At 70.3% G+C, this 54,975-nt stretch carries 55 protein-coding genes, 1 tRNA gene and 3 pseudogenes (1 of these 59 only partly in view); 21 read left to right on the top strand and 38 right to left on the bottom strand.

Going from position 1 to position 54,975, the window contains the following annotated elements; all coding sequences use genetic code 11:
* Positions 1-2,750, top strand: partial view of an AfsR/SARP family transcriptional regulator gene (locus ACY34I_RS13415; protein WP_462755236.1) — the 3' portion only. The gene continues 262 nt to the left of window position 1, outside the view; the window shows 2,750 of its 3,012 coding nt (coding positions 263-3,012); its start codon lies off the left edge, out of view; it ends in the stop codon at positions 2,748-2,750.
* 10 nt (positions 2,751-2,760) lie between these two features.
* On the opposite strand, the gene ACY34I_RS13410 is transcribed toward ACY34I_RS13415, so the two are convergent.
* From ACY34I_RS13410 to ACY34I_RS13395, 4 genes are read right to left on the bottom strand one after another with little or no spacing between them, the layout of a single operon-like run.
* Positions 2,761-5,016: an alpha-galactosidase gene (locus tag ACY34I_RS13410; RefSeq protein ID WP_462755234.1), complete on the bottom strand. Its 2,256-nt coding sequence runs from the start codon at positions 5,014-5,016 to the stop codon at positions 2,761-2,763.
* On the bottom strand, positions 5,013-5,924 hold the full coding sequence (locus ACY34I_RS13405; protein WP_462755232.1) for a carbohydrate ABC transporter permease: 912 nt from the start codon (positions 5,922-5,924) through the stop codon (positions 5,013-5,015). Before ACY34I_RS13405 ends, ACY34I_RS13410 begins: the two co-directional genes overlap by 4 nt.
* Positions 5,921-6,874, bottom strand: coding sequence for a carbohydrate ABC transporter permease (locus tag ACY34I_RS13400; RefSeq protein ID WP_148801869.1), 954 nt, complete (start codon positions 6,872-6,874; stop codon positions 5,921-5,923). Before ACY34I_RS13400 ends, ACY34I_RS13405 begins: the two co-directional genes overlap by 4 nt.
* A gap of 22 nt (positions 6,875-6,896) precedes the next feature.
* On the bottom strand, positions 6,897-8,225 hold the full coding sequence (locus tag ACY34I_RS13395) for an ABC transporter substrate-binding protein (RefSeq protein WP_462755229.1): 1,329 nt from the start codon (positions 8,223-8,225) through the stop codon (positions 6,897-6,899).
* Positions 8,226-8,501: 276 nt separating this feature from the next.
* Between ACY34I_RS13395 and ACY34I_RS13390 the strand changes: the two genes are divergently transcribed.
* The 3 genes from ACY34I_RS13390 (at position 8,502) to ACY34I_RS13380 (ending at position 12,502) form a co-directional block, all read left to right on the top strand.
* Positions 8,502-10,568 (top strand): beta-galactosidase, encoded by a 2,067-nt coding sequence (locus ACY34I_RS13390; RefSeq protein WP_462755227.1) that lies wholly within the window; start codon positions 8,502-8,504, stop codon positions 10,566-10,568.
* Between the two features lie 28 nt (positions 10,569-10,596).
* Entirely contained in the window at positions 10,597-11,373 is a 777-nt protein-coding gene (locus ACY34I_RS13385) for a DeoR/GlpR family DNA-binding transcription regulator (RefSeq protein ID WP_462755225.1), read from the top strand.
* A 169-nt stretch (positions 11,374-11,542) separates the two neighbouring features.
* Positions 11,543-12,502: a sporulation protein gene (locus ACY34I_RS13380; RefSeq protein WP_462755462.1), complete on the top strand. Its 960-nt coding sequence runs from the start codon at positions 11,543-11,545 to the stop codon at positions 12,500-12,502.
* A gap of 59 nt (positions 12,503-12,561) precedes the next feature.
* Here ACY34I_RS13380 and ACY34I_RS13375 read toward each other — a convergent pair whose 3' ends face one another.
* Positions 12,562-12,957 (bottom strand): hypothetical protein, encoded by a 396-nt coding sequence (locus ACY34I_RS13375; protein ID WP_462755223.1) that lies wholly within the window; start codon positions 12,955-12,957, stop codon positions 12,562-12,564.
* A gap of 470 nt (positions 12,958-13,427) precedes the next feature.
* Between ACY34I_RS13375 and ACY34I_RS13370 the strand changes: the two genes are divergently transcribed.
* Positions 13,428-13,850, top strand: a complete 423-nt coding sequence (locus tag ACY34I_RS13370) for a hypothetical protein (protein WP_462755221.1) — start codon at positions 13,428-13,430, stop codon at positions 13,848-13,850.
* A gap of 93 nt (positions 13,851-13,943) precedes the next feature.
* Here the strand turns inward: ACY34I_RS13370 and ACY34I_RS13365 are convergent, their stop codons facing one another.
* Complete coding sequence (locus ACY34I_RS13365) at positions 13,944-16,232, bottom strand: HelD family protein (RefSeq protein ID WP_462755460.1); 2,289 nt, start codon at positions 16,230-16,232, stop codon at positions 13,944-13,946.
* Between the two features lie 210 nt (positions 16,233-16,442).
* Positions 16,443-17,582: a LolA family protein gene (locus ACY34I_RS13360; RefSeq protein ID WP_462755458.1), complete on the bottom strand. Its 1,140-nt coding sequence runs from the start codon at positions 17,580-17,582 to the stop codon at positions 16,443-16,445.
* A gap of 95 nt (positions 17,583-17,677) precedes the next feature.
* Here ACY34I_RS13360 and ACY34I_RS13355 point away from each other — a divergent pair, with 95 nt between their 5' ends.
* Positions 17,678-18,334, top strand: coding sequence for a response regulator transcription factor (locus ACY34I_RS13355; protein ID WP_148804120.1), 657 nt, complete (start codon positions 17,678-17,680; stop codon positions 18,332-18,334).
* Positions 18,331-19,803, top strand: coding sequence for a sensor histidine kinase (locus tag ACY34I_RS13350; protein ID WP_462755219.1), 1,473 nt, complete (start codon positions 18,331-18,333; stop codon positions 19,801-19,803). The genes ACY34I_RS13355 and ACY34I_RS13350 overlap by 4 nt, the downstream gene beginning before the upstream one ends.
* Before the next feature lie 19 nt (positions 19,804-19,822).
* Here the strand turns inward: ACY34I_RS13350 and ACY34I_RS13345 are convergent, their stop codons facing one another.
* Together ACY34I_RS13345 and ACY34I_RS13340 are read right to left on the bottom strand one after the other, a co-directional pair.
* Entirely contained in the window at positions 19,823-21,364 is a 1,542-nt protein-coding gene (locus ACY34I_RS13345; RefSeq protein ID WP_462755217.1) for a tetratricopeptide repeat protein, read from the bottom strand.
* Positions 21,365-21,421: 57 nt separating this feature from the next.
* On the bottom strand, positions 21,422-21,883 hold the full coding sequence (locus tag ACY34I_RS13340) for a MarR family winged helix-turn-helix transcriptional regulator (RefSeq protein WP_462755456.1): 462 nt from the start codon (positions 21,881-21,883) through the stop codon (positions 21,422-21,424).
* 48 nt (positions 21,884-21,931) lie between these two features.
* Between ACY34I_RS13340 and ACY34I_RS13335 the strand changes: the two genes are divergently transcribed.
* A complete protein-coding gene (locus tag ACY34I_RS13335) occupies positions 21,932-22,453 on the top strand; it encodes a VOC family protein (RefSeq protein ID WP_462755215.1) in 522 nt (173 codons plus the stop codon).
* A 25-nt stretch (positions 22,454-22,478) separates the two neighbouring features.
* Positions 22,479-23,375: a hypothetical protein gene (locus ACY34I_RS13330; RefSeq protein WP_462755213.1), complete on the top strand. Its 897-nt coding sequence runs from the start codon at positions 22,479-22,481 to the stop codon at positions 23,373-23,375.
* Here ACY34I_RS13330 and ACY34I_RS13325 read toward each other — a convergent pair.
* Both ACY34I_RS13325 and ACY34I_RS13320 read right to left on the bottom strand, forming a co-directional pair.
* Complete coding sequence (locus ACY34I_RS13325; protein ID WP_462755211.1) at positions 23,347-23,862, bottom strand: potassium channel family protein; 516 nt, start codon at positions 23,860-23,862, stop codon at positions 23,347-23,349. The two genes, ACY34I_RS13330 and ACY34I_RS13325, sit on opposite strands and share 29 nt — an antisense overlap.
* A gap of 112 nt (positions 23,863-23,974) precedes the next feature.
* Positions 23,975-24,154: a DUF4236 domain-containing protein gene (locus ACY34I_RS13320; protein ID WP_462755209.1), complete on the bottom strand. Its 180-nt coding sequence runs from the start codon at positions 24,152-24,154 to the stop codon at positions 23,975-23,977.
* Between the two features lie 204 nt (positions 24,155-24,358).
* Here ACY34I_RS13320 and ACY34I_RS13315 point away from each other — a divergent pair, with 204 nt between their 5' ends.
* Positions 24,359-24,472, top strand: coding sequence for a putative leader peptide (locus tag ACY34I_RS13315; protein WP_462755207.1), 114 nt, complete (start codon positions 24,359-24,361; stop codon positions 24,470-24,472).
* Positions 24,473-24,636: 164 nt separating this feature from the next.
* On the top strand, positions 24,637-25,194 hold the full coding sequence (locus ACY34I_RS13310; protein ID WP_462755205.1) for a flavin reductase family protein: 558 nt from the start codon (positions 24,637-24,639) through the stop codon (positions 25,192-25,194).
* 82 nt (positions 25,195-25,276) lie between these two features.
* Here the strand turns inward: ACY34I_RS13310 and ACY34I_RS13305 are convergent, their stop codons facing one another.
* Both ACY34I_RS13305 and ACY34I_RS13300 read right to left on the bottom strand, forming a co-directional pair.
* Positions 25,277-25,732, bottom strand: a complete 456-nt coding sequence (locus tag ACY34I_RS13305) for an RrF2 family transcriptional regulator (protein ID WP_148804137.1) — start codon at positions 25,730-25,732, stop codon at positions 25,277-25,279.
* Between the two features lie 7 nt (positions 25,733-25,739).
* The gene (locus ACY34I_RS13300; RefSeq protein ID WP_462755203.1) at positions 25,740-26,654 is read right to left on the bottom strand and encodes a helix-turn-helix transcriptional regulator; all 915 of its coding nucleotides are present in this window, start codon (positions 26,652-26,654) and stop codon (positions 25,740-25,742) included.
* Positions 26,655-26,815: 161 nt separating this feature from the next.
* Between ACY34I_RS13300 and ACY34I_RS13295 the strand changes: the two genes are divergently transcribed.
* Positions 26,816-27,592: an SDR family oxidoreductase gene (locus ACY34I_RS13295; protein WP_462755201.1), complete on the top strand. Its 777-nt coding sequence runs from the start codon at positions 26,816-26,818 to the stop codon at positions 27,590-27,592.
* A gap of 85 nt (positions 27,593-27,677) precedes the next feature.
* On the opposite strand, the gene ACY34I_RS13290 is transcribed toward ACY34I_RS13295, so the two are convergent.
* Positions 27,678-28,109, bottom strand: a complete 432-nt coding sequence (locus ACY34I_RS13290) for an SsgA family sporulation/cell division regulator (RefSeq protein WP_007457244.1) — start codon at positions 28,107-28,109, stop codon at positions 27,678-27,680.
* A 274-nt stretch (positions 28,110-28,383) separates the two neighbouring features.
* On the opposite strand from ACY34I_RS13290, the gene ACY34I_RS13285 reads away from it, so the two are divergent.
* A complete protein-coding gene (locus ACY34I_RS13285; protein WP_462755198.1) occupies positions 28,384-28,950 on the top strand; it encodes a TIGR02611 family protein in 567 nt (188 codons plus the stop codon).
* 51 nt (positions 28,951-29,001) lie between these two features.
* A tRNA-Val gene (locus tag ACY34I_RS13280) sits at positions 29,002-29,076 on the top strand.
* Between the two features lie 56 nt (positions 29,077-29,132).
* Here the strand turns inward: ACY34I_RS13280 and ACY34I_RS13275 are convergent.
* The 13 genes from ACY34I_RS13275 to ACY34I_RS13215 form a co-directional block, all read right to left on the bottom strand.
* Positions 29,133-30,221, bottom strand: coding sequence for a tyrosine-type recombinase/integrase (locus tag ACY34I_RS13275; RefSeq protein WP_462755196.1), 1,089 nt, complete (start codon positions 30,219-30,221; stop codon positions 29,133-29,135).
* Complete coding sequence (locus ACY34I_RS13270; protein WP_462755194.1) at positions 30,221-30,493, bottom strand: helix-turn-helix domain-containing protein; 273 nt, start codon at positions 30,491-30,493, stop codon at positions 30,221-30,223. Before ACY34I_RS13270 ends, ACY34I_RS13275 begins: the two co-directional genes overlap by 1 nt.
* A 27-nt stretch (positions 30,494-30,520) precedes the next feature.
* Positions 30,521-32,317 carry a replication initiator gene (locus ACY34I_RS13265; RefSeq protein ID WP_462755192.1) on the bottom strand — a complete coding sequence of 599 codons (1,797 nt, stop codon included), beginning with the start codon at positions 32,315-32,317 and terminating at the stop codon, positions 30,521-30,523.
* A complete protein-coding gene (locus ACY34I_RS13260; protein WP_462755190.1) occupies positions 32,317-32,583 on the bottom strand; it encodes a hypothetical protein in 267 nt (88 codons plus the stop codon). The genes ACY34I_RS13265 and ACY34I_RS13260 overlap by 1 nt, the downstream gene beginning before the upstream one ends.
* Positions 32,580-33,326 carry a hypothetical protein gene (locus tag ACY34I_RS13255; protein ID WP_462755188.1) on the bottom strand — a complete coding sequence of 249 codons (747 nt, stop codon included), beginning with the start codon at positions 33,324-33,326 and terminating at the stop codon, positions 32,580-32,582. The genes ACY34I_RS13260 and ACY34I_RS13255 overlap by 4 nt, the downstream gene beginning before the upstream one ends.
* A complete protein-coding gene (locus ACY34I_RS13250) occupies positions 33,326-33,673 on the bottom strand; it encodes an RRQRL motif-containing zinc-binding protein (protein WP_462755186.1) in 348 nt (115 codons plus the stop codon). Before ACY34I_RS13250 ends, ACY34I_RS13255 begins: the two co-directional genes overlap by 1 nt.
* Entirely contained in the window at positions 33,670-33,969 is a 300-nt protein-coding gene (locus ACY34I_RS13245) for a hypothetical protein (RefSeq protein ID WP_462755184.1), read from the bottom strand. Before ACY34I_RS13245 ends, ACY34I_RS13250 begins: the two co-directional genes overlap by 4 nt.
* Entirely contained in the window at positions 33,966-34,412 is a 447-nt protein-coding gene (locus ACY34I_RS13240) for a DUF6197 family protein (RefSeq protein ID WP_462755182.1), read from the bottom strand. Before ACY34I_RS13240 ends, ACY34I_RS13245 begins: the two co-directional genes overlap by 4 nt.
* Before the next feature lie 88 nt (positions 34,413-34,500).
* The gene (locus ACY34I_RS13235) at positions 34,501-34,710 is read right to left on the bottom strand and encodes a hypothetical protein (RefSeq protein WP_462755180.1); all 210 of its coding nucleotides are present in this window, start codon (positions 34,708-34,710) and stop codon (positions 34,501-34,503) included.
* A complete protein-coding gene (locus tag ACY34I_RS13230; protein WP_462755178.1) occupies positions 34,707-34,916 on the bottom strand; it encodes a hypothetical protein in 210 nt (69 codons plus the stop codon). Before ACY34I_RS13230 ends, ACY34I_RS13235 begins: the two co-directional genes overlap by 4 nt.
* Positions 34,913-35,788, bottom strand: coding sequence for an FtsK/SpoIIIE domain-containing protein (locus ACY34I_RS13225; RefSeq protein ID WP_462755176.1), 876 nt, complete (start codon positions 35,786-35,788; stop codon positions 34,913-34,915). The genes ACY34I_RS13230 and ACY34I_RS13225 overlap by 4 nt, the downstream gene beginning before the upstream one ends.
* Positions 35,789-35,871: 83 nt before the next feature.
* Positions 35,872-36,813 (bottom strand): hypothetical protein, encoded by a 942-nt coding sequence (locus ACY34I_RS13220; RefSeq protein WP_462755174.1) that lies wholly within the window; start codon positions 36,811-36,813, stop codon positions 35,872-35,874.
* A 245-nt stretch (positions 36,814-37,058) separates the two neighbouring features.
* Complete coding sequence (locus ACY34I_RS13215) at positions 37,059-37,379, bottom strand: hypothetical protein (protein WP_462755172.1); 321 nt, start codon at positions 37,377-37,379, stop codon at positions 37,059-37,061.
* A gap of 341 nt (positions 37,380-37,720) precedes the next feature.
* On the opposite strand from ACY34I_RS13215, the gene ACY34I_RS13210 reads away from it, so the two are divergent.
* The gene (locus tag ACY34I_RS13210; protein WP_462755170.1) at positions 37,721-38,932 is read left to right on the top strand and encodes a tetratricopeptide repeat protein; all 1,212 of its coding nucleotides are present in this window, start codon (positions 37,721-37,723) and stop codon (positions 38,930-38,932) included.
* A gap of 10 nt (positions 38,933-38,942) precedes the next feature.
* Positions 38,943-39,491 (top strand): NUDIX domain-containing protein, encoded by a 549-nt coding sequence (locus ACY34I_RS13205; RefSeq protein ID WP_462755168.1) that lies wholly within the window; start codon positions 38,943-38,945, stop codon positions 39,489-39,491.
* A gap of 836 nt (positions 39,492-40,327) precedes the next feature.
* Here the strand turns inward: ACY34I_RS13205 and ACY34I_RS13200 are convergent.
* Positions 40,328-40,933 (bottom strand): hypothetical protein, encoded by a 606-nt coding sequence (locus ACY34I_RS13200; protein WP_462755166.1) that lies wholly within the window; start codon positions 40,931-40,933, stop codon positions 40,328-40,330.
* A 732-nt stretch (positions 40,934-41,665) separates the two neighbouring features.
* Positions 41,666-41,914 (bottom strand): hypothetical protein, encoded by a 249-nt coding sequence (locus ACY34I_RS13195; RefSeq protein ID WP_462755164.1) that lies wholly within the window; start codon positions 41,912-41,914, stop codon positions 41,666-41,668.
* A 254-nt stretch (positions 41,915-42,168) separates the two neighbouring features.
* Here ACY34I_RS13195 and ACY34I_RS13190 point away from each other — a divergent pair, with 254 nt between their 5' ends.
* Positions 42,169-42,390 carry a hypothetical protein gene (locus tag ACY34I_RS13190; protein ID WP_462755162.1) on the top strand — a complete coding sequence of 74 codons (222 nt, stop codon included), beginning with the start codon at positions 42,169-42,171 and terminating at the stop codon, positions 42,388-42,390.
* Between the two features lie 101 nt (positions 42,391-42,491).
* Here ACY34I_RS13190 and ACY34I_RS13185 read toward each other — a convergent pair whose 3' ends face one another.
* Positions 42,492-42,827 (bottom strand): hypothetical protein, encoded by a 336-nt coding sequence (locus ACY34I_RS13185; RefSeq protein ID WP_462755160.1) that lies wholly within the window; start codon positions 42,825-42,827, stop codon positions 42,492-42,494.
* 689 nt (positions 42,828-43,516) lie between these two features.
* A pseudogene (locus ACY34I_RS13180) lies at positions 43,517-43,711 on the bottom strand (site-specific integrase); the annotation flags it as partial.
* A 113-nt stretch (positions 43,712-43,824) separates the two neighbouring features.
* On the opposite strand from ACY34I_RS13180, the gene ACY34I_RS13175 reads away from it, so the two are divergent.
* Both ACY34I_RS13175 and ACY34I_RS13170 read left to right on the top strand, forming a co-directional pair.
* On the top strand, positions 43,825-44,343 hold the full coding sequence (locus tag ACY34I_RS13175) for a hypothetical protein (protein WP_462755158.1): 519 nt from the start codon (positions 43,825-43,827) through the stop codon (positions 44,341-44,343).
* Between the two features lie 32 nt (positions 44,344-44,375).
* Positions 44,376-44,732: a hypothetical protein gene (locus ACY34I_RS13170; protein ID WP_462755156.1), complete on the top strand. Its 357-nt coding sequence runs from the start codon at positions 44,376-44,378 to the stop codon at positions 44,730-44,732.
* A gap of 483 nt (positions 44,733-45,215) precedes the next feature.
* On the opposite strand, the gene ACY34I_RS13165 is transcribed toward ACY34I_RS13170, so the two are convergent.
* The 5 genes and pseudogenes from ACY34I_RS13165 to ACY34I_RS13145 form a co-directional block, all read right to left on the bottom strand.
* Positions 45,216-46,277, bottom strand: coding sequence for a Brp/Blh family beta-carotene 15,15'-dioxygenase (locus tag ACY34I_RS13165; RefSeq protein WP_462755154.1), 1,062 nt, complete (start codon positions 46,275-46,277; stop codon positions 45,216-45,218).
* A complete protein-coding gene (locus tag ACY34I_RS13160; RefSeq protein ID WP_462755152.1) occupies positions 46,274-46,972 on the bottom strand; it encodes a bacteriorhodopsin in 699 nt (232 codons plus the stop codon). Before ACY34I_RS13160 ends, ACY34I_RS13165 begins: the two co-directional genes overlap by 4 nt.
* Positions 46,973-47,516: 544 nt before the next feature.
* Positions 47,517-48,698, bottom strand: coding sequence for a low temperature requirement protein A (locus tag ACY34I_RS13155; protein WP_462755150.1), 1,182 nt, complete (start codon positions 48,696-48,698; stop codon positions 47,517-47,519).
* Between the two features lie 372 nt (positions 48,699-49,070).
* Positions 49,071-49,229: pseudogene (locus tag ACY34I_RS13150) on the bottom strand (GyrI-like domain-containing protein); the annotation flags it as partial.
* 169 nt (positions 49,230-49,398) lie between these two features.
* Positions 49,399-49,977 (bottom strand): hypothetical protein, encoded by a 579-nt coding sequence (locus ACY34I_RS13145; protein ID WP_462755148.1) that lies wholly within the window; start codon positions 49,975-49,977, stop codon positions 49,399-49,401.
* Between the two features lie 541 nt (positions 49,978-50,518).
* Here ACY34I_RS13145 and ACY34I_RS13140 point away from each other — a divergent pair.
* Both ACY34I_RS13140 and ACY34I_RS13135 read left to right on the top strand, forming a co-directional pair.
* Entirely contained in the window at positions 50,519-51,040 is a 522-nt protein-coding gene (locus ACY34I_RS13140; protein ID WP_462755146.1) for a SigE family RNA polymerase sigma factor, read from the top strand.
* Complete coding sequence (locus ACY34I_RS13135; RefSeq protein WP_462755144.1) at positions 51,037-52,308, top strand: hypothetical protein; 1,272 nt, start codon at positions 51,037-51,039, stop codon at positions 52,306-52,308. The genes ACY34I_RS13140 and ACY34I_RS13135 overlap by 4 nt, the downstream gene beginning before the upstream one ends.
* 1,183 nt (positions 52,309-53,491) lie before the next feature.
* Here the strand turns inward: ACY34I_RS13135 and ACY34I_RS13130 are convergent.
* Positions 53,492-54,066, bottom strand: a pseudogene (locus ACY34I_RS13130) (dihydrofolate reductase family protein).
* 13 nt (positions 54,067-54,079) lie between these two features.
* Positions 54,080-54,975, bottom strand: an 896-nt coding sequence (locus ACY34I_RS13125; RefSeq protein WP_462755142.1) for an RNA-guided endonuclease TnpB family protein, incomplete at its 5' end; no start/stop codon positions are given.

Here is a 54,975-nt window from a genome sequence, read left to right as displayed (position 1 = left end):
CCAGGCCCAGCGGATACCTGGTGCGACTGGGACCGCACCGGTTGGATCTGGTGGAGTTCCGCGCCCTCGCCGAGCGGGGCTGCACAGCGGCCGCGGCGGGCGACCACCGCGGCGCAGTGGCCCTGCTGGATCAGGCGCTGTCGCTCTGGCGCGGGCCGGCATTGGCCGACGTCCCCGACGCCCTGGCCGGCGAGCTCCGCGCGGCACTCCATCAGGAGCGGCTCGCGGCTGCCGAGACGAAGCTGGACGCCGCGCTGGCGCTCGACGACTACGGCGCGGCGCTGCGCGAGGTCGAGCCGCTGATCGCCGAGAACCCATACGCCGAGCGACTCTACAGCCGGCAGATGTTGGCGCTGGCCGGGATGGGCCGCCGGGCCGAGGCGCTCGCCGTCTACCGCCGCGCGCACCGGCGTTTCTTCGACGACCTGGGGGTGGAACCGGGGCCGGTGCTGCGCAACACACAGCGGCAGATCCTTCAGGGGCACTCGGTGGGAAGCGTCATCGCTACGCCCGCGCGAACGGTCCCCCGCCAGCTTCCGCCCGCGGCGCCGCTGACAGGTCGCGGTCAGCTGCTCGATCGGGTCGTCCGGACGCTGAGAGGCAAGGGTGAAACCGCCGCTCCGGTGGTGGTCCTGGTGGGGCAGGGCGGAGTCGGCAAGAGCGCGCTGGCGGTGTCGGCGAGTCACCGGTTGAGCGCGGTGTTCACGAACGGGCAGCTTTACGCCGATCTGCGCGGCAGTTATGACACACCGGCGGACCCGTACCGGATCGTCGAGCGGTTTCTGCGAGCGTTGGGCGTGGACAGCGGCGAGATGCCAACGGACCCGGAGGAGCGCATCGCGTTGTACCGCAGCCACCTCGCGGATGGCCGGACGCTGGTGGTTCTCGACGACGCCGGCGACGAGGCGCAGGTGCGGCCGCTGCTGCCGGGGGCAGGCGGTGTGGTGGTGACCTCGCGGCGGCAGCTGGCGGCGCTGCTGAACGCGGCCCGCTTCGTGGTGCCGGCGCTGCGGACCGAGGACGCGATCCGCTTGCTCGCCAATGGCGCCGGCGAAGCTCGCGTCGCCGCCGAGCCCGAGGCGGCACAGGAAATTGTGCGGCTCTGCGGTGAGCTTCCGCTCGCCGTCTGTATCGCGGGGGCCCGGCTGGCGCTACGGCCGGACGCCACCCTTGACGAGTTGCGGGCGCGACTGGCCACCCAGCGGGGCCGGCTCGACGAGTTGGCTGTCGGCGACCTGGATGTACGGGCCAGCATCGCGCTGAGCTGCGACGCACTTCCGGTCGACGCACGGCGGCTGTTCCTGCGGTTGAGCCTGCTCGCTACCGCCGACTGGCCGGAGTGGGTGGCACAGGCGCTCCTCGACGTAGCGGCAGTGCAGGCTCGGAAGCTCCTTGACCAACTCACGGACGTCCATTTGGTGGAACCGCTGGGCCTCGACCCGGTGGGACAGCGCCGATACCGGCTGCACGAGCTGGTCGCCGAGTATGCCCGGGAGCGCTACCCGACCGATGAAGCGCCGGCCGAGCGGGGCCGGGCGCTGGAACGGTTGCTCAACGGCTGGCTCGCGCTTGCGCGCGAAGCCGACGAGCTGCTGGGCGACCCCGCGGGCGACCGCGACGCGAGTGTTCCGTCGCCACCACGCGACAGCGGTGCACACGCGGTGCGGGTCAGTCCTCTCGACTGGTTCGAAACCGAACGGGCCGGACTCGTCGCGGCGGTCGACCATGCCTGCCGGTCCGCTCTGGCGGACATCGCCGGCCCACTCGCGGTGCGCCTGTCGACCTATCTCTGGCACCGGTGCTATGCCGACGACTGGGAACAGGTGCTCCACCAAGCGATCTCGTGCGTCCGCACCACCGGGTCGGACACGCTCCTCGCCCCGTTGCTCGAAGCTCTCTTCAAGGCCCACCTGCAGCGCGACCAGTACGCCCAGCTACCGGCCATCGCGGCCGAGCAACGGGCCGTGGCGGGCCGGCTCGGTGACCGGAAACTCCAGGTGGCCGCGCTCCGGACCTCCGGCCTGGCCGCACTGCGTGTCGGGCGGTTGGGTGAGGCGTTCGACTGGTTGGAGCAGGCGGTGGTGGCGGCCCGCGACCAAGCGGTGCCCAACTGGTTGCTCGGCGAAAGCCTGGACAGCCTCGGCTACGCCCTCTTCGAGGCGGGCGCTGCCGCCACAGCCGTGCCGCTGCTGGAAGAGGTAATCGCCATCGATGGCGCAGCGGGTGCCTCGCTGCGGACCGCGCTCCACCGCTACCACTACGGGATGGCGCTTACCGACATCGGGAAGCTCGAAGACGCGGAGCGGGAACTGGCCGCGGCGCTGCGGTTCTCCCATGAGGTGCGCGACGACATGGGTACGGCGTACGCCGAGCAGGCGATGGCCGACGTGGACATTCGGCAAGGTCGGTGGACCCATGCCGCCGCGCGACTGGACAGGGCCCTGGCCGGACACCACAAGATCGGGCGTCCCGATGGCCTCGCCGAAACGCTGCGTTCCATGGGTGACCTGGCCGCCGCGGAGGGACGCTGGGCGGAGGCCGCGACTTCGTTGCGCCGCGCACTGGACGTCTGGCGCCGCATCGGCACGCGGCCGCAGATCGCACGCGTGCTGGCCCGTCTCGACCGGATCGCGGCCGCCACCGGTGACGAAGTCGCTGCCGCGACCTACCGCCGGGAACGGCGGTCGCTCCTCGCCACATTGAACCTCGACGAAGCCTCGCTGCAAATTCCGCCGTTCCTCGCCGGGTAACTCCCCGCGCTTAGCCGACCGCGGTGACCTCCAGCAGCAGCGCCTGCTCCGGGTGCAGGGCGGGCAGCTGCACCCCGACGCCGCCCAGCACCGAACCGCTCAGCGTCACCCCGTCGCCCGAGGCGAGCCATCCCGGCGAGCTCAGCTGCACCACCGCCGGCTCCGGCACCCCGGCCGGCGGGCGCACGGCGTAACGCCGCGCCGGGTCCAGCCCGGGCAGGCGTACCGGGCCCGGCACCTGGGCGACCGAGGTGGCCAGCCGGGAGATCGCGTACACCGCGTGGGACCGGTCGCGGGCGACCACGCCGTGCGCCTGCACGGCCGGGTCGGGGTGGTCGACCCGGACCACCCGGCCGCCGTGCAGCAGCGGACGCAGCCGCTTGTGCAGCGCCACCCAGCCGGCGAGTTCGGCCCGCTCCGCCGGGGTGATGCCGCTGATGTCCCACTCGATGCCGTGGTGGCCGAAGAGCGCGGTGATCGCCCGGAAGCCCAGGTCGTGCACCCGGTGGGTGGTGTGCGAGCGCTCCGGTCCGATGTGGGTGCCGATCAGCTCGGGCGGGAGCAGCAGGCCGGTCCAGCGCTGGATCGACAGCCGCTCCAGGGCGTCGTTGCAGTCGCTGGCCCACACCCGGTCGGTGCGGCGCAGGATCTCCAGATCCACCCGCGCCCCGCCGGACGAGCAGCTCTCGATCTCCACCCCCGGGTGGCGGGCCCGCAGCTCGTCGAGGAGGCGATAGACCCCCACGGTCTGCGCGTGCACCCCGGGCCGGCCGCCGTGCCCGGCCTCGGTGAGGTCCCGGTTGTGGTCCCACTTCAGGTACGCGATGCCGTCGTGCCCGGTCAGCACCGCGTCCAGCCGGCCGAGCAGGTGGGCGTACGCGTCCGGGTGGGCGAGGTCGAGGACCTGCTGGTGGCGCCACTCCGGCGGCAGCCGGCCAGGTGCCTGGAGCACCCAGTCCGGGTGGGCCCGGAACAGGTCCGAGTCGGGGTTGACCATCTCCGGCTCGACCCAGAGCCCGAACTGCATCCCGTGCTTACGGACGTGGTCGATGAGCGGTTGCAGCCCGTCCGGCCAGACGTCGTCGTCGACCCACCAGTCGCCGAGCCCGGCCCGGTCGTGCCGCCGGCCCCGGAACCAGCCGTCGTCGAGCACGAAACGTTCCACGCCCACCTCGGCGGCCCGGTCGGCGAGCCCCTTGAGCCGATCCAGGTCGTGGTCGAAGTAGACCGCCTCCCAGACGTTGAGGGTCACCGGGCGGGGTGCGCGCGGGTGCTCCGGGCGGGCCCGCAGGTGGGTGTGCAGCACATCGCTGAGCCCGTCCAGCCCGTCGGTCGAGTGCACTGCGTAGAGCAGGGGAGTGGCGTACTCCTCGCCGGGGGCGAGCCGGATCTCGCCGGGGCTGAGCAGCTCCCCGCCGCCCAGGGTGGACTCCCCGGTCGGGCGGCGCTCGGCCACCGTGACGTGGTCGCCGCTCCACGCGGTGTGCACCGCCCACACCTCGCCGTGCCCGAAACCGAACCCCGGCGTGCCGGCGACCAGCAGCAGCGTGGCGTCGTGTCCGGTGCGGCCGTGCCGGCCCTCGCGCACCCAGGCGCCCATCGGCCACGGGTGCCGCTGCGGGGCGCGTTCCCGGCACCAGCGCCCGGTCAGGTCGAGCAGTTCGGTGGCGACCGCCGGCACCGGCAGCACCGGGGTCAGCTCCCGCACCTCGTACGGCCGGTCGCCGTCGTTGCGCAGCCGGTGCCGCAGCGTCAGCAGCCCGGCCGGGTCGAGCGCCAGCTCGACGGTGAGCGACAACCCCGCGCCCGGGTCCGCAGCCCGCACGGTCACCCGCGCGGCACCGGGCCCGCCGTGGTCCCGCTCCCCATCGGGTACGCGCACCGCCTCCCCGCCCGTCGCCACGCGGCCCCGGTCCGGGGCGGCGGGCACCTCGTCGCCCAACGCGGCGTCGGTGCCGGCCGGACCGTCGAGCACGTCGAGCCCGGTCAGGCGGAACGCGGTGGACCAGTCCCGGCCGTCGCGGTGGCCGGCCAGGCCGGGCCGGCCGCTCCAGCCGGCGCTCGGCTCGGGCAGCAGCGACAGCACGGTCGGCGCGTCGAAGCTGCTCGGCACCACCGGCGGGATGGTGGCGTCGACCAGGGCGGGCAGCTCGTCGGCGGCGAGCGGGCCGAGGTCCGCGCCCCAGTGCACGACCCGGGGCAGGCCGGGCCCGCGCGCGTCGAGCACCAGGCTGGTCCGGGCGCGGCGCAGGTGGACGATCGTCATCCCTTGGAGGCTCCCAGCGTCAGGCCCCGGACGAACTGCTTCTGCAACAGGAAGAAGATCACCAGGGTGGGGATCGCGACCAGCACCGAGCCGGCCGAGACGAGGTTGTTGTCGGTGAAGAACTCGCCGCGCAGGTTGTTCAGCGAACTGGTCACCGGGAACTTGTCGCCGGTACGCATCAGCACCGTGGCCCAGAAGAACTCGTTGTAGATCCAGGTCACCTCGAGGGTGGCCAGCGCGGCCAGGGCCGGCCGGCACAGCGGCATGGTGACCTGCCAGTACTGCCGCCACACGCTGGCCCCGTCGACCATCGCCGCCTCGTACAGCTCGTGCGGCAGCGCCTTCATGTAGTTGCTCAGCACGAAGACACAGAAGCCGCACTGGAAGGCGACGTTGACCAGGATCAGCCCCCAGTAGCTGTCGTAGAGCAGTTCGGAGTCGCTCAGCCACGCCGGCAGCGGGATCTCGGTGAACATCCGGAACAGCGGGATCAGCAGGGCCTGCTGCGGCAGCAGGTTCGCCGCGGTGAACAGCCCGAGCAGGGCGATGTTGACCTTCCAGCTGAACCGGGCGATCACGAACGCCACGCAGGAGGCGAGGAAGAGCGTCAGCAGCACCGCCGGCACCGTGATGTAGACGGAGTTGAGGAAGTGCTTGCCGAACTCCGCCGTCCGCCAGGCGGTGAGGTAGTTGTCGAACGTCCAGCCGCCGAGCGAGACGTACCCGTGGCTGGCGGTGTACTCGTAGGACCGCAGCGAGGTCAGCACCGCCCAGAGGATCGGGAAGAGCCAGCCGACGGCCACCGTACCCAGGAAGAGGTGCAGGACCACCCGGGCGGGCCGCGGCGGCCGGCGACGTCTGGCCGGCGCGGTCGCCGTGCCCTCGCGGGTCGACGTCGCGGCCGTCATCGCTTGTCCTCCCGCATCACGGTGGCCAGGTAGAGGGTGATGAAGACCAGCGAGACGACCAGCATGATGGTGGCCAGCGCGGAGCCGAAGCCGATCCGGCTGGCCTCGCCCACCACGTTCGCCGTGACCAGCGCGGAGATCAGCTCCAGCCCGTTGCGGCCCTTGTTGATGACCCAGACCAGGTCGAACGCGCGCAGCGACTCGATCACCGTCACCACCAGCACGATGATGTTGATCGGCCGCAGCACCGGGAAGACGACCCGGAAGAAGGTGCTGGCCTCCGAGGAGCCGTCCACGGCGGCGGCCTCGCGCAGCGACGGGTCGACGCCCTTCAGGCCGGCCAGGTAGAGCAGCATGATGTAGCCGACGTGCCGCCAGCCGGCGGCGACGAGCACCGCCCAGATGTTCACGTGCGGGTCGCCGTACCAGTCGGTCTCGCCGCCGAGCAGCGCGTTGAGCAGTCCCTGGTCGCGGCTGTAGATGAGCTGCCAGACGAAGCCGATCAGCGCCAGGGAGAGCACCACCGGCAGGTAAAGCGCGGTCTGGTAGAACCGGCTGCCGCGCAGCTCCTTGTCGAGCAGCACGGCGAGGAACATCCCGAACGGGGTGGCCACCACGAAGAGCGCGGCCAGCCACAGCAGGTTGTTCTGGATCGCCGGCACGAACGGCGGGTAGATGTTCACCACGTCGTCGTAGTTCTTCAGGCCGACCCAGTCGATCTCGCCGAGCGGGCCGATGCCGTCCCAGTTCGTGCCGGAGAGCAGCACGGTGGCCAGCGCCGGCAGCCAGACCAGGCCGACGACGAGGATCAGGGGTACGAGCACCATCAGCGTGATCACCACGCGGTCGGTGCGGGACAGGAGCCGTAGCCGGCGGCCGCGACCACGCGTGGTGGTCGCGGCCGGCGGCGCCACGGCGCGATCCGCTTGGATCAGGGGCAGGTCGGACACGATGTCCTCCCCCTTTCCGCCGTCAGCTGGTGAAGATCGACTTCTTCTGGTTCTCGATGCTGGTGAGCAGCCCGCCGATGTCCTTCGGGTTCTTGATGAACTGCTGGAACGCCGGGATGATCACCGTGGAGGCGAAGTCGGGGCGGGTGTCCCGGTCGAGGAACTGGGCGATCTCGGTGGCCGAGCCGACCAGTTCGGCGGCCTTCTTCTGCAGCGCGGTGTAGCCGCTGGTGTCGGCGCCGGTGTTGGCCACCAGGGTGCCGGGGTTGCTCTTCACGAGGATGTTCGCGGCGTCGACCCCGCCGATGTACTCGAGCAGCTTCTTGGCGTTGGCCTCGGACTTCGGCTTGCGGGCCATCATGTAGCCGTCGATCGGCGCGTCCAGGGCCTTGGCCCCGATGGTCGGGTCGATCTCGGGGAAGGTGAAGAAGTCCAGGTCGTCCTGCTCGTCCTTGTTGAACTGCTCGGCGACGAAGAGGCCGAGCAGGTACATGCCGCTCTTCTTCTGCTGCAGCGACTGGGCGGCCTCCTGCCAGGTCCGGCCCAGGGCGTCCGGCTGGTGCAGCGGCAGCAGCCCAGCCCAGGTGTCGAAGACCTTCTTCACCTTGTCGGAGGTCCACGCCTCCTTGCCGGCCATCAGGTCGACGTGGAACTGGTAGCCGTTGATCCGCAGGTTGAGGATGTCGAAGGTGCCCATCGCCGGCCAGCCGTCCTTGTCGGCGAAGGCGATCGGGTTCAGGCCGTCCTTCTTCATCTGCGCGCCGAGGGTGTTCAGCTCGTCCAGGTTCTTCGGCACCTGGTAGCCGTGCTGCTGCCAGACCGACTTCCGGTAGAAGACCGCCCACGGGTAGTACGACATGGGCACGAAGTACTGCTTGCCGTCGTCTCCGGTCGAGGCCTTCTTGAACGCGTCGGAGTAGCCGGAGAGCTTGCCCCAGACGTCGCTGACGTCGCCGGCCAGGCCCTTGGCGGCGAAGAACCGCATCCGGTAGCCGGCGAACCAGGTGAACACGTCGTCCGGCTTGCCCTGCAGGTAGTTGTTGATGTTCTCCTGGAACGTGTTGTGGTCGACCGTGTTGATGTTGACCTGCACACCCGACGAGGTCTTGAAACCGTCCATCACCTTGGCGAGGGCGTCCTTCGGCGTCGGGTCCGAAGCGTTCGAGCCGAGCGAGACCGTTTTCGAGCCTGCGCCGGAGTCGGAGTCGGAGCCGCAGCCGGCGAGCAGTCCCGTGCCGAGCAGCGCGCCCGCGCCGGCCGCGCCGGCGAGCAGCGAGCGGCGATTCAGGCCGGCTACGGACGGGGGTACGAGTCGGGCGAGGTACTCGGCTTGCGATCGGGGACGGGACATGATGCCTCCTGCGTGGAGAAGGTGTGCTGCGTCCAGGGCGGTGCCGGGTGGTGATCGCTGTTCGCGCCGGCCCGGGATCGATCCACCGTGAATCCACATGTCCGAACACAAACAGCCGGTGGCGGTTGAAGCTACCCCCTGGTTCCGCGCTGTCAAGAGTGGAAGCGGACACCGATAACCCAGTTGTGACATGGCCGAGGCAAGTCAACCGGGGTAATCCCGATCGATGTTGGAAAGTGTTGACTTGGCTGCCGTTCGGGGGCACCCTCTGCTCTCATGCGGAACTGGCACGGCGAACGCATCTGGTACGGCGCCGACTACAACCCCGAGCAGTGGCCCGAGGAGACCTGGGCCGAGGACGTCTCGCTGATGCGCCGGGCCGGGGTCAACCTGGTCTCGGTCGGGATCTTCTCCTGGGCCCTGCTCGAACCCGCCCCCGGCCGCTACGAGTTCGGCTGGCTCGACCGGGCCCTCGACCTGCTGCACCAGGGCGGGATCAGCGTCGACCTGGCCACCGCCACCGCCAGCCCGCCGCCCTGGCTGGCCCACCGGCACCCGGAGACGCTGCCCCGACGCGCCGACGGCACGATCCTGTGGCCCGGCGGGCGGCAGGCGTACTGCCCCAGCTCGCCGATCTTCCGCGACCGCTCGATCGCCCTGGTCGAAGCCGTCGCCGGCCGGTACGCCGACCACCCGGCCGTGGTGATGTGGCACGTCTCCAACGAGCTGGGCTGCCACAACGTGCACTGCTACTGCGACGTCAGCGCCGAGGCGTTCCGCCGCTGGCTGCGCGAGCGCTACGGGGACCTGGACGCGCTCAACGCCGCCTGGGGCACCGCGTTCTGGAGCCAGCGCTACCACGACTGGGCGCAGATCAACCCGCCGCGGACCGCCCCGACCTTCGCCAACCCCACCCAGCAGCTGGACTTCCTGCGCTTCTCCTCCGACGAGCAGCGCGCCCAGCTGCGGGCGGAGCGGGAGGTGCTGACCCGGCTCACCCGGCAGCCGGTCACCACCAACTTCATGATCGGCAGCGGCGTGAAGTATCTGGACTACCACTCCTGGGCGTCCGACGTGGACCTGGTCGCCAACGACCACTACCTGATCGCCGCCGATCCGCGTCCGCAGGTCGACCTGGCGCTCGCCGCCGACCACACCCGCGGCGTCGCCGGCGGCGGGCCGTGGCTGCTGATGGAGCACTCCACCAGCGCGGTCAACTGGCAGCCCCGCAACGTCGCCAAGACCCCGGGCCAGCTGCGGCGCAACAGCCTCTCGCACGTGGCGCGCGGCGCCGACGGGGTGCTCTTCTTCCAGTGGCGGGCCTCCCGGGCGGGGGCGGAGAAGTACCACTCCGCGCTGGTCCCGCACGCCGGGCCGGAGACCAAGGTGTTCCGCGAGGTGTGCCGGCTCGGCGCCGACCTGGCGGCCCTCGCCGAGGTGCGCGGTAGCCGGGTCGAGTCCGACGTGGCGATCCTCTTCGACTACGAGGCCTGGTGGGGGGTCGAACTCGACTCGCACCCCAGCGCCGACGTCACGTACGTCGACCGGCTCGCCGCCCTGCACGGCGCGCTGTGGCGGTCCGGGGTCACCGCCGACGTGGTGCACCCGTCGGCCGACCTGTCCCGCTACCGGCTGGTCCTGGTGCCCACCCTTTACCTGGTCCGCGACGCCGACGCCGAGGCCCTGCGGGCGTTCGTGGCGGCCGGCGGCAGCGCCCTGGTCACCTACTTCAGCGGCATCGTCGACGAGCACGACCACATCCGGCTCGGCGGCTACCCGGGCGCGTTCCGCGAGCTGCTCGGCGTCCGCACCGAGGAGTTCTTCCCGCTGCGTGCGGGCGAGCGGGTACGCCTCGACGACGGCGCCGACGCCGACGTGTGGACCGAGTGGCTGCACGCCGAGGGGGCGGAGGTGCTCGCCGCGTACGCCGACGGTCCGCTGGTCGGGGTGCCCGCGCTGACGCGGCACGCGGTCGGTGCCGGGGCCGCCTGGTATCTCGGCACCCGGCTCGACGAGGCCGCCACCGACCGGCTCGTCGCCCGGCTGCTCGCCGAGTCCGGCGTCCGCCCGCCGGTGGCCGCGCCGGAGGGGGTGGAGGTGGTCCGCCGCCGGTCCGCCGACCGGAGCTGGCTGTTCGTCATCAACCACACCGACGCCGAGGCCCGGCTGGCCGTCACCGGCACCGAGCTGCTCGGCGGCCACGACTGCGCCGGCGAGCTGGTGGTCCCGGCCGGCGAGGTGGCGGTGGTCCGCGAGACACCGGACCGCGCCGCCGACCAGCCGGTACCGGCCCGGGCGGAGACTGACGATCCGATGGCGGACCGGACGGCCGAGGCCGCCTGACGTGCCCCCCGCGTCCGAAGGAGGATCCATGCTCGCCCAGCAACGGCAGAGCGCCATCCTGGAGCTGATCCGCCAGCGCGGCGGCGTCCGGGTCAGCCATCTGGTCAGCCGCTTCGGGGTGTCGGACATGACCATCCGGCGGGACCTGGAGGCACTCGCCGAACGAGGACTGGTCGACAAGGTCCACGGTGGTGCGACACTGGCCGGCCCCGGCTCGGCCGAGGAGCCCGGCTTCGCCGCGAAGTCGATCCGGCAGCAGGCCGAGAAGCGGGCGATCGCCGAGCGGGCGGCCGGCCTGGTCGAGCCCGGGATGGCGGTCGCGCTCTCCGCCGGCACCACCACCGCCGCGCTGGCCGCCCGGCTCGCCGACGTCCGCGGGCTCACCGTGGTCACCAACTCGATTCCGGTCGCCGACGCCCTCTACCAGAACCCCCGCCCCGACCAGACCGTCGTGCTCACCGGCGGCATCCGTACGCCGTCGGACGCGCTGACCGGACCGGTGGCCGAGGCCGCCATCGCCGCCCTCAACGTCGACCTGCTCTTCCTCGGCGTGCACGGGATGAGCCCGCGGACCGGGTTCACCACGCCGAACCTGCTGGAGGCGGCCGTCAACCGCCGGCTGATCGCCGCGGCCCGGCGGCTCGTCGTGCTCGCCGACCACACCAAGTGGGAGACCATCGGCATCGCCACCATCGCCCCGCTCGCGGAGGCCGACGTGCTCATCACCGACGGCGGGCTGCCCGCGGAGGGGCGGCAGCAGATCGGCGAGCAGGTCGGCGAGCTGGTCGTCGTGGACGCGAACTGACGGCGCGGGTAGGCGATCCGTTCACGGGTTCCGCCGAGTCACCTCACTCGGGTGAACGCGCCGCGCCCCCTCACACTCACAGACACTTCACAGCGGTCCCGGTTAGGGTGCCCTTCGAGGCCGTGCGCGCTCCGACGTGGAGCGCGCCGAAGGTGAAAGCGGAGTGGCGATGGTCTTCAAGAAGATGCTGAGCGCGTTCGGCGTCGGCGGCCCGAGCGTCGACACGGTGCTGACCAACCCGAACACCCGGCCCGGCCTGGCCCTCGACGGGCAGGTCAACCTGGTCGGCGGCGATGCGCCGGCCAGCATCGAGCAGATCAGCGTCGGCCTGGTCACCCGGGTCGAAATGGAGAGCGGCGACTCCGAGTACGCCGGCATCATGGAGTTCCACCGGATGCCGGTCAGCGGCCGGCTGGAGCTGGCGCCGAAGCAGCAGCTTTCCATCCCGTTCCAGCTCCCGGTGCCGTGGGAGACGCCGGTCACCGACGTGTACGGGCAGCGGCTGCACGGCATGACGATGGGCCTGCGTACCGAGGTCGCGGTGGCCCGCGCGGTGGACAAGAGCGACCTGGACCACGTGGCGGTGCACCCGCTGCCGATCCACGAGCGGATCCTCGAGGCGTTCCAGACGCTCGGCTTCCGGTTCAAGCACGCCGACCTGGAGCGCGGCCACATCCACGGGGTGCAGCAGACGCTGCCGTTCTACCAGGAGATCGAGTTCTTCGCCGCACCGCAGTACGCGCAGGCCGTCACCGAGGTCGAGCTGACCTTCGTGACCAGCCAGCGGGGCGTCGAGGTGATCCTGGAGTGCGACAAGCGCGGGGGCTTCTTCACCGCCGGGCACGACGTCTTCGGCCGGTACAGCGTCCCGCACAGCGACGCGGGCCGCACTGACTGGGCGCAGGTGGTGGACGGCTGGCTGCGGGAGACCACCTCGCGCTACGGCAACCTGCGCGCCCAGGGCTTCGGCCCGCACGGGCACCACGGCCACCACGGCCACCGCGGGTCCGGCATGGGCGGCATGGTGGCGGGCGCCGCCCTGGGCGTGGCCGGTGGCCTGGTCGCCGGCGAGCTGATCGAGGACGCCTTCGAGGGCGACTTCGGCGACTTCGGCGGGGACTTCGAGTAGTCCACGCACGACGGTGGCCCCGGGAGACTCCCGGGGCCACCGTCGCTCTCAGGTGTTTCTCACTGTCGCCGGGCTGCGCGGCGCTCCATGAAGGACCGCCGGGTGCTACCGGCCTTGGACAGACCACGGCTGAACAGGTAAGCACCGGTCAGGATGGTCAGATACCACCACGCCAGGTTCGGGTTGGTGATCTTCAGCCCGCTGGTGATGGAACTATGCCAGTAGGAGACGATCACGACGACCGCGACGGCGGCGGCGTACACCCAGAACTCGGTGGTGAGGAACGCCTGCTTCGTCTCGGTGCCCGGCGCCCGCTCCCGGGAGCCGTCGTGCATCATCGCCATCTGGCGGGTCTCTTCCATCGCCGCCCGGTCGGGCATCTCCTGCCTCGCCCGGGTCGGCGCCTCCTGCATCGGCCGGTTCACGGGCCTGGTGGACGCAGCCTGCGTGCTCATCTTGTCCTCCTCGGATGCGATGAGTCGTTCTCTGCACCCTCGCCCCGCTACCGCGTTTCGGCCACGGCACGGTTCGCGTTCGTGGCGGGGGCACCCCCCGTCTACCCGGGGCCCCGGAGAGGTAACGCCATCCCGGGACCGGATGGCATCGCTCCGGGGCCCGGTCGCATCAGCGCAGGCCGTAACAGCTGGCCAGCGGGATCAGCAGGTCCGGGTCGTCGGCGCTGAGGCCGCACGCCGAGGTCGATGACCCGCCGCATCACCGCCGCGTCGTTGACGGTGTACGGGACCACACCGAGCCCGTACCGACGTTGCAGGGCCGGGCGTCCGGCCTGTGGCAGTATGCCGGGTTCTGCCAGAGCCAGGCGGGCGACGCTCCGGTGAACCCGGGCGGACGACGGGGGCGGGGTTTGGACGGCCGGCCGCCGGGCACGCAACAAAGATCCCGAGAACGCTGCGAGGTGGTTCACGTGCGTGAGGACGACATGCGGCAGGAGGCCGCCCGGCGGGCCGAGGACCGGATCGCCGGCGGTGTGTACGGCAAGGGCGCGGTCGACGAGGTCACCGTGCCGCAGACCGATGTGCTGCGGGTGATCCAGGAGGAGGACCCGGACGATCCCGCGCACGTCCCGGTCGACCCGACCGTGCTGCGCGACGGTGGCCCGACCCGCGGTCAGGGCGCGGTCACCACGACCGGGGGCACGGCCGGCCCGGCCAGCGCCCGCCGGCTGGCCCGGCAGCCCGAGCGGCACCGGGGGACGGTGGCCCCGACCACCACGGGCGACGCCACCACCGGCGGCCTGAGCACCCCGGCCGGCGGCTCCACCAGTGACGCGTCCAGCTCCGGCAGCCAGGTCGGCAACTTCACCGACGAACGACCCCACCCAGACTGACCGGCAGCGTCACCACCCGTCGATCATGAGGTTGGCGGCACTCGTGGAGATCGAGATCGCCGTCAACCTCATGATCAACGAAGGTGGTGCGGGTCAGGGGGTGCGGAGGATGCCGAGGCGTTGGGTGGCGCGGGTGAGCGCGACGTAGAGGTCGCTGTGGCCGCGCGGTGACTCGGCGATGATCCGCTCCGGCTCCACCACCAGCACCGAGTCGAACTCCAGGCCCTTGGCCTGCTCGGTGGTGAGCACCACCACCCGGTTCGCCAGCTCCGGCTGCTCACCGACGGCGGCCTCCGGCAGCGCCGCGGTCACCGCGCCGCCCAGCTCCGCCACCCGGCCGGCCGGCACGATCACCCCGAGCCGCCCGTCGGCCAGCCCCGCCGCCTCCCGCGCGGTCGCCGCGACCAGCTCCGCGGCGAGCCGATCCGCGTCCACGGTCCGGTCCCACGGCGGCACGCCGCTGGCGCGTACGGAGCGGGGCGGGCGCAGCGCCGGGTCGATCGCGGTGAGCACGTCCGCGGCGACCGCCATGATCTCGGCGGGCGTCCGGTAGCTGACCGTCAGCTCCGTCAACCGCCACCGGTCCGCCACGTACGGGGCCAGTGCCTCCGACCAGGACGGCGTGCCGGCGAGGGCGCCGGTCTGCGCCACGTCCCCGACGATGGTCATCGACCGGCTCGGGCAGCGGCGCATCAGCAGCCGCCACGCCATCGGCGACAGCTCCTGCGCCTCGTCGACGATGATGTGCCCGAACGCCCAGCTCCGGTCGGCGGCGGCCCGCTGCGCGGTGGTCAGCCGGTCGGACTCCTCCTGCCGTTCCAGCAGCCGGTCGGCGTCGATGAGGTCGGTGACGCCGAGGATCTCGCCGCCGTCCGCCTCGTCCTCGACGTCGATCGAGCGGGAACCCCGGGCGATCTCCAGTACGCCCTCGGCGTACTCGCGTTGCAGCGAGCGGATGCGCTCCCGGCGGGCCGCGGCGGCGCGCTCGTCCTCGCCCAGCAGCTCGGCCGCCTCGTCCAGCAGCGGCACGTCGGCCGGCGTCCAGCCACCCGGCTCGCGGTGCAGCATCGCCCGCTCGGCCTCGGTGAGCATCGGCGCGGCGGCGGCGATCCGCTCCGGCGTGCCGTACAGGTCGGCGAGCAGCCGCTGCGGGGTGAGCACCGGCCACAGCTCGTCCAGCGCGGCCCGGACCTCGGGCTCCTCCCGCAGCTCCCGGCGGATCTCGGCGCGGTCAGCCTCGGAGAGCAGGTTCTCCCCGCCGAGCGGGTCGGCGCCGATCCGCTCGGCGACCTGGTCGGCGAGCGCGTGCACGATCTCGATGTCGAACAGCGCCCGCGCCAGGTTGTGGGGCCGGTCGGCGCGGCGGACCCGGTCGCGGGCCTCCCGGACGACGGCCGGGTCGAGGGTCAGGATCTCCCGCTGCGGCAGCTCGATCTCCAGCGGCTCGTCGGGGACCCACTGCCGGTCCCGTACCGCGTTGGCCAGCACCTCGGCCATCACCGGGCGGCCCTTCAGCGCAGCGGTCTCCGCCGGCTCGGTGCGCCGGGCCTGCACGCCGGGGAAGAGGTCGGCCTGGGTACGCAGCAGCACACCCGTCTCGGCCAGCGCGGGGAGCACCTGGGAGATGTAGCGCAGGAAGGTGGCGTTCGGGCCGACCAGCAGCACGCCGCGGGTGGAGAGCTGCTGGCGGTGCGTGTAGAGCAGGTACGCGGCCCGGTGCAGCGCCACCGCCGTCTTGCCGGTGCCGGGACCGCCCTGCACCACCAGCACCCCCGGCAGGTCGGCGCGGATGATCCGGTCCTGCTCGGCCTGGATGGTCTCGACGATGTCGCGCATCCGCCCGGTACGGCCGGCGTTCAGCGCGGCCAGCAGCGACGCCTCTCCGGTCAGCTCCTCGTGGGCGGTCGGGGAGGCGGCGGCGATGTCCAGCACCTCGTCGTTGAGCGCGGTGACCTTCCGCTCCCGGGTCCGCAGGTGCCGGCGCCGGCGTACGCCCTGCGGGTTGGCGGCGGTGGCGAGGTAGAACGCCCGGGCCGCCGGGGCCCGCCAGTCCATCAGCAGCGGGTCGTCGTCGCCGCTGGTGTCGAAGATGCCGATCCGGCCGATGTAGCGGCGGGAGCCGTCGTCGCCGTCGAGGCGGCCGAAGCAGAGGCCGGCCTCCACCGCGGAGTACTGCTCGACCTGGTCGGCATACATCCGGACCGTGGAGTCGCGCTGCGAGCGGGCCTGCTGCGTGCCGCCGGTGTTCCGCAGCTCCTCGGTGAGCCGCCGAGCGGCCTGCTCGCGCATGCCGTCCAGCCGGTCGTAGAGCATCGAGACGTACTCCTGCTCGCGCCCGATCTCGTCGCGCTGATCCAGCTCACCCGATACGTCGGAGTGCATTGACAAGCCGGCTCCTCACTAGCTAAAATCACGTCAGGAATGGCTTAAATGAGCCGTTCCTTTTTGTGTTTGAACTGAGAAAGATACTGCCTGGCCCGCCGCCGGGCCAAGCGAACCCGGCCGCGTCACATCGCGTTTCCTCCGCACACGAATCAGGGGCCCGGACGGCTTCCGCCGCCCGGACCCCTGATCAGGGTTCGCCCTCCCCGGTCAGCCCTTGGCCGCCTGGTAGAGCCGCTCGGGCGTGACCAGGCCGGCCAGCACCCGGCCGTCGTCGGTGAGCAGCACGCTGAACAGCTTCCCGGTCAGCAGCCGACCGCTGCCCCAGTCACCGCTCACCTTCGGCAGCCCGCCCAGCAGCCCGGCGACCGCGTCGGCGCCGGCCGCCGGCCCGCCCTGGCCCGCGCCGCGCGCCGCCGGGTCGGCCGCCCGACCGCCGGCCAGGCCGGCCGCGTCGAGCTTCGCCACCACCACCGTGGTCCAGCCGGTGCCGACCGTACGCACGTCCGCGCCGCCCGGCCGCCGGTCGGTGTCCGGCCGGTGCTGCCGGCTCGGGCCGGACGCATCCGCCTTCTCCTCGGTGACCGTCACCCCCGGCGGCGGGTTGAACCGGAACTGGTCCGCGTCCGGGGTGCGGAAGTCGACCTGGGTGAACGCCACCTCGAACGCCGGCTCGTCGGCGCCGTCGGCGAGCACCTCGAACCGCAGCGGCACGTGCTCCTTCGCGTCCAGCGCGACCCGCACCTGGTGCACCAGCGAGTCCTTGTCGCGAGGGGTCAGCACCAGCTCGTACACGTCCCGCCCGGCGACCCTGGCGGTGCGGCCGACGGTGACCGCGGTGGTCGGGTCGATCGCCGCGAGCGCCTTGTCAGCGGCGTCCGCCGGGGTGGCCGGGGCCGACGGCAGCGTCTTCTCGTCCGCCGGCAGCGTCCGGTGCGACGCCGTGTTGGTCCGGCTGCTCCACGACCACACGTCGCGGCCGTTGCGCAGCATGTCCCGCTCGCCGAGGGTGTCGACCAGGGCGAGCCGCTGCCGGTCCGGGCCCCCGTACCAGACCCGCACGGTGTGCGTGCCGGTGATCAGGCTGGCCAACTCGTTGCCGCTGGCCGCGCCGGCCAGGTCGGCGATCGGCGGCAGCCCGAGGTCGGCGCGCTGCACCACGGTGCCGGAGAGCCCGTCCAGGCGGGACGAGCGCAGGTCGTCGAGCAGTTGCGCCGCGGTACGCGGCGGCAGGGCCGGGTCGGCCCCGGCGGCCAACGTGCCGATCGCGGCGCCGCCCCCGACCACGGCGACCCCCGCGGTCACCGGGACCAGCCAGCGCAGCACGGCACGGTTCTTCAGTACGGACATCATGGACACCTCCTGACCGTAATGGTGCAGGACGGTCGCTGTGAGGGCGCTGAGGAGATTACCTAGGGGTGTCACCCGGGTGGCACCCTTGGACCGTGCGGTTGCTGGTGGTGGAGGACGAGACGCGGCTCGCATCCGCGCTGCGCCGGGGGCTCCAGGCGGAGGGTTTCGCGGTGGACGTCGAGTCCACCGGCTCGGCCGGGCTGGACGCCGCCCGGCACGGCGGCTACGACGCGATGATCCTCGACGTGATGCTGCCCGGCCTGTCCGGGTACGAGGTGGTACGCCGGTTGCGGGCCGAGGAGCACTGGTTGCCGGTGCTCATGCTCTCGGCCAAGGACGGCGAGTACGACCAGGCCGACGGGCTGGACTGCGGGGCGGACGACTACCTCACCAAGCCGTTCTCGTACGTGGTGCTGCTGGCCCGGCTGCGGGCGCTGCTGCGCCGCGGCGCGCCGGAGCGCCCGACCGTGCTCACGGTCGGTGACCTGCGCCTGGACCCGGCGCGGCGGCGAGTGACCCGGGCCGACGCCGAGGTCGCCCTGACCACCCGCGAGTACGCCCTGCTCGACTACCTGATGCGCCGCCCCGGCCAGGTGGTCTCCAAGACCGAGCTGCTGGACCACGTCTGGGACGCCAGCCTCGACACGGCCCCGAACGCCGTCGAGGTCTATGTCGGCTACCTCCGCCGCAAGATCGGCCGTGAGCGCCTGGAGACCGTCCGCGGCGCCGGCTACCGGCTCGCCACATGACCGGCCCGCGCCGGTGGCTGCCCAGCCTCGGCCTGCGGGCCCGGCTGCTGGTGATCGGGGTGGCCGGGCTGAGTGTCGGGCTGGCCCTCGGCGGGATGGTGCTGCTCGGCGCGCTCGGCTGGACACTGCAGCGCACGGTCGACGCCGAGGCGTTCCGGACCGCGGACGCGGTGGCGCTGCTCGGCGCCTCCGACGCCCTGCCCGACCCGCTGCCGGTCGCCGGCGGGCAGCTCCGGGTGCAGGTGGTGGACGGGCAGGGCCGGGTCCGCGCCGCCTCCATCGACGCCGACCGGCTGGTCCCGATGCTCCGCCCCGACCAGCTCCACGCCGGGCAGCGCCAGCGCCTCGTCGTGGACGGCCGGCGGGTCGGGCTCACCGGCCCGGTACGGGTGGTGACCGTGCCGGCGGGCACCTCGGCCGACCCGCTCACCGTGCTGGTCGCCAAGTCGATGACCGACGTCCGGCACAGTCTGCACGTCGTACGGACCCTGCTGCTGGTGGGCTTCCCGCTGCTGGTGGCCGGGCTCGCCGTGGTCGCCTGGCGGGTGATCGGCGCGACGCTGCGCCCGGTCGAGGCGTTGCGCCGCGGCGCCGCCGAGATCACCGGCCGGGCCGGGCCCGGGCGGCTGCCCGTACCGACCGCCCGGGACGAGATCCAGCGGCTGGCGGTCACCCTCAACGACATGCTGGACCGGCTGGAGGCGGCCCGGGCCCGGCAGCGGGCCTTCGTCGCCGACGCCGCGCACGAGCTGCGCAGTCCGCTGGCCAACATGCGCACCGAGCTGGAGGTGGCCCGCCGGCTGGGCGACGGGACGGACTGGCCGGCGGTGGCGGAGGACCTGCTCGCCGACACCGACCGGCTGAGCCGGCTGGTCGACGACCTGCTGCTGCTGGCCCGGGTCGACGAGCAGGCCACCCGGCGGGACGGGTCCCCGACGCGGATCGTGGGCCCGGTGGAACTGGGCGAGCTGCTGCGCACGGTCGCCGACCGCTACCCCTCCCCGCCGGTGCGCCTGGCGCCGCCGCCCGGGCCGCTCTGGACCGAGGGCGACCCGGGGGAGCTGCGCCGGGTGCTGGCCAACCTGGTGGACAACGCGCTGCGGCACGCCCACGGCGAGGTGCGGCTCGACGTCACCGGACCGCACCCCGACCCGCCGGTGCCGGGGCAGCGCGGGGCCGGGCCGGGGCAACGGGCGTACCACCTGGTGACCGTGACCGACGACGGGCCCGGCATCCCGGCGGCCGACCGGGAGCGGGTCTTCGCCCGGTTCACCCGCCTGGACGACGCCCGGGCGCGCGACGCCGGCGGCGCCGGACTGGGCCTGGCCATCGTGCGCGAACTGGTCCGCCGGGCGGGCGGCAGCGTCGACCTCGCCGATGCCGGGTCGGCGGACCCGGCGACCGACGCCGGGCCGGGGTTGCGGGTGACGGTGCGCCTGCCGGCGTTGCTCGACCCGGAGGCGGAATGACCGACCTGCCCGTGCGGGGTCAGCCGCGGTGGGTGCAGACCGAGGGGGCCCGGGCCACCGTGTCGGTGGACCACACCAGCGCGACGGTGAAGCAGTAGTCGGTGCTGCGGCTGAGCCCGTAGGCGATGTAGCTGTCGGTGCCGGCGGGCAGTTCGACGAAGGTGTGCTGCGGCTGCCCCGTGCGGCCCCCGGCGACCACCACCGGCCCCTCCGCCCCGGCCGGGTACGTCCAGCTCAGCAGGATGCTGTCCCGCCGGTCGGTCAGCCGCACCTGCTGTGGCGGGGTGCCGGGGGAGGCGGCGGGCGCGGCGTTCGGCGTACCGGAGGGGGTGCCGCCGGACGGGGCGCGGCCGGTGGTGGGGGAGGGGCCCGGCGTCTCCCGCGACCGGTCGACCCGGGACACGCCCGTGACCACCGCGATCGTGCCGAGCAGCAGCACCACGATCACCCCGGCCACCACCAGCGGCAGCCACGGGATGTTCCGGCGCTCGGGGGCGGGCGGCCGCGGCACGTGCACCGGCAGGTGACGCGACGGCACCTCCGGTTCCGCGGCCCGGGGCACCCGGCGTACGCCCTCGGGTTCTTCGTCGGTCAGCCCCACCACGGTCGGGGGCAGCGCGCTCTCCCCGGGCCGCCAGGGCTCCTCGGCCGGTTGGTCCGGCGGCCACGGGTAGCCGTCGAACGGCTCGTCGGCGGCCTCGGGTGGCGTCCGGGGGGTCGGCACGCTCGGGTGCCCGCCCCCGGTGCGGTCCGGCGGGTGGTAGAGCGGCGGCTCGGGCAGGGTCGGCTCGGGCGGCCCCTCGGCGGGCGGGGGGACCCGGGCGGCCGGCACGACCGGCGGCGTCCCGGCGGGTGGCTCCGGCTCGGCGCACACGTGCTCCGGGTCGGCGGCGGCCTGGGCCAGCCCGGCCACCTGCGCGGCGAGCGGGTCGTCGGTGGGCAGGTGCTGGAGGCACAGCTCCTCGGCGAGCGCCAGGTGCTCGTGGGACTCGGCGTACCGGCCGCAGTCGCGTTCCATCACGCCGAGCTTGGCCAGCATCTTGATGCTGCTGGGGTGGGCGTCGCCGTACACCTCGCGGTGCAGCTCCCACGCGTCCTGCAGCCGGTCGCGGGCGACGTCGCACTGGCCGCGCGAGTATTCCACGGTGGCCAGGTCGGCGTGGGCGGCCAGCACCCGCTGCGACTCCGGCCCGTCGCGGGCGGTCAGCTCGATGATGACCTCGGAGTAGAGCCGGGCGGCGCGTGCCTCGCTGCCCACCCGGTGCAGCACGGCGGCCAGGGTGGCGGCGGCGGTGACGGTGCGCTCGTCGGAGCGGCCGTACAGCCGAGTGGCCGCCGCGTAGGCGAAGGCGGCCCAGCCCCGCGCCGAGTGCGGCTCGCCTAGCGCGATCAGCACCCGGGCCTGCAGGCCGGCGGCCTCGGCCAGCTCCGGGGAGGCGTTGGCGGGACGCGGATCGGCGTCGGTCAGCGCGTCGGCGAGCAGCCGCTGGGCACCGGCGAGGTCGCCTTCGGACACCAGGTGGTGGGCCTGGACAGTCAGGTCAGCGAAGCCGGAGGTCACGCCCCATCGTGCTCATCCGGCGACGGTAAGTACAAGTCCCGAAGTGGATCAGTTTGGTCAGGATTCGGTCAGGTGGTCGGCCAGGGTTTCGCTGATCCGCCGCAGTTGGTCGACCTGCGCGGGGCTCAACGCGTCGAACAGGTGCCGGCGTACCCCCTCGACGTGGCCGGGAGCGGCGGCGGCGAGGGTGGCGAAGCCGGCGTCGGTGAGGACAGCGATCTGCCCGCGCCGGTCGGTGGGGCACTCCTCACGGCGGATCCAGCCGGCCGCCTCCAGCCGGGTGGCGGCGTGGGAGAGCCGGCTGCGGGAGGAGCCGGTGGCGTCGGCCAGTTCGCTCATCCGCAGCCGCCGGTCGGGGGCCTCGGAGAGTCGGACGAGGATCTCGTAGTACGCGTGCGGCATGCCCGCGTCGCGTTGCAGTTCGCGGTCGAGGGTGTCCATCAGCGCCCGGGAGGCGGTGAGGAAGGCGCGCCAGGTCCGTTGCTCGTCGGGGTCCAGCCACCGGGTCATGATGAGCATCATAGCGCGATCGTTGAACGCTCAACCAATTCGCGCTACCGTCGGGTCATGGGAATCCACCGCCTCAACCACGCCGTCCTCTACGTCCGTGACCTCGAGCGCAGCGTCGCCTTCTACCGCGACGTGCTGGGCTTCCGCCCGGTCCCGATGACCCCGGACGGCTTCCGCGGCGCCGCCTTCCTCCAGGCGCCCGACTCCACCAACGACCACGACCTCGGCCTGTTCGAGATCGGCGCGGCCGCCGGACCGTCGCCCGCCGGCCGGGCCACCGTCGGCCTCTACCACCTGGCCTGGGAGCTCGACACCCTGGACGAGCTGGGCGCCACCGCCGAGCGGCTGGCCGCGGCCGACGCCCTGGTCGGTGCCTCCGACCACGGCACCACCAAGAGCCTCTACGGCCGGGACCCGGACGGGCTGGAGTTCGAGATCGTCTGGATCGTCCCCGCCGACCTGCTCGACGAGGGCGCCCTCGCCGCCCGCAAGCGGATCGGCCGGCTCGACCTCGACCGGGAGCGGCAGCGCTACGGCGGCCAGACCCGCGGCGGGGTCGGCATCTCCATCCCGGCCTGAGCCGTCCATGCGGTAGAACGGCAGGATGTCGATCGACGTCGTCCTGCGCGAACTGCTCGTCCGGCAGCTCGACCACTGGCTGCCGGCCGCGCTGCACCGCTCCCGGCGGGCCACCCTCGCCCTCGCGTACGCAGGCGGCGACACCAGCGGCGCGGCGGAGGCGCTGCGGGTGGTCGCCGAGTTCGCCGACCGGCTGCGCGGCCGGCGGCTGACCGTGCTGGTGCTCGCCGACGGCGGCGCGGAGCTGCCGGCCCGGCTCGGCGCGGCCGAGGCGGCCCTGCCGGCCGACGTGGCCGTGCACGTGGTGCCCGGGCATCCGGACCGGCTGCCGGTGGCGCTCAAGGCCGCCGGCGCGGCGGGCGCCCCGCTGCTGACCGTGGTCGACGGCGGCGACCCCGACCCGGCCGTGCTGGCCGCCGCCGCGTCCGGCCGCCCGGCCGAGCTGCTCCTGATCACCACGCCCGGCCGGCCCCTGCGGCCGGCGCTGACCGCGGCCGGGTTCCCGCTGGTCACCGAGGTGGAACTGGTGCCCGCCGACGACACGCCGGCCCGGCTGCTCGGCTACGCCACCGGCTCCGACCGGAGCCTGGAGGCGGTCAAGGACGCGCTCTGGGCGGTCGACGAGTACGCCGGGGTGCGCTACCGCGACCCGGCCGACCCGGCGGGGCGGCTGCTCGACATCACCCTCGAACCCGAGCCGGGCCCGCTGCGCCGCGAACTGCTCGCCGAACTCACCCGCTCCGGCCCGCGTACGGTGACCGAGCTGCGCCGCTTCGCGGCCACCTCGACGGTCTACCGGGCCGCCGACGCGAACCGGGCACTGGCCTCGCTGCTCACCACGGGGGCGGTGACCCGGCAGCCCGAACACGGCCGGCTCGGCGGCGACGTGCTGATCACCGCTTCGGCTGGCGCAGCTGGGTGAGCTGCCGGACCACGATGGACGCCCCGGTGGCGATCACCCCGATGCTGAACAGCATCTGGACGCAGACCACCACCCGGGCGACCTGGCCCTGCGCGTGCACGTCCCCGTAGCCGATGGTGGTCAGCGTGGTGAGCGCGAAGTAGAGCGCGTCCACCCGGGTCGACAGGCCGGAGAACTGGCGGGGCGCGTTGGCCGCGATGATGTAGTCGGCCAGGGCGAAGACGAGCAGGCCGGCGACCAGGCCGACGACGAGCTGGGCCAGCGTACGGGCCTGCGGGCCGCCGGCCGGGGTGGTGAGCTGCCGGCGCACCTGGCGGGTGACCAGGGTGGCGACGGTGCCCACCACCAGCAGGGTGCCCGCCGCGCGCAGCGCCAGCCGGGCCGGGTTCGGGTCGGGAGCCAGCGGCACGAGGAAGTACGCGACCACCAGCAGCAGGCAGGCGAGCAGGGCCCGCAGTCTTTCCCGCCGGTAGGCCCCGTCCGCCATGCCGCGATTCTCCGCCGCGACGGCGGCCGGTTTCTCGGAACGAACGCAAAAGGCGCCCGGACGCCGAGCGGGGTGCCGGTGGCTCACCGGCACCCCGCTCGACCTCGGGGCGTCACGCCCGCGACTTGTCCTGCTTCCACGACAGCGGCCCCGGCAGGTCCACCCGGTGTGCCCGGGTACGCGAGTTCCAGGACCATCGGCCGATCTTGATGCTCCACGAGGAGAAGCCGTTCTCGGTGAAGTTGAGGATCAGCGGCCCGAACTTCTGCCGTTTGCGGAACATGATGCCCATCGTTGGCTCCCTCCATCCCTGCCTCTGCGGGCTGGAACATGCCCGGATCGGCGGTTTGTGAAACCGGGCCGGATCCGCACTGGACGGTAGGGCTCCCGCCCGCCACAATCTCTATTCAAGAGGTAGGTGTTACGGAGTGGTAAATGCTGGTGGGTGCTGCAACTGGCGATGTAGGCGACGTGAGTCTCACTCTATGGAAGGGCGTTGACCGGCCCGGAGAACGGCCGGCAACATGAGGTCATGTCGCAGCGGGACGAGCTTCTGCTCACCGCTCGCGTGCACGTCGACCTGGTCCGGCACGCGAGCGCGCTCTGTTGAGCTGACCCCGTTCCTCCGGTTCCGCTTGCCGTCGCATCTCAGCCACCTCCCGTCGCCGGCGCACCTGACCTGACCTGGTCAAGGTGCTGCCCGGTAACGACCCCTTTGATCGGGGTACGCAAGCCCAAGACCAGGCCCTCGCCGACGAACTGGAGGCGCTAATCGTGACCACCGTGGACCGGCCCGGCGCCGTCGACCTGCGCCCCGTCGACCAGGACTCGCTCCGTGCCCTGCTGCGCCGGCAGGCGTCCACGCTCACCGTGGTCACCGCGCCCGGCCTGTCCGCCGGCCGGCACCTGCCGTCGCTGCCGCCCGCCGGTTTCACCGCCACCTCGTTCACCTCGGTGTCAATGGATCCGCCGCTGGTGTCGTTCCGCCTCGGCCGGGAATCGTCGAGGTGGCCCACCATGGCCCGCGCCGAGCACCTGGCCGTGCACCTGCTCGCCGCCGAGCAACAGGAGGCGGCCCGGATCCTCGCCGCCGGCGGCATCTCCCGGTTCGCCGCCTACCCCGGCTGGGACACCGGCCCGTTCGGGGTGCCGCTGATCGGCGACGCCCTCGCCGTGCTGCTCTGCACGGTGGTCCGCCGGATCGAGGCCGGCGATCACACCATCGTGCTCGGCGCGCCCCTGGCCCTCGGCGCCCGGCCGGACGGCGACCCGCTGCCGCACCACCGTGGCGGCTGCACCACCGCGTACGGGCCGTGGCCGTCCCCGTGGTGACCGCACCCGCCCACACGGTCGCGAACAGATCCGCGGAAAGAACGACCCGCCGAGGCCGCGAAGAGCCACCCGCGGGCGCCGGTCAGCGGGGTTCCCAGGCGTCGGGGCGGGCGATCAGCTTGCGGACGTGGTTGGGCAGCTTGCCGCTGGCCATCTCGGCCAGGCTCACCTCGTCGACGACCTGCCGCACGGCGGCGCGGACGGCCACCCAGAGCCGGGGCAGGTTCTCCGCCGCGCCCTCGTAGCGGGTCTCCTCGGGGCGCAGCCCGCGTACCCCGGCAAGCGGGCCGTCGACGGCGCGCAACACCTGCCCGATGGTGACGTCGCGCGGAGGCCGGGCCAGGGTGTAGCCGCCCTCGGCGCCGCGCTGGGCGCGCACGATGCCGGCCCGGCGCAGGTCGGCCAGGACGGCTTCGAGGAACTTGCGGGGCATGTCCTGTTCGGCCGCGATGGCCTGGGTGGACAGCAGGGTGGGGTACGCGGTGGCCAGACTCAGTGCGGCCCGGACCGCGTAGTCGCCGCGCGCGGAGATCTGCACGCTGCCATCATGCCCGGTTTGCGTGGGCGGGGGAGTCGACGGGCGGGCGGGGGCGCACCATACGGACGGGCAGCGGCCGCTGCCGGGCGGCCCGGAACGCGCCGGGGCTCACCCCGACCTCGCGGGTGAAGAAGCGGCCGAAGTTGGTCGGCTCGGGGAAGCCGAGCCGACGCCCGATCCGGGCGATCGGCTCGTCGGTGGCCGCGAGCAGCCGGCTGGCCTGCAACGCCACCCGCTCGTCGATCACCTGCTTGGCGCTGCGGCCGGTCACCGCCAGGCAGGCCCGGGTGAGGGTACGCACGGAGCAGCCGAGCTGCGCCGCGTAGTCCTCCACCCGGCGGGTGTGCCGGTAGCCGCGCTCCACCTCCCGGCAGAGCCGGTGGAAGGTCGCCGTCTCCGCCCGGGGCGGCTGCCGCTCCGCCCCGGCTGGCAGCAGGCTCAGCCGCAGCAGCAGCACGGCGAGCTGGTGGCGGAGCAGCGCGGCCGCAGCGGGCACCCCGGCGTGCCGTTCAGCGTCCACCGCCAGCTGGGTCACCTCGCTGATCACCGCGTCCTCGTCCTCCCCGGCGAGCTGCCGGTAGGCCGGCACCGCGTCCGGGTCGACGTCGAGGCCGCCCAGTGTCCCGGCGCCCCAGCACACCACCGTGGCGTCGAGGTGCGGGCCGAGGCAGCGCAGCACCTGGCCGGCGCGGACGTGCAGCAAAGTGCCGGGCCGGCAGGGCAGGGCCCGGAAGTCCAGCTCGGCCGTGCCGTGACCGCTGTTGACCAGGATCAGCAGATCCGTGTCCAGCAGGACGGGGCGGGGCCAGCCGGACCCGGGCGCGAGGTCGGCGAGAGGCCCGGTGCGGATGTCGTCGGTTGCGTACCCGGAGGCGGACAGGTCGGTCCGGGTTGCCGAGGAGAGCTGACCGGTAGTGACCATCGTCCCCGACGTTAACCCCGCCCGGCGCACCTTGCACCTCGGCGGTTTCACCCGACCGGGCGGGTCTTGTCGCCGGGAAGGCGGGGCGGTTAGGTTACCGATCGGTAGCGCCTGGGTCGACGGACGACCCCGCGACCCCGCCGACTCGCGATGGGATGGGCATGACGGATCTGTTCTCGGTCGAAGGCAAGACGGTCCTGGTCACCGGCGGTTCCCGAGGAATCGGGCTGATGATCGCCCGCGGCTTCGTCGAGGCCGGCGCGAAGGTCATCATCTCCTCGCGCAAGGCCGACGTCTGCGAGACCGTGGCCAGGGAACTGTCCGCCGCCGGGCAGTGCGAGGCGATCCCCGCCGACCTGAGCCACGACGAGGGCGCGCTGGGGCTGGCAGCCGCCGTGCGGGAGCGCACCGACCGACTCGACGTGCTGGTCAACAACGCCGGCGCGACCTGGGGCGCACCGCTGGAGACGTACCCGGCGAGCGCCTTCGACAAGCTCTGGGCGGTCAACGTCAAGGCCGTCTTCCGGCTCACCACCGCGCTGCTACCGGCGCTGCGTGCGGCAGCCAGCGCCGATGACCCCGCCCGGGTGATCAACATCGGGTCGATCGACGGTCTCCGCGTGCCCTGGATGGAGGTGTACGCCTACTCGGCGACCAAGGCGGCCGTGCACATGCTCACCCGCAGCCTCGCCCACCAGCTCGCCGGCGAGCAGATCACCGTCAACGCGATCGCCCCGGGGCCGTTCGAGAGCAAGATGATGGCCTTCGCCCTGGACGACCCGACCTCCCGGGCGGCGATCGAGCAGCAGGTGCCGCTGGGCCGGATCGGCCGCCCCGAGGACATGGCGGGCACCGCCATCTACCTGTCGTCGCGCGCCGGCGCGTACCTGACCGGCGCGGTTATCCCGGTCGACGGCGGAATCACCACCCACGGCTGAATCGGGCAGGCCGGACGGCGTACCCGAATGGGGACGGACGGGGCCGCGCGGACTCGGCAGATCCGCGCGGCCCCGTCGTGCGTCGTCAGCGGCCGGCGAGCAGCCGGTTGACCGCCGTGTCGACGTCCAGGTGCTCGGCCTCACGGCCGCGCGGGACGACGACGTAGGTCCGGCGCAGGAAGCGCACGAGGACGCTGCGTGGGACCTCGAACAGGGCGTTGCCGTCCGGGGACGACAGCGCGAGCGCGACGAAGTCGCCGCGCGGTGTGGCCCACGGCCAGACCCGAACGTCGCCGATGCCGGCCGGCTCGTCGAGCCCGGTGACCAGCAGTTCGCGAGCGAACGACCAGCTCACCGCCTCACCGCCGGCAGATTCGGCGTGGAACAGGACATGGACCGCATACGGGTCAGCAGGGTCGTAACGCAAGCTGGCACGCACCGGCAAGGCGGTGGCGTCAGGCGCGACGAGCCTTAGCGACGTCTCGACCTCTACGGTCGTCGGTCGGATGACACTCATGGACGTTCTCCCCCCGGCACCGCTGCGGAACGCGCGTGTCCCGCTTTTCCCATACTCAGCCGCTACTCCTGGCTACGCTCCGCCATACGCTGACTTCACCCAGTGGTGGGAAGGGGGTCGGAAACGCCTCCGAGAATGTGAAAATTCTTGTAGGATTCCCTCTTCTGCCCAGTCCGTCGTCCCGCCCGGCAACGGGTGGTTCAGTCGTCGACTTACTCCGGTAACGTCCAGTCCTCAGCAGGGGTGACGGTCGCGCGCGACACTGGGGGTGGAAATGGTCACGAAGGGTTCCTCGGTGGAGCCGAGGACCACGGCCGACCCGCCGAAAGGAGCGGCCCGAGCAGCCGAAAGGCGGGGGTACGAGGTGCCAGTGGAGGGCGGTCCGCGGCGTACCGGCGACGCCTCCGGGGGCGGTGCCGGCAGCGCTGTCGCCGAGCGGCGCCGCAGCGGCTGGCGGACCCGGGTGCACACCACCCTCGACCTGATCCGCGCCAACCCCACCGGTCGGATCACCCTCAAGGTCTTCATCGCCATCGTCGGCGCGATCATCGTCACTGTCGGTATCGCCCTGATCCCGCTGCCCGGCCCCGGCTGGCTGCTGGTGATCGCCGGTCTGGGTGTCTGGGCCGTCGAGTTCCACTGGGCCCGCCAGCTGCTCGCCTTCACCCGACGCAACGTGCAGGCCTGGACACGTTGGGCGACCAGTCAGTCGCTGCCGGTGCGGTTCGTGCTCGGCGCCGTCGGGCTGGTGTTCGTGAGCGTGGTGGTGTGGCTGTCGCTCAAGTACAGCCTCGGCATCGACCTGGTCGCCCGGGCTCTGCACTACCTCGCGACGCACTGACCCCCGGGTTTTTGGTCCGCACTGTCGATCAGGTAGAGTCATCGGCGCTGAGGGCGATTAGCTCAGCGGGAGAGCGCTTCGTTCACACCGAAGAGGTCACTGGTTCGATCCCAGTATCGCCCACCATGAATAAGGCGAGCTCAAGGCCCCTCAATCGAGGGGCCTTGACTCGTATCTGAGGGTCAATCGTTGCCCGGAGGCAGCGAGAAGGCAGCAAAGGACTTCAACACCCGACGGTCGCGCTCAGCCGTCGAGTGGGTGTAGCGGTTCAACGTCGTGGATGTCTGCTCGTGCCCCATCACCTTCGCAACGTCGTTGATCGGCACGCCGTCCGAGACCAGCCAGGTTGCGTAGGAGTGCCGCAGGTCGTGGAAGCGCAGTGCCACCGGTAGGCCGGCACGTTGCAGGGAGGGCTTCCAGACACGACTTCGGAACGTGCCTCGGCGGATCGGCTCGCCTGTGCCGGTGGTAAAGACGAGCAGCTGGCCGTCGGACCGGTGGGCGCGCTCGTGCTCGGTGAGCGATTGCACCGCGAACGGTGGGATCGGCACCGAGCGCCGGCCCGCCTTGGATTTGGGGTAGGGCTTGATGGTGACGTGGCCCGAGACCTCCTCGGCCACGCGGATAACCCGGACCACGCCCAGGGCGAGGTCGAGGGCGTCCCACTGCAAGCCGGCGCACTCGCCCCACCTCAGGCCGGTGCCGGCAGCCAAGGCGACGAGTGAGCGGTACTGGGCGGGCACCGCTGCGAGGAGTCGAGGTAGGTCGTCACGGCTGATGGTCAGGTCGTCGGTGTCGGTCCGCCGTCGGGGCGGCAGGCGGACACCTTCGCATGGGTTGAACCCGATGATCCGGTCGCGGACGGCCGAGCGAAGGACCGCCGAGGTCAACCGGAAGCACTCCGCGATGGAGGCTGGCGAGAGCCGCTCGCCGAGGCTGGTTACCCATGCCTGCACCGCCGAGTGCTCGATGCTGGACAGTGGCTGCGTGCCCCATCGGGGGAGTACGTGATTTCGCATCACGGAGGCGTCTCGGGCGGCAGTGGTCTTCTCGCTGTTGCGAGCGGCAAGCCAACGATCGGCGTAGTCGCCAAAGCGAACCCGACCAGCATCCGGGGCGACATACAGGCCCCGGTTTAGCGCCGATTCGACCTCAGCGAGAAATGCGTTGGCCTCCCGCTTGGTGCGGAACGTCTTCGATCGCTGCTTACCACCTGGATCGCGCCAGCAAGCACGGTGTCGACCAGCCGGAGTCTTTCGGACGAAGCCCATCAGTGCCCCCGTCCATGGTCGGTTCCGGTGGCGGCGGGCTGTTCCGTGACGCCATCGAGCCAGGCGTGGAATCGGGTGCGGGGAATCAGCCAGCGACCGCCGAGGCGGGTCGCGGGGATGGTGCCGTCGCGGACGAGAGCGTAGGTGCTGCCCAGGGAGATGCCGAGCAGCTTGGCGACCTCCCGGACGGTGTAGGTAACTGGCTCGACGGCCGATCCGCCGGAGCGGGGGATCAGTCGGACGACAGAGCCTGTGCGGGCAGTGGTGCTCATGAAGGGTGACCTCCTCAGGTCTGTGGGTCAGGCGGCAGCCGGCACGGTGCCGGCCGAGGCGAGTTCGTGGGCGAGTTCTTCGCGGCCGGTGGTTCGTCGTTCTCTGGCCATTGCGGCGGCGGTGTTGGCCAGGAGGGCGTCGCCGCTGGTGTGCCAGCCGACGCCGGCGAAGGTGAGGGTGCCGACGATCAGGGTGGTGTCGTCGAGGGTGTCGGCGGCGGTCCGTGGGATGCCGGGCTGTTCGTCGGCCTGGTGCTCGTGTTCGTGGCGGCGGAAGGCGGCGCGGGTGTCGCGCAGGAGTTGGAACGTGACCGAGTAGCGGCGGCTTTTAGTGAGGAAGTGGCCGCCGTAGCCGAGCATGTGTGCCCAGCGCCGTAGCCGGGCGTACGGGTTGCCGTTGGCCGAGTTCGTGGGTTGGGCGTCAAGGGCGGCTTGACGGTTGGCGGTGCAGGTGGGGCAGGCGGCGTAGCGGGTGTGGGTGCCGCAGTCGGGGCACTCCCAGCGCTGGACGAAGCCGGGTGTGGGCCGTGGGTCGCGGGTCCGCTCGGACAGGGGCCGAGGCGTGCCGGTGGGTCGGCCGATGCGCCAGCAGGCGTCGATGAGGCGGGCGGTGTGGTCGCCGTCGGGGTCGGCGTAGTCGCCGATGGTGTCCGCAGTCAGGCGGGTGGAGGTGTGCCCGGTGGCCTCGGTGCTCTTGGTGGCGTACTTGGCAAGGTAGCCGGCGACCATGCCGTCGGTGACCTCTCCCGTCCCGCCGGTGCTGATGGGTCGGATGTCGAGGCCCTTGGACGGGTCGCCCCACGCGATCGGCCAACCCTGTGGCTTGTCGGGGTGTGCCGGGGTGTGGAAGGTGATCTGCGCGGCGGCGTACTGGAACGCGTCGACGAGGTCGTCGACGGTGAACCCGGCGGGAGGTGGGACGACCGTGTCGGGGTCGGCGGGGTTGACGCCGTCGAGGCGGGCGATGGCGTGGAAGTGCACCGCGGCTCGGGCTTGCAGTTCGGCGACCTTGCCGGGCGAGAGCCGGACCGGGGCGACCTTGCGGGTCTTCCCGGACGCGGTCACGACCTCGACCGATGGGATGCCGCGTTGGCGGGCGAGCTTGGCGAGGTGGCGTTGTGCGGCTTGCTTGGTGCGGTGCCACAGCTCCCCGGAGAAGAGGTTCCAGACGACTTGGTGGTCGTGGCCGTAGCAGTCCAGGCACAGGGGCCGGCCGAGGACGGCGTCACCGGACTCGTGGCGTGCCCAGCAGACCGACGGGCGGCCGTGGGGGCAGAGGCCGGCGGTGGGGTCGGTGGCGCGGCGGGCGTGGCACGGCTCGGCGCGGCAGTCGCAGCGGCGGCGGTTGCCGCAGGTGTGTCGCTTGACCACCCGCGCGTGAACCGGCCCGAACGATGGGGCGGTGAACGTGGCGAACACGGCCGGATGCTCGGCGACAGTCTCCGGGACACCCTTGCCACCTACCAGGCCCGCGCGGAGCAGCTGGAAGGCGTCCCGCTGGTAGGTCTGCGCGCAGGACGGGCAGACCGTGGCGCGGCGGTTGCCGCACGCCTTGTAGATCGCGGCATCCGGCATGGCATCGGTGTGCCGCTGGCCCAGCACGCGGCCGGTCGCGGGGTCGACGGTGAGCAGCTGCCCGGCGAGGCGGATGGGGCGGGTGCAGCCGGCGGCGGAGCGGACGTGTTCCAGCCAGCCGAAGTAGTCGGGTTGGGTGGCGCGTTCGAACGCGGAGCCGGCGGCGGTGTAGCCGTAGACGATGGTGTCGGCGTTCGAGCCCACCCCCCGGGCCGTAGCGCGGGGGGTGAGGTCCAGCGTCGAGGCCATCAAGCCGCCACCCCGGTGGGGTGGTGGTTGGTGATGGTGCGTTCGGTGACGATGACCCGGCAGGCGCCGCATTGGCGTTTGGCCGGCTCGTGCCGGTGGCAGGGAATCTGGACGGTCTGTCCGCCGCAGCGGATGGTGACCGGTGCCCGGCAGGGACCGCCGGGGATGACGTCGACGAGCAGGCGGCGGGTGTCGTACGGGTGCGGGTCCGGGTGTGCCGGGCAGGTGTGGATGACCTGCTCGACGTCGACGAGGTAGATGGTCATCGGGCACCACCGGTCAGGGTGGTGAGGAGCTGTCCGGCGGCGGCCGGGGCGATGTCGAGCCGGTCGGCCAGCTCGGCGGCGGTGATGGGTGCCCCGGTGGACTGTTCGTGCTGTACGGCTGCGAATCGGGCCATGGGCAGCAGGTGGGTAGGGACGTCGACCGGCTCCGGGTCCGGCACGGTGACGGGCTCCGGCTCGACGGCCGGTGTGGTGGTCGGTTCGACGGCCGGGATGGGTGCCGGGGTGATGGCGGCCGGCGGTGCCGGCTCGGTGGTGACCTGCTCGGCCACCTGGACGCGGATCGGGGCTGCCGGCTCAGTCGGCGGCGGGGTGTCTTCCCGCATGGGTGCGGGGGCGAGGACGAGTTTGACCAGGGCCATGAAGGCGAGGGCCGGGACGGCGGACAGGAGCCAGCCGGAGGGGCCGGGCTTGGCGACCGCGAGTTGTGCGGCGAGGGAGAGGCCGGCGGCGGCGATGAGCAGGAACAGCGGGTAGCCGATCGGAGCGCCGGCCCGGCGGCGTCGGCGGATCGTGAGGAGGGAGGCGATGGGGACGAGTTCGGAGATGACGGCGTTGGCCCAGCCGAACCATTCCCCGGTGCCGTGCGGGGAGTTGGCGAGGGTCCAGTCCTTGACGTGGGTGAAGGAGGCGGCACCGGCGAAGCCGGCGACGACAAGGAGGATGAGGACCAGGACGACGCCCTCGGCGCGGGTGCCCCGGCTGGTCTGAGTGTCGGTGGTCATCAGTGGCCTCCGTGGCAGTCGAGGCAGCAGCCGTGACGGCGGGGCATGTAGTAGGGCTTGACCTGGCCGCAGGCCCGGCAGGTCCGCCGGGCGCGCAGGGCCTTGTTGATGGCCTCCCGCTGGGCGGGGGTGGCGGTGCGTTTGGGTGCGGCGAGGTCGAGGCGGTAGAGGTAGGCGACGCGCTTGCCGCGCCGCCAGAGGATCTGCGCGACCGGGTCATGCCCTCCGGGGCGGAGGCCGGCGGCGCGGAGTTGCCGCCGAGTAGCGAGGCCGTCAGGGGCCAGCCGATAGGGGTAGGTCGGGAAGCCGGTAACGGTGCCGGCCGGGTCGTAGGTGACAGCGGTCATGACTGGCCTCCCCAGCGCTGCTGGGCGGCCTGCCGGGAGATCCCGAGCCGCTGGCCGATCTCGGCCCACGAGTAGCCGAAGGCGCGAAGACCGACGACGGCTTCGCCGATGGCGTCGTCGAGGTTGGCCGAGAGGGCGACCAGGTCACGGAGGGCTTCCACGTCTCCGGTGGCGACCCGGCGGCCGTGGGCGCGGATGATGCGCCGTGCGAAGGCCGCGAAGGCGTCGTTCTCGACAACCTCCCGACGGCGGCGGGATCGCGGGATGCGCGTCAAGGTGTGCTTGACAGTGCTCATCGGTTCTCGCCTCCCTGGGTTTGGAGGCGGTCCCATTCGTCGGCGGCGGCTTCCAGGGCGGTGATGACCTGCTCGGCGGTGCGGGCCGGGTCGTCGTTCCACGAGTAGGGGGAGGTGTGTTCGTCGATGACGAAGCCGTCCTCGTCGACGAGGAACAGCGGGTGGAAGGCGTCGAGGTAGTCGACGAACGCGGCCAGGGCGGCGAGGTAGTCGGCGAGGGTGTCGCCGTCGAGTTGGGAGAAGTGCTCGACCTGGTAGCCGGCGCAGGCGATGCCGATGGCCCCGGCGGCGCAGGCCGGCGGGGTGGGGAAGTCGGTGGGGAAGAGGTTGTTGTAGTAGGTGCCCTGGTGCCAGCCGTGCCGGCGCAGGTAGAGGGCAGCGCACCGGAGCAGGTCAGCGGGTGTGACCTGCACGGTGGTGGGTGGGTTTTGGGTAGCCTTCATGGCAGCCACGTCCTTTCGGTAGGGCTGTTGGTGGGTGGTCGGCAGGACCAGCTCTGCTGGCAGGTGGGTTACTGGTCCTGTCGGCCGATCAGCGGGAACGGAGCCGCAGGTAGCGGCGGTGACGGGTGTCGTCTGCGCCCATCTGGTGCGGGGCGGAGACGTAGACGAGCCGGCCGGTTTGGGCGGCGGCGTGGATCATCACGGCCAGGTCCTCAGGGGTGCCGACGATCCACAGTTCGGTGTATTGCGCGGCCCGCTGGTTGTTGGCGCGGGCGTAGGCGCGTTCTCGAGTGGTCATGGGGTGACCTCCCAGCCGGGGTCGGTGTAGAAGGCGGCGTTGTCGGGGATGGGGTGCATGGCGTCGGAGCCGCCCTGGTTGATGTGGCCGTCTCGCTTGCCGCAGACGGTGCAGCGGAGGTACTGCCACAGGTGGCCCGTGACCTTGTCGATCTCGGCGTCGACGACCTCGATGTAGTCGGCGCAGTCGTGAATCGGAGCAGTCATGCCGCTTCCTCCAGTTCGATGCGGGTGAGGTCGGGGACGAGGGCCGGTAAGGGTCGAGGCCGGCGAATCCAGGCGGCGTAGTCGGCGATGCCCGCGATCTGGGCGTCGGACAGGTAGGCGACCTTGATGCGGCGGGGGGTGCCGCCTTCGGCGATGAGGTAGGCCGCGCCCTGGTTGGTGGGCTGGATGTCGGTGGCGGTGTAGCCCTGCTCGGCCCAGCCGTGCCCGAGGACGATGTTCGAGCTGTTGGGAGTCGTGCAGCGGAACGCGGCCCGGTAGCCGAACAGGTCCCGCAGCGAGGTCGGAATGATGTCGAAGGACGGCCGCTGGGTGGCGGCCACGACGGGGATGCCGGCGGCGCGGCCCCGGGCGACCAGGTCACGCAGGAGCGCGACGAACTCTTCCTGCTCCTGCTTCGAACCGACGGTGGCGGAGTAGAAGGCGATCTCGTCGACGAGGACGGTGATGACTGACAGGCCGTCGGCGGCGGTGACTTTGCGGCGCCCGTGGGCGCGCAGCCAGGCGTAGCGGTTGTTCATGACGACCTGGAGCCGCTTGAGGACGTCGAGGGCGGCGGTGATGTCGGGGCCGATGAACGCGTCGGCGCAGTCCTCCCACTGCCCGAGTTCGACGAGCTTGCCGTCTAGCAGGACCAAGCGGCTGTCGACGGAGAGGGCGGCGTGGGCGGCGATGGTGTTGAGGAGGCCGCTTTTGCCTCCGCCGGGTTCGCCGCCGGCGAGGAGGTTGCGGTAGGCGAGGGTGATGTTGACGTGCTGACCGAACTCGTCGATGCCGACGAAGATGGGGTCGAACATCGACAGGCCAGGCCCCACCGGTATGCCGGTGTCCGGGGCGGGTGTCGTGGTGGTCATGGTTGCCCTCCTTGGGCTTGGTGGGCGCGAGGAGCCACACGAACGAGCCGAAGGCGGCTCCTCGCGTCCGGTTGGGTTGGGGGTCAGATCCAGTCGGAGACGTCGTCCTCGGGAGCTGAGGGCGAAGCCGCGGGCTTGCTGCCGTTGGCGGTGGTGGCCGGTTTCTTGGCGGCCGGCTTGCCCTGCGTTGGCAGGGTGACGGTGGGGACGTCGACGTCGGGCAGGTCCAGAGCGGTCGGCACGGTGCCGGTGATGCGCTCGGTTGCCGGGGTGCTGTCGGGGTTGATGACGTCGACCAGCGGGGAGCCCACGTTGGCGGTGAGCACCTCGCGGCGTTTGATGTCGAACCGCAGGTAGGCGGCGTTGCCGTCCGAGGCCCGCTCGACCAGGGTGGTGGAGGCGTGGCAGGCGACCGCGATCCGGTCGAGCCGGCCTTCCAGGTCGGCCAGGGACAGGCCGGGGCGCAGGTAGACCCAGACCCGTTCACCGACGGTGGTGGGTTTGGCCCACAGGATCAGCGGCAGGCTGCCGGAGCGGTTGGCGATGATGAACTGCGCGAAGCACACGCGCAGCCGGTGCCGCACGAACAGGCACATGGCCCACCCGAACACCGTGCGGCGGATGACCGGCACAGCGGCCGGGACGCCGACGACCAGGGCGACCACCACGGCAGTGATGGGCGTGGTGGTGTGGTTGGCCAGCTGCACCCAGAAGGTGATGCCCCCGGTGGTGAGCACGATCTCGGGAAGCCACCACCACAGGCGTTGGAGCACCGGCCAGATCCTGACGAGGACCCAGGCGAGCCCGCCCAGCGGGACACCGATGAGAGCCCCGACGAAGAGGGCAAGGATCGGGTGGATGTAGGAAGCGGCCACCACGGCCGAGAGCAGGCCGACGATGACCGCCGTCAGGATGAACGCCAGCCGGGCGTTCCGCGCCGAGGAACGGTGAACCTTGGCCTCGATGACCGTCACCGTTCCGCTGCTTCTGCCGCCGAAGGGGCGGCGCGGGCTAGACTTGGACATGACGAGTCCTCCCTTGCACGAGGGTGGATGAGTTGGAGGGCACGGGGTCGGCAGGTTTGGACGCCAGTACCGACCCCGCGCCAGCTCTTGCGGGGTGTGACCACCGGTCGTGGTCACCAGGCCGGGAACGTTGGACGCCAGAGCCGTCCCCGGACTGCTTCTTCACTTGGATCGATCAGCGGACCATCGGCCGCTTCGGTTGCCACGGACACCTGTGGCAGAGATTCAGCCTGGTGCGCGAGGACTTACTTCGCCGCCGACGTGCCAGCCTTCGGCTTCAGCGAGATCGCACGGAACGCGACGCCGTTGCGCCCGTTGGTCGCCCACGGAATGGCCTCCAACTGCTCGACATCGATGAGCTGCCCCACCATCACACCCGGCTTCTCACCCGCCGTGGTGATGGTGATGACCTCACCGCCCGTCTCGTCGAGAACGAAGACCTGGGTGGACCACATGGGCCGGCCAGTGTTCTTCTCCGACCGCTGATTGCCGTTCTGGTCGTTCTTCGGCTCCGGGTCCTTCGACACCGTCACCTGCTTCGCCTTGGTGTCCACGTACAGCTTCATTCCTGCTCCTAAAGGGAGAGGGCTTTCGCCCCGGGTGTCCGTCACCCGTGCATCCATGAAACCCCGTGTCTTTGTTTCCGTGCAGGGTGACGGCACGTGGTGGGAAGGGCTGGACATGGCGGATAGTGACGAGGGATGACGCACCTCTTGCATCGAGTGCAAAGAATGGGGCATGGTGAAGCGGGCAGAGTGTGGGCTGCGCACCGAATCGGGGATGAGGCATGACGCCACTACGGCAGGCTCGACAGCTACGCGGGTGGTCGAAAGCGCGCCTAGCGCACGAGTTGGAACGCCGAGCGCAGGGCAGGTACGCCCTCGCTACACGTACAAGTCTGCTGCGAATGATTTCCGCTTGGGAGAGCGGCGAACGGGACGCCTCTGACCCGTACCGGTCACTGCTGTGCGAGGCATACGGGCAGAGCGCAGACCAGCTGGGGCTCAGTGGCGGTACGGACCGAGCACGCTCAGACATCGGCCTTGCCTACAGTGCCTCGCTCAGCCAAGCCGCGTCGGCGCTCGGCGACCTGTCGCGCTTCGACGAGATGAAGCACACTGCGGTGACCCTCGGCAAGTACATGCCAGAGGCTCTGAACGCGGCGTGTCTCGACTGGCTTTTCGGCAATGCCGTCATGGACCTTCCGAGCGAAGGTAAGCCGGTAACGCCTTACGATGTAGACGAAATTCGAGCCATGACGAGCACCTTTGATGGACTTGATCGCAAATTCGGCGGGGAGCATTGCCGGATGATGGCGGTCCGCTACCTACGGGATCGAGTGTTGCCGCAGGTGCGAGCGCCGAAGCCAGAGAAGGTAGAGCGGGAAATCTTTAGCGCTACCGCCGTGCTCTGTGAATTGGTCGGGTGGATGGCCTACGACACCTCACGGCACTCGCTCGCTCAACGCTATTTCACACAGGCATTGCGTTTTGCTGAGGCCGCCGGCGACCGGGCCTACGCCTCGTACGTGCTGACGAGCATGGCCGATCAGGCGTTGTACCTGGGGCGGCCGGAACAGGCACTTCGGCTTGCCCAGGTCGCACGAGACGCGAGCCTTCGAGCCGGTGTGCCAGTCGTGGTCACGGAAGCATCCATTTTCGAGGCGCGAGCCTACGCGGCTCAGGGCGACGAAGCGGGGTGCAAGGCGGCGCTCATCAGAGCAGAGGAGAGCTTTCACCGGATTGTGCCTCAGGATGGACCCGACTGGGCGAAGCATTGGGGCGACGTGCTGTTCGCCAGTCACGCCGGCACCTGCTGGATCGACCTGGGACGGCCGAAGGAGGCGCGACCCCTCATGCAGTCTGTCTGGGACAGCGGCAAGGACCAGGCGCGGCGCCGGGTCTACGCGGCTTCTCAGCTGGCCCGCGTGGCACTACTCGATGGGGACATCGAGGAGGCCACGACCCTCGGCACGACGGCTGTTGAATCAGCCGGTGGTCTCACATCTCATCGCTCACAAGAGCAGCTGAAGCAGCTGCGACAGAGGTTCGTTCCCCACGCCCGTCACGCAGCCGTCAAGGAGTTCGAGCAACGTGCTGACTTCCTCCTGGCAAGCTGAGGTGCCTGCCATGCGCACTGGCACGATTCAGTACGGTGAGGCTGTGACGCTGGCTGACGACCTCTCTGCCGAGGGCGAACCAGAACGCGAGTTCAACCCTGGCATCGCTCAGCGACTCCCGCGGAAGCGGGTAGCCGGCGGAGCGCTGATCCGCGACCGAGCTGGACGCATCCTGTTCGTTGTGCCCGGCTACAAACCCTTCCTCGACATCCCAGGCGGCATCGCCGACGCCGACGAGTCGCCGCTGGCTGCCTGCCGTCGAGAGATCCGGGAAGAGATCGGCCTCGACCTGCCGATCAGCCGGCTACTGGTGGTCGACTGGATGCCCGCACACGGCGTCTGGCCCGATGGGTTGATGTTCATCTTCGACGGCGGACAGCTCGACGACGACCAGGCCGAAGCCCTCAAGCCAACCGACGACGAGCTAACCGGTCTCCGCTTCCTCCCCTACCAAGAAGCAGTACCGCACCTGCGTCCGTCGATGGCACGTCGAGTTGGGTCGGCGCTGCACGCCCTCGCAGAGGGCCAGCCCCGCTACGCCGAATTCGGCCGTTCCTGACCAGGTGGCGGCCGGCTGCCGGCGATGTGGTTCAAAGTTTCTGTACGTCTTCAAGGCGGCCCTTGATGGGCCGCACGCGCCGCCGCCTGGGCGCGCGCCGGCCGCTGCCGCTGTCGCTCTGCGGCCGTCACGCCTGACGCCCGGCGGCTGGCGCGGAGAGCGGAAAGCCCGGGGCCGCCGCAGACGGGTAGCTCAGAGAGTGGTGGAGGTTCGTTGCCGGCAGCCGGCCGCGCCGCGCCCGAGCGACACGGCGCAGGGAAGGGCACGCCGGGCCCGCGCGGCGGCTCGCGACGGCGGACCGGTCGCGGTTACTACGCCTCCGGCGGGGGCGCTCGGGCTCCGAGATGGCGGGACAACCCGGGCGGCTTGCGGTCCGTGGGTGGTTGCGCGGGCCATCCCGCCAGCCGACGACCCGGGCGAGCCGAGCAGACCACCGCCCGACCCGCCAGCGTCCGACCGTGCGTCAAGGTCCGCTTGACGTGGCGGGCCGGGCGGCGGCCCGCTCCCCACGAGGGCGGGTCGACGGCAGACGGGATGCCGGTGAACACTACAAGTGTGATGAAGCGACATTGAAAGTGGGCCAATCATCGACCAACCTTACGGCCCCCAGGAGGCAATCGCCCTGGGGGCCGCAAGGAAGCTTCGCTATCGGCTACGCAACCAACGCAAGAATTGGTCCGACCACACGACGGCAGAGCAGAAGATGATTAAGCCGATCACAACCGGCGGCGGAGGTATCTCGTCGCCGTTCACCGCTCGTGCAACCGCCAACGAGGCGACCAACAAGCCCAGTCCGAGCACGATCCGCAGGCCAATTGTTCTCAGCTCTCGCATTATTAGCCCGCGTACTTACGGTATTCGTACCCGCCACCCGTCTTGTACATCTTGAGATAAGCGTACGGGTGAGTCTGGGTGTAGCAGCCGTAATATGTGACGCAGTAGTCGAGGTCCGCCCGCTTGTCGTGCCATGCGCTGCCATCCAACCGGATCCCGGAAGAGTCGATGCTCCAGGTTCGGAAGTAAATCCCCCAGGTCGCGTTGGAGACCCATCCGTCCTTGCGATAAATTCCGGTTACCTTTGTTGAGTTCCAACACCACTCGGTGCGCGTGTTGAACTTGTAGATCCGGGACCCGAAGATATCCTTCTTGTCGATGGATATCGTCAGGTCACGGCACCCACTCGTCGCTGCGGCCGCAGCGAAGTCGGTCGGACTGTCGATCGGCGGGTGCTTGTAGGGGCCATCGATCTTTTCCTCGGTTACCGTGCCTTCATCGCGGGGGTCCGGCACCATTTGCGCAACCTCAGGGGCGGACTGAATCAGAGTGATGTCGGACTCAGTCCAGGTTCCATCGGCGATTCGATCGAGGGCCGCAGCAATCGCAGGATCATAGCCTGGTTCTTCGGCTTGTGCGGGGGTGCCGAAGGCGAGGGTCGCGATCAAGCTGGAGCATGCGGCAAGCGCCGCGAATAAGGGAGCCTTCGGTCGAAGGTTCAGGCGTGTAGCCCCCATGTATGCCTCTCTAAAAGGGTGCCGCCCGCTGACCGACATCAACGGTCCGGGCGGCTAGCAATGTTGCGGGAACGCTAACAGAAGATCCACTCCCGCACTAGGTCTGAAGTACGTGCGAACAACTTCGACTCTCCATGCGGCTCCATCAACTTGTACTGTTTACATGCCGGCAGGCGATTTCAATGGGTTTAGACGGAACTGTTAGATGCAGTCGCTGAAATCAAAGGTGGCGGCCGAGGTCGAACTAGTGGGTCAGTGAACGAGGAACCGGTAGAAAACAGCGCCTCCACGAGCAGCGAGGCAGCATCGAACGTGCCCACCTGCGAACAACACGTGACGACAACAGGCGGGGCGGCGGCCGCGCCGAGCAGACCGACGCCGGACGAAGGACCGAGGCCAGTGACGCCGCGGACCCGCCGGACGAAGCGCCCAGAACTCAGCGAGGGGTCGGAACGCGCGCGGCTCAGCAGCTGACGAGGACCAAGCCATCATCCGTGCCCGCTGCGTGCCCGGCAGGCCGGTCAGTAGGGGTCAACAACGGCGTTTCCGTGTGGCCTCCGTCGCCAGACCAACCGAGAACCAGCCTGATCACCAGCACAGATGGAGCCGGCTGCCTCCGAATCAAGGCACCTTCCAAACTAACGGTGCGGTGGACGAAACCACTCAGAGGGACTGGTCCCGCGCGGCACGCTCGCCGGGTGCGCTGGACTGCACTACGGCAACCCCGTGGGTTCGCATGGTGCGCAGCACAGCGGCAGCCAGGTCGTCGTCGCAGATCAGTTCCACCATCCTGGTCCGGCGGTTGTATGGCAAACCGTCATCATCGCCCGCGTGAGGTGTTGCGAGGATGACCCAGTCCGGGTCGCTGCCATCCCACAGGTGGAAGTAGGGGCCGAGGCTTGCAGGGTCCACCGGCTCATAGTGGCAGGCGCGGCTTCCGGCATGGCACTGGACGTGCGGGAGACCCGCGCGGGGCACAGATGGGGCACAAGACACTGTCAAACGTCGGCAAGCAGTCGACAGCACTGTGAGGCATCAACGCCGCCTGACCTGGAGCGCAGGTATGTCGGTGCAGGTCATCGGCGAGCCAGTCTAAGTTCCGCTTCAACGTATGACCGTCTCGAAGGGGGATAGCTGGCGGTAGGCAGGCGTGCTTCCATGACGGCATGACCATGACCGACGGCCGGTCGACTGCGAAGCGGGTTGCTGGGATGGGTGTCTCAGCCCTGCTCTTCGGCTTCGGTGACCTCATGATTCAGCTTTGGGCAGATGGCCACCATCCGTTTCAAGGAAAGCCCACTTCATGGGGACTCGGCGAGGTCTTCTCGATGATGGGCGTCGCGGGCCTCTGCTGGGCCGCGTGGCTCCTCCGCCGACAGCAACGGTGACAGCAACAGGTCCGAACAGTGGGAGCCGAAGCCAGCCGGCGACGGATCAACGTTCGATGTCAGAGACGTACGTGGACGGGGCCGGACGGAGCGCCCAGAACTTACAAGCGAGGGGCCTGATGGCCACGACGGGCGCTGTCACCGGTTGGCGCCGGAGCATCGAGCCAGGCGGCGAGGCGGGCGGGCCAGTCTTCGTTACCGAAGTCAGCTCCGACCAGGAGATCACGCCAGTCCTCTCGAGCCAGACGTGAGGCACGATCGAGCTTGTCGAGTCGGCCTTGGGCGAGGCGCACAACCGCTGCAAACATCCGTTCCGGATCCTGCTGAGAGTCCGTGACTAATTGATCGAGGCTGTGCAGCCTGTCCACCACCACGTCGGCGTGTTGGGGGAAGTCGGCGTTGATGCGGCGTCGGAGTCGAGGAGAGATGTCCGGCATCGATGGAGTTTACGTGGACCCTACGGCTTGCGAACGTTGACACCCGGGCCACGTGGACCAGGCGGGGGAAGTTCCCCGCGTTGCTTGGCCGCCTCGTACACGCCCTCTGCTGTGCCTCCAGTGAGGCCCATGCGGATCATGACGTACCGGTCAAGCTCATAGGCGCAGTTGGCGCATACCCACCCGTAGACCGGCTTGTCTGTTCGGCATGCCTCGCCGCACCGTTCGCATGCCCGCTTCGCCCGCTTTGGTGGCACGGCGACCTCAACCGGCCCGACAGCTTGCGCGGGTTGTCCGAGGGCTCGCCGCTCGCGTTGGCGTTGCCGCTTTGCTGAAGCCATGTTGTCCCTTCTGATCGTCAGGTGCATCAATGTTGGCAGGTGGGGGTGACAGTATTGATATAGAAGCGGTCCCAGAGGTAGAGCCTGAGTGAGCGGGCGACGGAAAGGCAGCCAGGAGGCAGCGAAAGCAGCAGCAACGACCGGCAGAAGACGACACGGAACAGCAAAGCGGCCATGGTCGGTACCACAGGACGGTGCCCGACAGCACCCAACGGTGAGGCTCATCCGCGTTCACACCGAAGAGGTCACTGGTTCGATCCCAGTATCGCCCACGCAGGTAAAGGCCACTTCCCGGGTTCGGGGGGTGGCCTTTCTGCTTGCGTGCAGCAGCTTTGTACAGAGGCCCGGTCATCGCGCGAGGGATTCGCCGAGGCGTTTGAGGGCGTCTCTGGTCGCCTTCGTAGGTACCTGTGTGTAGATCTCGATGGTCACGGCGAAGTGGGCGTGCCGGAGGACCTGCATGGCGACCGTCGGGTGGACGTCGAGGTCGGCCAGGAGCGTGGCGCAGGTACGGCAGGCGTCGTGGACGGTGATCGGCGTGACGTGGCGGACCGGGTGGCGGCCCGCTCCCCAGGAGGGCGGGTCGGCGGCATACGGGATGGCAATGCTTCGCGCCTGTCGTCTAGGTTCAAGGCTCCCACGACGAAGGCGGCGCGATGGTTGGTCGGCATCATGCGACTGTCAGTCCTGGGCCGCTGTTCGATTGGATCGCTCGGTCCCGGCTGCGCATCATCCTGTTCTGTCTGGCCGGTGCCTGTCTTGTCGCCGGGGGAATCCTTCAGCCGCACCGCACTAACGTTCGTATCCGCCAACTCGTGGCGACTGGCGAACAGGTCCAAGCCATAACGGAGGGGTACAAGTTCGGCGATCATGCCAGCTATGTGGCTCACGGCCGAACCTGGAACGTTCCCTTGGAGAGTGCCTGGGGTGACGGGCCCGGCTACTCGCGAGGTGAGAGCGTCACCATCTATGTGTCACAGACCGAACCGCAGCTCGTCGCGACCAGAGATGGCTATATGACCAGCAGCATGCAAACGCATTCCCCGTTCCTACTGATCGGGGCCGGGGTGTTCGTCATGTTCCTTGCCTGGCCAGGACTTGCTACCTGGATAGCTCGTGTGCGACTCAACCGGCTGGTGAGTTACGAAGTGAGTGACAACAAGGGCAGACAATGACGGATGCCCCTGAACGCTGGCGGACTCGTCGTGTGAGCAGTTCAGATGACGAGGCATGGTCGGCTTATCTCGAGCGCACTCGCGACCTCGCCGAACAGATCCTTCGCGCCGACGACCCGTACGACCTCGGCTTGCAGTTCATGGGCGAAACGCTCGACGTCATCAACGTCGGTGAGTACGCAGGCAGCATGTACTGCCTATGGGGCGCGCTCACCGACTGGGTTGAACTCAAGCCAGACGAGGAAGAACTCGCCTTCGCCGAGATGGCTCGCGCCGCCCGCGAATGGCTAGCAGTCGATCCGCATGACAGCGACGCGGTTCGCAGGTACCTCGACTATTGGCTATACGACGTCTGCGGCTATGGGCGGCCGGAGGCCCGACAGTGGTGAGCAAGTACTGTGCGGCTGCATAGCGCGGCTGATCAGCGGTGCCGCGTACCGGTCGATGGCCTTGAGGTGCGGGTTTGTGCGACTCCGCTGGCGCCGTTGATTTCGAGACGCCATGCTCCCACTGGCCAGTCAGGCCGCGTGGCCACACCTGTCACCTATCGGCGCACCAGACCCGGGCGCACCGCCACACGGTCATCGTGGATGACCATCGCCGTTTCGGAAATCAGCCGAACAGGGCCGGCGCGGACTTCGACCAGCGAGACGGAGGCCTCCCGGACTGAGCCGTCCGTTGCGGACAGTGCCCCGCCGAGCTGGCCGTCGGGTAGTGGCTTTCGCCGCGGACTCGCCAATCTTCGTCGTCAAGATCATGAGCCCCGACGTCGAGAGATCACGGGGGCGGGGTCCGGCGGGAGGCATGAGGACGAGCTTCCGGCTGGCGGCATACGCCGTGTGCATCAAGGATGAGCGGGTGCTGCTCGCCTGTTACGAAACACCGGGCGGCACTCGCTGGAGCCTTCCTGATCGGTCCAGCCAGGCGACGACCACGGCGTGTGGCACGGTGACCGCGGCCAGGAGGGCGAACGTGGCGGGCAGGACTCCCGCGGTCCCGGTGTGGTGGGTGAGCAGGGCGAAGGAGATTAGTACGGCCGCGGTGGGGGCCGCGGCGTGCAGGGCGAATCGTCGTAGTGGTGGGCCCAGCCGACCGGCCCGCAGGTGGGCGGTGTTCGCCGGGTCGGCGCAGAGTAGTCGCGCGATGTGTCGGAGCGAATGCCACGCCGCGAAGTAGACCCCGAACGCCAGCGCGGGCGGGACGATCGCGAACACGGTGGCGAGGAGCCCGAGTTGGACGAGGCCGCGTCCGCGTCGACCGCGCACGTCCTGTACGGCGGTGATGGCCATCGCCGACACCGTGAGGACCAGGGCGGCGGCGCGTACCTCGGTGGTGAGCAGCACGGTGGACCCGGCGGCGACGCGCTCCAGCAGTTGGTCTACCTGGTCGCGCCACAGCACGAGTGGGAAGACCACCGGCGGAGCGCCATAGGCGAGGACGCCGTGCGGGCGTGGCGGCACCCGCCGGCCGTCCCGCTCGGCCTGGAACGCCTCGTCGCCGGTGCCGAAGTGCGCGATGGCGAGGACCAGGAAGCCCAGCAGGGCCGCGGCCGGTGCGGCGCGGTAGGCCAGTAGCCCGGTGCCGGCTATGGCGGCATAGCCGAGTAGCAGGCTCACGCGTCGGCTCCACCGGCGTGCCTTTATCGAGAGCCAGGCGGGGATGAGGTGGTCGACGGCGCCGTGTGGAAGCCCGAGCAGCAGCCCCAGCAGCGCCGGGAGCGGCGTGGACGCTGCTGCATCGGCCTGGGTGAGCAGGTGGAGGACGAGTACGGCGAGTAGCGCCAGGATGCCTGCGGTATCGGCGCGGAGCAGCACGGCCCGGCGCGGGTCTGCCCGGCGCTCAGGGCCGAGGCCGGGTCGGCCGAACGGGCGAGGCCGTCTGCCGTTGCTGGCCGAGCCGAACCCCGCCTCGTGCGCGATGGGCTGGCCGCTCACGCTACCGCCAGTTGGCCACGGTCGGACATCGCGCGGAGCCGGCCCACGTCTACGATGCTCCAGCCAACCTTCATGAGGGCCGACAGGACGACGAAGAGGATCGTGCTGGTGTGCTCATCGACGATCTCGACTCCGGGCGGCCCCAAGATCCAGACCAGCGGGAAAGCGAGCCAGAGCAGGGACAGCAGCAGTGCGACGACGATGAAGTGGGCCGCCATCGGGGCGGGCTGCCGCTCGGCGTCGGCCCGTAGCGGCCCCCAGATCAGGCCCAGGACGAGCGCGAGCGCGGCCATCCCGATTCCGTAAATGGTGAAACGGGCCGCAGTGCTCTTCATGGCCCCGGCGACCGGCCCCGCGAGGATCATCGGGAAGGTCGGCACGATGAGAGCCGCCACCAGACCCACCCGCTTTTCGGCGATGGCGTGCGTGGCCGTGAGGACGAGAGAGAACACCAGCAGCGGTGCGGTGACGATCCAGTCGGCGTAGTGCGTCCAGTCCAAGGTGTGCTCTGCCGTGTTCGTCCGGCCAGCGTCGAGCGCCGCGACGACGTGCCAGATTGCCGACCACGCCAGGATGACGAACACCCCCCGGTACTCGGACTGGGGGATTCCTTTCGGGTTGCGGCTCCACCGTATGAACAACAGCAGGGTGGCGGCGCACAGGATGACGTACGACCACAGCCACCACTCGGACACATGTGCTCCTCGACCTCGACGGGCGTACGGCGTTAGCGGCATCTGGTGGTCAGACACCGCCGACCCGGCATGTGCTCGCTGGCGGCATGCCGCTACCCAGCGGGTACGCCGACGTTCCTTTTCAAGCCGAGTGTCTCCGTATTGGCAAGTTTATTCCGACTTGGGACTATCATCAGGACTTAGTCCATATTTGGGTGGCAGGCGCGCTAGGGTTCGGTCGATCTGCAAACGGGCTGCGATACCGACCACGCCTGGCGGCGTTGTCGGTTAGTCCGGATACAACGCCGGGGAACCCGATGAATCACCGCCTTGCCGGACCGCCGCCCGGACTCCCCTCGCTCTTCGTCCCACTGCAAGCCGGAGCACTCGCCCACCCCACGCCGGTACCGGCAGCCAGCGCGACGAGTGAGCGGTACTGGGCGGGCACCGCTGCGAGGAGTCGAGGTAGCTCGTCACGGCTGATGGTCATGTCGTCGGTGTCGGTCCGCCGCCCTGGCGGCAGGCGGACACCTTCGCATGGGTTGGACATGGGTGACGCTTCCCGCTAGCCGGGTGGTGACGGCGGCTCGGGCGGGCGTCTGCCGGCACGGGCTGCGTCGGATATGGCGATCCCGGTCAGAACGAGGGCAGCAGCGGCGGCGACCACGACTGGCGGCAGGGGGAGCATCGCCGGTGCCAGGGCGGCCAGCGCAAGGACGCCGATCGGTCGGGACCGGGACACACGGCCGAATACCGCGTGCTCGAAGCGGGCGCGCCCGGCCAGATACAGCGCGGGTCCGCCGAGGATGACGGCGATCCAGGCCGGTGGGGTGTGTCCGAGTGGATGGGCGATGACCAGTTCGTCGCCGACGGCTGCAGCGACCACGCCGGCCACCATGGCCAGGTGGGCGTATGACGCCGATCGGGCGAGGCGGACCGGATCGGCAGACACGGCAATCGCTTCCGCCAGGACTTGCCCAGCGCGGTATATGTAGATCCGCCACAGAAGCACGGTGGTCGCCATCGACACGGCGAACGCGACGACCCCGTCCGGCGCGAAGCCGCTGCTGCTCAGCGCCAGTCCGGTAACCAGGATCAGCTCGCCGAGCGCGATGATGAAGAACTGGCGGTAGCGCTCGGCCAGGTGCTCGCCCGAGATCACAAGGTCTTGGCTGGGCGCACGGCCCGCCCCCGGGGTGGGGAAGCCGATCCTGCCTGCCGTGTGGTCAAGGACCACCGCGAGTGCCCACAACGCGCCACGCGCCGTACCGTGCACGAGCGCCCCCGCGATCCACGGCAGCGCCGACAGGCCGTACCAGAACAGCCCGCGCACGCCGGTGCGCTGCAACTCGTGGCCACGCAGAACGGCCACGAGGACGAGCCCGCGGCCGAGCTGGATGGCGACGTAGGCGCCCGCGAAGATCAGGCCCGTGTCGCCGAATGCCTCGGGCACCGCGGCCGCCATCACCAGGCTGCCGACCATGGTCGCGATGACCAGCGCCTGGATTACCGGTCGGTGCGGGTCCGTCCGGTCGGTTAGCCACGCGGTGCTGGACCAGACCCACCACATGGCCCCCAACAGCACCAGCGTCCGGAAGGCGCCGCTCCACCCGAGATCCTCGGCCAGGCCGCGCGAGAGCTGAGCGAGCGCGAGGACAAACACCAGGTCGAAGAAGAGCTCCAGGAACGTAGCCCGCTGCGGATCCCCGGCTTTCCGCACCAGCCCGGCGGCCTTGCTCGTCGTCATCGGCTCGCCCGTTCTGCCAGCCCTGCTCCAGATTTGGGGGCATTCTGACATGCGGCAGCGGCGGTGACCGCGGACGCGCTGCCGTGGACTGGATCGAGCGACCCGCGTTACACGGACGGGCGACGGCCGAGGCCGGTGAGTTCCTTCCATCCGTCGCCGCTGGATCGGATCAGCTCGTCGACCTTGGCCAAGCGTCGGGGCGGTGTTACGGCGGACGGAGCGTCACCCAGGTCCTGATGCCGATATGTCCCGCAGGACGTCCGCTCATAGCCGATGTGCGGGCGTTCATGTCTCGGCACCGGCCCGGCTCCCAGCTGGGAAACGGGAAGGCGGCCGGGCTGGATCCTTGCTGGCTGGATTCCCTCAGGTCCGTCACGTCGGTTCCACGGGTAGCCACAGCTCGCAGGTCGCGGTGCTGAAGTCGTCCGCGCGCTTGAGGATCGCAACCGTCGAGGGACCCGGCCGCAGACGCCACGGGTTGGAGGGGAACCACTCGGCCGCGGTCGCGGCCCAGGTGTTCTGCAGGGCCTGCGGATGGGGTCCGGTTCAAACTGTCGGTGAGTGACGATCGGCGCGGACGCCAACGGACAAGCCTGGACGCTGACGGACCATTTCGGCAGCCCAAGGGCCGGGAAGCAGCAGCTCAGAGAACCGTGTTGGTTGCCTGGGGGTCAAGCAGTCGGACGTCGGCCTTCACCTCTCACACGTAGTCACGCCAGAAGGTCACAGTCACCCTGGGCTCTCGGAACTCCTGATCGATGTAGTGGGCGAGGTCGTGGCCATACACGATGGTGTCGGTCAGTTGGTGGATGGACAGCACGGGATGCCCGAAGGAGCCGCGGCCGGCCGGCAGGTAGCGGTGGGCGTACACGGGAACCATGCGGGGAACGTCGGCGAGAAGGCGCTTCGCCTTGGCAATGCGCCGGACGAGGTCGTGAGGGCGATTGCCCCACCCGGGTGGCCACTCGCCGTGCTGGATGTCGTCGAGCGCGGTTGTGAGCGGCCAGTCAACCTGCTCTTGCAGGGTGGTGGAGTCGAGCTGGCGCCAGTTTGGCCAGCCCCAACTTGCCTTGTCGGGGTGGTCATCGTGGCCAGGTGTCCAGACTGGCAGCCCGGCCGCGAGGAAGGCGCGGTGGTCGTCGGCGAACTCGAAGCCGAACCGTCGCTCGATGCTGACGAACTCGGCGTCGGTGAGCCCTGGCTGGATGTCCACCAGGTCCAGTTGTGCTAACCGCCGAGCGGCCTCGATACCCAATGCGACAGCGGCACCATTCGTCACCGGAGAAGCGTAGCGACCTGGCCGCCGTGCGCATGCGGGGTGACGGGAGGCGCGGGAGCAGCAGAGAGGCAACGAACGAGACGGCAACCGATAACACTGGACGTGGCTGGAGCCCGAGCAACGTGCATGGATTGAGGGTTTCTGGCAGCAGACGACAGCCGTCGGTGCTCCGCGGCCGCGTTTACACCGAAGAGGTCACTGGACGCCGACGGCTGGTGGGTGTGGGCAGCCACTCTGCCGCCGTGGTGCGGTTGCACGTCCGGCCAGACGGCTGCCGGTGAGCGCTATCAGTCAGCGACGGCGTAGCTAGCGGTTGCGCTGTGCCAGACCGCCGCGAGGCACGTACCGGCCGAGATGCCCCCGCCGACGTGCGTGGTGAACCGTTGGATCTTGGAGCCGTTTCTTATCGGATGGCATACACATCGATGTCGTGGGGCGTAGCTGCGGCGACTGGATGGTGTGTCGTCGAGCAGAGTTGCAGGACCGGTAAACCTCGCGAGCCGATCCGGTGTCTTGCTGGGTGACGCGGCCGGGAGGTCAGATGAGGGATTCGCGTGGGGCGGAGTTCGACGACTTCGTTCGCACACGATCGATGGTGCTGTTACGGGTTGCTTTCCTGCTGACTGGGGATCGGCACGCGGCGGAGGACCTGCTTCAGGAGGTGTTGGAGCAGGTGTATGTGCGTTGGCGCCGAGTGCAGGGCAGCCCGGAGGCGTACGCACGACGTGCGTTGGTGAATCGCTCGATCAACCGGTGGCGGTGGCGTGCCCGACGGCCGGAGCAGGCACTGGGCGACCACGACGGGGTTGCCCGGGACCACGCCGACGGCGTGGCTCTTCGCGAGGTGGTCGTCGGGGCGCTGCGAGAGCTGCCCGCTCGGCAGCGGGCCGCGGTCGTGCTCCGGTACGTGGAGGACCTGCCGGTTGCTGATGCCGCTGCGGCGATGGGCTGCTCGGAGGGCGCCGTGAAAAGTCACGCCTCGCGCGGGTTGGCTCGGCTGCGTCAGGCGCTGGCCCAGTCGAGTCTCGTCATGCCCATCACTGATACCGGGAGTTCGCGATGACAATGAACGACAGTGACGTGCGCGACATCCTGCATCGCGCGGCGGATGACCTGGTCGACCCGCCGGGCTTGCTCGTTGCGGTGCGCCGGGGTGGACGCCGCCGGGTTGTGCGTCGCCGAGCCGTGTTGGCGGTCGTCTGCGCGGCCGTGGTGGCCGTACCCGTGGCTGGCGGGCTTCAGCTGGCAGGCGACGCAGGAGAGGTACAGGTCGCTTCACCCCTGCTGGACGAGCCCACCCGCGGTGACCTAGCTGGTGACGAAGGGTACCTGCGGCAGGTCCGCGAGGCGTGGCAACGCCGGCTGAAGCAGGGCGGAGAGCAAATGCGCGGCGAGCCGCACATCGTGTGGGCAGGACGCACGCCTGCTGGTCCTGCCGCCTACGTCGCCCAGCGCAGCGCACACAAGTATGCGGAGGTAGGGTTCGTCGAACCTGCCGCCAACGGTCCGCTTGTCACGACTCTTATTCAGATGACCAATGACGACACAGGTGGCATCGAGCAGGCAGCGCTGCTCGGACCGCAGCGTGACGTGCTCGTCGTACTCGACTTCGGGCAACCGGTGGAGTTCTCTCCGGAGCTGCGGTACATGCCCGACGGCAAGGTCAAGCGAATCTTCCAGCCGGTGGTGTTCCGAGACGGTGCGGCCGTGCTAACGGTGCCGCCGCAGCGCACGAAGATCACCGTGGCGCTCTCTAGGACCCCGGTCAGCCGGGAGAACGTGGTTCACATCGCCAATGTCGGGCCGATTCTCTTTCCCGACGGCAAAAGTCGGCCGAAGCCCCCACAGGTCCGCCACACGTTGCCCGGCGCGGAGAAGGTATGGGTAGGTGACCCCAGCGCGAAGAAAGTGAGCGCGCCAGCCGACGCCCTCGCCGAATACATTGACTCGGCAGGCGTGCACACGAGCGACGGATCCCCCCTCCTGTGGGTCTACGGGGCAACTCCCGACGGTCGGCTACTCCTCGTGGAAACCATCCAGTACGACGACGACCCCGCCCGCGTCATCGCGCTGCTCGCCCCCAAGTATCTCCCCTTCAAGGCGGTAGCCAGCACCTATGCCGACTGGAATTCACCTTTGCCCGTACGGCTGCGGCTGCCTGACAACCAAGGCCTTCTAGTCGCCGCTGAGGGGTCAGCGCTGAGCTACCGAATCGGCGCTGGTGAATGGCAGGACGCTGGACGAGACGCGGCGCTGCTACCCGCCAATGCCACCGAAGTACGTGTCACCGACGCCGGCGGCACCGTCACCACCATGCCAGTCACGTCCTAGCCCGACCCGGCGTCCACCTCACCAGATCGCATCGACTGCGGTACGCCTGCCGGCTCCCTCAGCTGAGTAAGTCGGCAGGCGTCCGGCGCGGCTGATACCGAGTGTCAAGCGGGGTCCCGAGACCGGACACCCGTACGACCGGTCGGCCTCCTCGATGACCTCTTCGGCGTATCCGAGGGCGTCAGCGTTCGTGGCTTGCGCTGGTCAAGCGGCGATGCCCTCAACTGTCGATGAGAGTGCGCCGTCCGGAATACGGCAGAAAGGGGCCGCGGGGGCGATCGGCGCGGGGTCGACGCCCAGCTCGCCGACCCCGCCCCCCATGCCCGGCACCAGGACAAAATGGGTGGCCTCGCCAGCCCGCCCCGCCCTACCTTGTAACTGGATCTTCTTCTCCGACCCACTCACGAGAGGACTTCACCCCGCGTGACGCCGCCTGCTCTTTAGACCTGACAGCTTTCCTGCATCGGTCGCCGACGTCGCCGTCGGCTCTTTTCCCATGCCTTCCGTCAGGTCTTTAGAGGGATCATGTCTACGCGTCCTCATATCGTCTACTCCGGCAACACCTCAGCCCTCGTCGCCCGCGTCCTTCTCGACCCGCTGGTCGCGAGGCGCAAGCGGTTCGCCCCGGAGTGGGACTCATGCTGGGAACTGCTCGCCCCATCCCCTCCCGAGCGCCCCTCGCCCGTCCAGGTTTCGGTCATCTTCGACGACCTCGCGCCCCTTCGCCCCGAACGGCTCATTGCCCATGGGGCTGGGTGCCAGCCACGGGGAGACCGCTCGCCGCGTCAAGATCGGTATTTCGCTGAATCGCACAACTCGCGGGGACTTCTCGTTCGTCCTGCTATGAGCCGCCGCCCTAGGCGTGAGCAGGGGCGAGAGGCAAGGTGGCCTTGCCCCGGACTGCATCACGCGGCGGTCCGCGCGCGGTCGCTCATGACCGGGCGCGAACGAAGGTCAGGGCCGGCCCGATACCGGCGACGAAGGTGAACCCATCTGCCGAATAGCCGGCGTCTTCCAGGTGCGCTTGCCAGGAAACTCATCACAAGCGCCTTCGTCCGGCGTTGTGGTTCGCTGTAGCAAGCTGCAGAAGACCCAACCAGAGCTGCCGGAACAGCTGTCCGGGCAGCGGGTAACGGTGTTCGTCGGGGTCGGCCCCTGAACAGGGCCGACCCCGACGGGCTGCTCAACGGATGACGTCGTAGACCAGCTTCTGGATTCCGTTGGCGTATGACGCGCTCTCGATGAGCTTGAGGTTTTGCTTGTCCTTGTCGGTGTCGCTGAACAGCCGCTTGCCCGCGCCGAGCAGGACCGGGAAGACCAGCAGGTGGTAGCGGTCGATCAGGCGGGCATCGGCCAGGTTGCGGTTCAGGGTGGCGCTGCCGTGGATGATGATCGACCCGCCCTTGGTCTTTTTGAGTGCGGCGACGTCGTCCAGTGATCGGAGGATGTTGATCTCGCCCCAGTTGGACACCAGGTCCTTCTCCTGCAGCGTGGTCGACACGACGTACTTCGGCATCGCGTTGTAGCCGGGGAACTCCGCGGTCATGTTCGGCCACACCGGGGAGAACGCCTGGTAGCTGACCCGGCCCAGCAGCATGGCAGTGGCCTCGGCCTGCTCACGGCCCTTAATCTCGTATGCGGCCTCGTCGAACTCGATGTCTTGAAGGTCCAGCCCGAGTTGCGGTAGCCCGGTTCTCCGCCGGGCGCCTCGATGACGCCGTCGAGCGAGACGAACGCGGTGGCGATCAGGGTGCGCATTGGTGGCTGCTTCCTACTCGTTGCTCATAGTTGAGCTGTTCGGATGTTTCGCTCTCCGCTCAGCGGTGGTTGGGCTGGAGTCCTGGACCGGCAGTCTGGTCCGGTGGCGATCGGTCCGGTCCTGCAGGATCTGCTTCACCACATGGTGTGGGGTGTGCAGGGCGATGTCGGGGTCGCCGGCTCTTTGCAGGATGTTGATCGCGGCGTTCACGTCGGCCTGCCACACCACCCCGCACGGGGTGCAGTGAAACCGGTCCCCACTACGGCGGCCGAAGACGCCGCAGTGGTGACAGGTTTGTGAGGTGTAGGCGGCGTTGACGGGAACGAGCGTAGAACCTCTACGCTCCGACACGCTTTTCAGGGCCTCCGCGGTGACTCCTTTGGTCCACGCGGCGAGACGCCGGTTGATGTTCTTGGGTAGCTTCTTACGGCCGGTGAAGCGCTTGGTGAGGTCTTCAGCGATCACCGTGCCCGCTTTGTCAACGACCTCGTGCACGGCGGTGAAGATCTCCGTGCGCACCCGCGCCCGGTGCCGGGCGGCCTGCCGCTCCCGCTTCACCGTCCCGAGGTTGTTGACCTTGATCCGGTGCGCCTTCGCGTGGCCACCACGCAGGGCGGCGGTGTTGGCTATGGAGCGCAGCTTCGCCCGTCGCCGGTTGCGTTCTGTCAGCCGGTCTGACTCGCGGGTGAGCAGGACGCCGAGTTGTTGACCGTGGGGCTGGCCGTCGGAGTCGGTGAGGGCTTCGGTGTAGCCCTTGTCCACGCCGATCGTCGCCTCGCCGCATGGTCGCTGTGATGAGCGTATCTGCGACGCGTCGATCTGGTAGTGCACCTCGACCCGGCCGCCGCGCAGGATCAGCCGCAGCGTCCCCGTCGGCGCGACCGTCGTGGACAACGGGATCTTGACCG

The organism is Micromonospora sp. RTBAU3-60, assembly GCF_054963695.1.
The sequence above is the reverse complement of the archived record's forward strand: the minus strand, read 5'-3'. Positions and strand labels throughout refer to the sequence as shown.

Excerpts from the sequence above, each read along its gene's own strand:
- ACY34I_RS13365 (WP_462755460.1), bottom strand. The coding sequence starts at position 16,232 with ATGCACTCCGACGTATCGGGTGAGCTGGATCAGCGCGACGAGATCGGG.
- ACY34I_RS13230 (WP_462755178.1), bottom strand. The coding sequence starts at position 34,916 with ATGACTGCTCCGATTCACGACTGCGCCGACTACATCGAGGTCGTCGAC.
- ACY34I_RS13285 (WP_462755198.1), top strand. The coding sequence starts at position 28,384 with ATGGTCACGAAGGGTTCCTCGGTGGAGCCGAGGACCACGGCCGACCCG.
- ACY34I_RS13270 (WP_462755194.1), bottom strand. The coding sequence starts at position 30,493 with ATGAGCACCACTGCCCGCACAGGCTCTGTCGTCCGACTGATCCCCCGC.
- ACY34I_RS13190 (WP_462755162.1), top strand. The coding sequence starts at position 42,169 with ATGACCATGACCGACGGCCGGTCGACTGCGAAGCGGGTTGCTGGGATG.
- ACY34I_RS13175 (WP_462755158.1), top strand. The coding sequence starts at position 43,825 with ATGGTTGGTCGGCATCATGCGACTGTCAGTCCTGGGCCGCTGTTCGAT.
- ACY34I_RS13275 (WP_462755196.1), bottom strand. The coding sequence starts at position 30,221 with ATGGGCTTCGTCCGAAAGACTCCGGCTGGTCGACACCGTGCTTGCTGG.
- ACY34I_RS13140 (WP_462755146.1), top strand. The coding sequence starts at position 50,519 with ATGAGGGATTCGCGTGGGGCGGAGTTCGACGACTTCGTTCGCACACGA.
- ACY34I_RS13325 (WP_462755211.1), bottom strand. The coding sequence starts at position 23,862 with ATGGCGGACGGGGCCTACCGGCGGGAAAGACTGCGGGCCCTGCTCGCC.
- ACY34I_RS13395 (WP_462755229.1), bottom strand. The coding sequence starts at position 8,225 with ATGTCCCGTCCCCGATCGCAAGCCGAGTACCTCGCCCGACTCGTACCC.
- ACY34I_RS13210 (WP_462755170.1), top strand. The coding sequence starts at position 37,721 with ATGATTTCCGCTTGGGAGAGCGGCGAACGGGACGCCTCTGACCCGTAC.
- ACY34I_RS13390 (WP_462755227.1), top strand. The coding sequence starts at position 8,502 with ATGCGGAACTGGCACGGCGAACGCATCTGGTACGGCGCCGACTACAAC.
- ACY34I_RS13215 (WP_462755172.1), bottom strand. The coding sequence starts at position 37,379 with ATGAAGCTGTACGTGGACACCAAGGCGAAGCAGGTGACGGTGTCGAAG.
- ACY34I_RS13410 (WP_462755234.1), bottom strand. The coding sequence starts at position 5,016 with ATGACGATCGTCCACCTGCGCCGCGCCCGGACCAGCCTGGTGCTCGAC.
- ACY34I_RS13300 (WP_462755203.1), bottom strand. The coding sequence starts at position 26,654 with ATGGTCACTACCGGTCAGCTCTCCTCGGCAACCCGGACCGACCTGTCC.
- ACY34I_RS13255 (WP_462755188.1), bottom strand. The coding sequence starts at position 33,326 with ATGACCACCGACACTCAGACCAGCCGGGGCACCCGCGCCGAGGGCGTC.
- ACY34I_RS13135 (WP_462755144.1), top strand. The coding sequence starts at position 51,037 with ATGACAATGAACGACAGTGACGTGCGCGACATCCTGCATCGCGCGGCG.
- ACY34I_RS13290 (WP_007457244.1), bottom strand. The coding sequence starts at position 28,109 with ATGAGTGTCATCCGACCGACGACCGTAGAGGTCGAGACGTCGCTAAGG.
- ACY34I_RS13245 (WP_462755184.1), bottom strand. The coding sequence starts at position 33,969 with ATGAGCACTGTCAAGCACACCTTGACGCGCATCCCGCGATCCCGCCGC.
- ACY34I_RS13185 (WP_462755160.1), bottom strand. The coding sequence starts at position 42,827 with ATGCCGGACATCTCTCCTCGACTCCGACGCCGCATCAACGCCGACTTC.
- ACY34I_RS13235 (WP_462755180.1), bottom strand. The coding sequence starts at position 34,710 with ATGACCACTCGAGAACGCGCCTACGCCCGCGCCAACAACCAGCGGGCC.
- ACY34I_RS13320 (WP_462755209.1), bottom strand. The coding sequence starts at position 24,154 with ATGGGCATCATGTTCCGCAAACGGCAGAAGTTCGGGCCGCTGATCCTC.
- ACY34I_RS13385 (WP_462755225.1), top strand. The coding sequence starts at position 10,597 with ATGCTCGCCCAGCAACGGCAGAGCGCCATCCTGGAGCTGATCCGCCAG.
- ACY34I_RS13375 (WP_462755223.1), bottom strand. The coding sequence starts at position 12,957 with ATGAGCACGCAGGCTGCGTCCACCAGGCCCGTGAACCGGCCGATGCAG.
- ACY34I_RS13240 (WP_462755182.1), bottom strand. The coding sequence starts at position 34,412 with ATGAAGGCTACCCAAAACCCACCCACCACCGTGCAGGTCACACCCGCT.
- ACY34I_RS13360 (WP_462755458.1), bottom strand. The coding sequence starts at position 17,582 with ATGTCCGTACTGAAGAACCGTGCCGTGCTGCGCTGGCTGGTCCCGGTG.
- ACY34I_RS13405 (WP_462755232.1), bottom strand. The coding sequence starts at position 5,924 with ATGACGGCCGCGACGTCGACCCGCGAGGGCACGGCGACCGCGCCGGCC.
- ACY34I_RS13335 (WP_462755215.1), top strand. The coding sequence starts at position 21,932 with ATGGGAATCCACCGCCTCAACCACGCCGTCCTCTACGTCCGTGACCTC.
- ACY34I_RS13225 (WP_462755176.1), bottom strand. The coding sequence starts at position 35,788 with ATGACCACCACGACACCCGCCCCGGACACCGGCATACCGGTGGGGCCT.
- ACY34I_RS13205 (WP_462755168.1), top strand. The coding sequence starts at position 38,943 with ATGCGCACTGGCACGATTCAGTACGGTGAGGCTGTGACGCTGGCTGAC.
- ACY34I_RS13350 (WP_462755219.1), top strand. The coding sequence starts at position 18,331 with ATGACCGGCCCGCGCCGGTGGCTGCCCAGCCTCGGCCTGCGGGCCCGG.
- ACY34I_RS13260 (WP_462755190.1), bottom strand. The coding sequence starts at position 32,583 with ATGACCATCTACCTCGTCGACGTCGAGCAGGTCATCCACACCTGCCCG.
- ACY34I_RS13265 (WP_462755192.1), bottom strand. The coding sequence starts at position 32,317 with ATGGCCTCGACGCTGGACCTCACCCCCCGCGCTACGGCCCGGGGGGTG.
- ACY34I_RS13250 (WP_462755186.1), bottom strand. The coding sequence starts at position 33,673 with ATGACCGCTGTCACCTACGACCCGGCCGGCACCGTTACCGGCTTCCCG.
- ACY34I_RS13380 (WP_462755462.1), top strand. The coding sequence starts at position 11,543 with ATGGTCTTCAAGAAGATGCTGAGCGCGTTCGGCGTCGGCGGCCCGAGC.
- ACY34I_RS13340 (WP_462755456.1), bottom strand. The coding sequence starts at position 21,883 with ATGCTCATCATGACCCGGTGGCTGGACCCCGACGAGCAACGGACCTGG.
- ACY34I_RS13330 (WP_462755213.1), top strand. The coding sequence starts at position 22,479 with ATGTCGATCGACGTCGTCCTGCGCGAACTGCTCGTCCGGCAGCTCGAC.
- ACY34I_RS13220 (WP_462755174.1), bottom strand. The coding sequence starts at position 36,813 with ATGTCCAAGTCTAGCCCGCGCCGCCCCTTCGGCGGCAGAAGCAGCGGA.
- ACY34I_RS13295 (WP_462755201.1), top strand. The coding sequence starts at position 26,816 with ATGACGGATCTGTTCTCGGTCGAAGGCAAGACGGTCCTGGTCACCGGC.
- ACY34I_RS13155 (WP_462755150.1), bottom strand. The coding sequence starts at position 48,698 with ATGACGACGAGCAAGGCCGCCGGGCTGGTGCGGAAAGCCGGGGATCCG.